The organism is Clostridium tanneri, from assembly GCF_033659955.1.
GTDB lineage: Bacteria > Bacillota > Clostridia > Clostridiales > Clostridiaceae > Clostridium_AM > Clostridium_AM tanneri.
This window is the reverse complement of record NZ_JARUJP010000002.1, coordinates 115,344-173,014: the sequence shown is the minus strand read 5'-3', so window position 1 is coordinate 173,014 and position 57,671 is coordinate 115,344. Positions and strand designations below refer to the sequence as shown.

49 protein-coding genes, 2 pseudogenes and 1 riboswitch (1 of these 52 only partly in view) are annotated in these 57,671 nt (G+C 31.9%); of the genes and pseudogenes, 46 read left to right on the top strand and 5 right to left on the bottom strand.

The annotated features are described in order from the left end of the window. Positions 1 to 39: 39 nt before the first annotated feature. Together citG and P8V03_RS03030 are read left to right on the top strand one after the other, a co-directional pair. A complete protein-coding gene (gene citG / locus P8V03_RS03035; RefSeq protein WP_318796742.1) occupies positions 40 to 921 on the top strand; it encodes a triphosphoribosyl-dephospho-CoA synthase CitG in 882 nt (293 codons plus the stop codon). Between the two features lie 115 nt (positions 922 to 1,036). After that, on the top strand, positions 1,037 to 1,789 hold the full coding sequence (locus P8V03_RS03030; protein WP_318796741.1) for a tetratricopeptide repeat protein: 753 nt from the start codon (positions 1,037 to 1,039) through the stop codon (positions 1,787 to 1,789). Positions 1,790 to 1,894: 105 nt separating this feature from the next. Here P8V03_RS03030 and P8V03_RS03025 read toward each other — a convergent pair whose 3' ends face one another. Next, positions 1,895 to 3,904, bottom strand: a complete 2,010-nt coding sequence (locus tag P8V03_RS03025; RefSeq protein WP_318796740.1) for a sigma 54-interacting transcriptional regulator — start codon at positions 3,902 to 3,904, stop codon at positions 1,895 to 1,897. Between the two features lie 400 nt (positions 3,905 to 4,304). Between P8V03_RS03025 and ptsP the strand changes: the two genes are divergently transcribed. The 5 genes from ptsP (at position 4,305) to P8V03_RS03000 (ending at position 9,640) form a co-directional block, all read left to right on the top strand. After that, positions 4,305 to 5,918 (top strand): phosphoenolpyruvate--protein phosphotransferase, encoded by a 1,614-nt coding sequence (gene ptsP / locus P8V03_RS03020; RefSeq protein WP_318796739.1) that lies wholly within the window; start codon positions 4,305 to 4,307, stop codon positions 5,916 to 5,918. Between the two features lie 170 nt (positions 5,919 to 6,088). After that, entirely contained in the window at positions 6,089 to 6,871 is a 783-nt protein-coding gene (locus P8V03_RS03015) for a DUF4652 domain-containing protein (protein WP_318796738.1), read from the top strand. Positions 6,872 to 6,893: 22 nt separating this feature from the next. After that, positions 6,894 to 8,183 (top strand): tetratricopeptide repeat protein, encoded by a 1,290-nt coding sequence (locus P8V03_RS03010; protein ID WP_318796737.1) that lies wholly within the window; start codon positions 6,894 to 6,896, stop codon positions 8,181 to 8,183. A gap of 160 nt (positions 8,184 to 8,343) precedes the next feature. Beyond that, positions 8,344 to 8,661: a thioredoxin gene (gene trxA / locus P8V03_RS03005; RefSeq protein WP_318796736.1), complete on the top strand. Its 318-nt coding sequence runs from the start codon at positions 8,344 to 8,346 to the stop codon at positions 8,659 to 8,661. Between the two features lie 115 nt (positions 8,662 to 8,776). After that, complete coding sequence (locus P8V03_RS03000; RefSeq protein ID WP_318796735.1) at positions 8,777 to 9,640, top strand: NAD(P)/FAD-dependent oxidoreductase; 864 nt, start codon at positions 8,777 to 8,779, stop codon at positions 9,638 to 9,640. Between the two features lie 82 nt (positions 9,641 to 9,722). Here P8V03_RS03000 and P8V03_RS02995 read toward each other — a convergent pair whose 3' ends face one another. Then, positions 9,723 to 10,241, bottom strand: coding sequence for a cell wall hydrolase (locus P8V03_RS02995; RefSeq protein WP_261671247.1), 519 nt, complete (start codon positions 10,239 to 10,241; stop codon positions 9,723 to 9,725). A gap of 11 nt (positions 10,242 to 10,252) precedes the next feature. Then, positions 10,253 to 10,381: riboswitch (cyclic di-AMP (ydaO/yuaA leader) on the bottom strand. 133 nt (positions 10,382 to 10,514) lie between these two features. Here P8V03_RS02995 and cdaA point away from each other — a divergent pair. The 12 genes from cdaA (at position 10,515) to glmS (ending at position 23,994) form a co-directional block, all read left to right on the top strand. Continuing rightward, positions 10,515 to 11,363, top strand: coding sequence for a diadenylate cyclase CdaA (cdaA, locus tag P8V03_RS02990; RefSeq protein WP_318796734.1), 849 nt, complete (start codon positions 10,515 to 10,517; stop codon positions 11,361 to 11,363). Then, on the top strand, positions 11,333 to 12,571 hold the full coding sequence (locus P8V03_RS02985) for a CdaR family protein (protein ID WP_318796733.1): 1,239 nt from the start codon (positions 11,333 to 11,335) through the stop codon (positions 12,569 to 12,571). The genes cdaA and P8V03_RS02985 overlap by 31 nt, the downstream gene beginning before the upstream one ends. After that, positions 12,552 to 14,147: an NAD(P)/FAD-dependent oxidoreductase gene (locus P8V03_RS02980; RefSeq protein WP_318796732.1), complete on the top strand. Its 1,596-nt coding sequence runs from the start codon at positions 12,552 to 12,554 to the stop codon at positions 14,145 to 14,147. Before P8V03_RS02985 ends, P8V03_RS02980 begins: the two co-directional genes overlap by 20 nt. 117 nt (positions 14,148 to 14,264) lie before the next feature. Then, positions 14,265 to 15,182, top strand: coding sequence for a phosphate butyryltransferase (ptb, locus tag P8V03_RS02975; RefSeq protein ID WP_318796731.1), 918 nt, complete (start codon positions 14,265 to 14,267; stop codon positions 15,180 to 15,182). A gap of 66 nt (positions 15,183 to 15,248) precedes the next feature. After that, positions 15,249 to 16,319 (top strand): butyrate kinase, encoded by a 1,071-nt coding sequence (buk, locus tag P8V03_RS02970; protein WP_318796730.1) that lies wholly within the window; start codon positions 15,249 to 15,251, stop codon positions 16,317 to 16,319. A 432-nt stretch (positions 16,320 to 16,751) separates the two neighbouring features. Further along, complete coding sequence (locus tag P8V03_RS02965) at positions 16,752 to 17,414, top strand: nucleotide-binding protein (RefSeq protein WP_318796729.1); 663 nt, start codon at positions 16,752 to 16,754, stop codon at positions 17,412 to 17,414. Positions 17,415 to 17,573: 159 nt separating this feature from the next. Next, positions 17,574 to 17,783 carry a 4Fe-4S dicluster domain-containing protein gene (locus P8V03_RS02960; protein WP_261671147.1) on the top strand — a complete coding sequence of 70 codons (210 nt, stop codon included), beginning with the start codon at positions 17,574 to 17,576 and terminating at the stop codon, positions 17,781 to 17,783. 15 nt (positions 17,784 to 17,798) lie between these two features. Then, positions 17,799 to 18,869: a 3-methyl-2-oxobutanoate dehydrogenase subunit VorB gene (locus P8V03_RS02955; protein ID WP_318796728.1), complete on the top strand. Its 1,071-nt coding sequence runs from the start codon at positions 17,799 to 17,801 to the stop codon at positions 18,867 to 18,869. Continuing rightward, entirely contained in the window at positions 18,869 to 19,618 is a 750-nt protein-coding gene (locus P8V03_RS02950) for a thiamine pyrophosphate-dependent enzyme (RefSeq protein WP_318796727.1), read from the top strand. Before P8V03_RS02955 ends, P8V03_RS02950 begins: the two co-directional genes overlap by 1 nt. Continuing rightward, the gene (locus P8V03_RS02945) at positions 19,619 to 20,149 is read left to right on the top strand and encodes a 2-oxoacid:ferredoxin oxidoreductase subunit gamma family protein (protein WP_261671144.1); all 531 of its coding nucleotides are present in this window, start codon (positions 19,619 to 19,621) and stop codon (positions 20,147 to 20,149) included. A gap of 249 nt (positions 20,150 to 20,398) precedes the next feature. Next, positions 20,399 to 21,751, top strand: a complete 1,353-nt coding sequence (glmM, locus tag P8V03_RS02940) for a phosphoglucosamine mutase (RefSeq protein WP_318796726.1) — start codon at positions 20,399 to 20,401, stop codon at positions 21,749 to 21,751. Positions 21,752 to 22,164: 413 nt separating this feature from the next. Further along, positions 22,165 to 23,994, top strand: a complete 1,830-nt coding sequence (gene glmS, locus P8V03_RS02935) for a glutamine--fructose-6-phosphate transaminase (isomerizing) (protein ID WP_261671142.1) — start codon at positions 22,165 to 22,167, stop codon at positions 23,992 to 23,994. 550 nt (positions 23,995 to 24,544) lie between these two features. On the opposite strand, the pseudogene P8V03_RS02930 reads toward glmS, so the two are convergent. The 3 genes and pseudogenes from P8V03_RS02930 to P8V03_RS02920 all read right to left on the bottom strand — a co-directional run. Continuing rightward, positions 24,545 to 24,922: pseudogene (locus P8V03_RS02930) on the bottom strand (transposase); the annotation flags it as partial. A 1-nt stretch (position 24,923) separates the two neighbouring features. Then, positions 24,924 to 25,205 (bottom strand): annotated as a pseudogene (gene tnpA, locus P8V03_RS02925) (IS200/IS605 family transposase); the annotation flags it as partial. A gap of 210 nt (positions 25,206 to 25,415) precedes the next feature. Then, on the bottom strand, positions 25,416 to 27,350 hold the full coding sequence (locus tag P8V03_RS02920) for a cell wall-binding repeat-containing protein (protein ID WP_318796725.1): 1,935 nt from the start codon (positions 27,348 to 27,350) through the stop codon (positions 25,416 to 25,418). Positions 27,351 to 27,707: 357 nt separating this feature from the next. Here P8V03_RS02920 and P8V03_RS02915 point away from each other — a divergent pair, with 357 nt between their 5' ends. The 27 genes from P8V03_RS02915 to murB all read left to right on the top strand — a co-directional run. Then, positions 27,708 to 28,949, top strand: coding sequence for a hypothetical protein (locus P8V03_RS02915; protein WP_318796723.1), 1,242 nt, complete (start codon positions 27,708 to 27,710; stop codon positions 28,947 to 28,949). Between the two features lie 327 nt (positions 28,950 to 29,276). Continuing rightward, complete coding sequence (locus P8V03_RS02910) at positions 29,277 to 30,005, top strand: YczE/YyaS/YitT family protein (RefSeq protein ID WP_318796722.1); 729 nt, start codon at positions 29,277 to 29,279, stop codon at positions 30,003 to 30,005. 345 nt (positions 30,006 to 30,350) lie between these two features. Then, entirely contained in the window at positions 30,351 to 30,896 is a 546-nt protein-coding gene (locus P8V03_RS02905; protein WP_261671140.1) for an NADH peroxidase, read from the top strand. A 202-nt stretch (positions 30,897 to 31,098) separates the two neighbouring features. Then, positions 31,099 to 31,947 (top strand): YihY/virulence factor BrkB family protein, encoded by an 849-nt coding sequence (locus P8V03_RS02900; protein ID WP_318796720.1) that lies wholly within the window; start codon positions 31,099 to 31,101, stop codon positions 31,945 to 31,947. Positions 31,948 to 32,073: 126 nt separating this feature from the next. Continuing rightward, positions 32,074 to 32,676, top strand: a complete 603-nt coding sequence (locus P8V03_RS02895; protein ID WP_318796719.1) for a hypothetical protein — start codon at positions 32,074 to 32,076, stop codon at positions 32,674 to 32,676. Positions 32,677 to 32,872: 196 nt separating this feature from the next. Then, on the top strand, positions 32,873 to 33,220 hold the full coding sequence (locus P8V03_RS02890) for a DUF6514 family protein (protein WP_318796718.1): 348 nt from the start codon (positions 32,873 to 32,875) through the stop codon (positions 33,218 to 33,220). Positions 33,221 to 33,341: 121 nt separating this feature from the next. Beyond that, a complete protein-coding gene (gene acpS, locus P8V03_RS02885; RefSeq protein WP_261671136.1) occupies positions 33,342 to 33,758 on the top strand; it encodes a holo-ACP synthase in 417 nt (138 codons plus the stop codon). Continuing rightward, entirely contained in the window at positions 33,718 to 35,217 is a 1,500-nt protein-coding gene (locus tag P8V03_RS02880) for an NAD(P)H-hydrate dehydratase (RefSeq protein ID WP_318796717.1), read from the top strand. Before acpS ends, P8V03_RS02880 begins: the two co-directional genes overlap by 41 nt. Before the next feature lie 105 nt (positions 35,218 to 35,322). Further along, positions 35,323 to 35,937 (top strand): germination lipoprotein GerS-related protein, encoded by a 615-nt coding sequence (locus P8V03_RS02875; RefSeq protein WP_318796716.1) that lies wholly within the window; start codon positions 35,323 to 35,325, stop codon positions 35,935 to 35,937. Positions 35,938 to 36,112: 175 nt separating this feature from the next. Continuing rightward, the gene (gene alr / locus P8V03_RS02870; protein WP_318796715.1) at positions 36,113 to 37,273 is read left to right on the top strand and encodes an alanine racemase; all 1,161 of its coding nucleotides are present in this window, start codon (positions 36,113 to 36,115) and stop codon (positions 37,271 to 37,273) included. Positions 37,274 to 37,735: 462 nt separating this feature from the next. Further along, positions 37,736 to 38,056, top strand: coding sequence for a CopG family ribbon-helix-helix protein (locus P8V03_RS02865; protein WP_261671132.1), 321 nt, complete (start codon positions 37,736 to 37,738; stop codon positions 38,054 to 38,056). Beyond that, positions 38,016 to 38,366, top strand: coding sequence for a type II toxin-antitoxin system PemK/MazF family toxin (locus P8V03_RS02860; protein ID WP_261671131.1), 351 nt, complete (start codon positions 38,016 to 38,018; stop codon positions 38,364 to 38,366). The genes P8V03_RS02865 and P8V03_RS02860 overlap by 41 nt, the downstream gene beginning before the upstream one ends. A 109-nt stretch (positions 38,367 to 38,475) precedes the next feature. Then, positions 38,476 to 39,300: a transketolase gene (locus tag P8V03_RS02855; RefSeq protein ID WP_318796713.1), complete on the top strand. Its 825-nt coding sequence runs from the start codon at positions 38,476 to 38,478 to the stop codon at positions 39,298 to 39,300. Further along, a complete protein-coding gene (locus tag P8V03_RS02850; protein ID WP_318796712.1) occupies positions 39,300 to 40,241 on the top strand; it encodes a transketolase family protein in 942 nt (313 codons plus the stop codon). The genes P8V03_RS02855 and P8V03_RS02850 overlap by 1 nt, the downstream gene beginning before the upstream one ends. 166 nt (positions 40,242 to 40,407) lie before the next feature. After that, positions 40,408 to 41,262, top strand: coding sequence for a YitT family protein (locus tag P8V03_RS02845; protein ID WP_318796711.1), 855 nt, complete (start codon positions 40,408 to 40,410; stop codon positions 41,260 to 41,262). A gap of 202 nt (positions 41,263 to 41,464) precedes the next feature. Beyond that, entirely contained in the window at positions 41,465 to 42,151 is a 687-nt protein-coding gene (gene ftsE, locus P8V03_RS02840) for a cell division ATP-binding protein FtsE (RefSeq protein WP_318796710.1), read from the top strand. Next, on the top strand, positions 42,141 to 43,031 hold the full coding sequence (gene ftsX, locus P8V03_RS02835; RefSeq protein ID WP_318796709.1) for a permease-like cell division protein FtsX: 891 nt from the start codon (positions 42,141 to 42,143) through the stop codon (positions 43,029 to 43,031). Before ftsE ends, ftsX begins: the two co-directional genes overlap by 11 nt. 225 nt (positions 43,032 to 43,256) lie before the next feature. Beyond that, positions 43,257 to 44,432 carry a S41 family peptidase gene (locus P8V03_RS02830; protein ID WP_318796708.1) on the top strand — a complete coding sequence of 392 codons (1,176 nt, stop codon included), beginning with the start codon at positions 43,257 to 43,259 and terminating at the stop codon, positions 44,430 to 44,432. A gap of 143 nt (positions 44,433 to 44,575) precedes the next feature. Further along, on the top strand, positions 44,576 to 45,868 hold the full coding sequence (locus P8V03_RS02825) for a PDZ domain-containing protein (RefSeq protein WP_261671124.1): 1,293 nt from the start codon (positions 44,576 to 44,578) through the stop codon (positions 45,866 to 45,868). A 2-nt stretch (positions 45,869 to 45,870) separates the two neighbouring features. Next, positions 45,871 to 47,853, top strand: a complete 1,983-nt coding sequence (gene uvrB / locus P8V03_RS02820; protein WP_318796707.1) for an excinuclease ABC subunit UvrB — start codon at positions 45,871 to 45,873, stop codon at positions 47,851 to 47,853. A 119-nt stretch (positions 47,854 to 47,972) separates the two neighbouring features. After that, positions 47,973 to 50,795, top strand: coding sequence for an excinuclease ABC subunit UvrA (uvrA, locus tag P8V03_RS02815; RefSeq protein ID WP_318796778.1), 2,823 nt, complete (start codon positions 47,973 to 47,975; stop codon positions 50,793 to 50,795). Positions 50,796 to 50,920: 125 nt separating this feature from the next. After that, complete coding sequence (locus P8V03_RS02810) at positions 50,921 to 51,355, top strand: FHA domain-containing protein (RefSeq protein WP_318796706.1); 435 nt, start codon at positions 50,921 to 50,923, stop codon at positions 51,353 to 51,355. A 106-nt stretch (positions 51,356 to 51,461) separates the two neighbouring features. Next, positions 51,462 to 52,664, top strand: coding sequence for an FtsW/RodA/SpoVE family cell cycle protein (locus tag P8V03_RS02805; RefSeq protein WP_318796705.1), 1,203 nt, complete (start codon positions 51,462 to 51,464; stop codon positions 52,662 to 52,664). 2 nt (positions 52,665 to 52,666) lie between these two features. Next, positions 52,667 to 54,094 (top strand): peptidoglycan D,D-transpeptidase FtsI family protein, encoded by a 1,428-nt coding sequence (locus P8V03_RS02800; protein WP_318796704.1) that lies wholly within the window; start codon positions 52,667 to 52,669, stop codon positions 54,092 to 54,094. A 255-nt stretch (positions 54,095 to 54,349) separates the two neighbouring features. Further along, positions 54,350 to 54,958, top strand: a complete 609-nt coding sequence (locus P8V03_RS02795) for a metal-dependent hydrolase (protein ID WP_318796703.1) — start codon at positions 54,350 to 54,352, stop codon at positions 54,956 to 54,958. 17 nt (positions 54,959 to 54,975) lie between these two features. Then, entirely contained in the window at positions 54,976 to 56,850 is a 1,875-nt protein-coding gene (gene uvrC / locus P8V03_RS02790; protein WP_318796702.1) for an excinuclease ABC subunit UvrC, read from the top strand. A 107-nt stretch (positions 56,851 to 56,957) separates the two neighbouring features. After that, on the top strand, positions 56,958 to 57,671 hold the 5' portion of the coding sequence (gene murB, locus P8V03_RS02785) for a UDP-N-acetylmuramate dehydrogenase (protein ID WP_318796701.1). The gene runs 204 nt beyond the window's last position; the window shows 714 of its 918 coding nt (coding positions 1-714); it begins with the start codon at positions 56,958 to 56,960; the stop codon falls past the right edge of the window.

Genomic DNA, 57,671 nt, shown 5'->3' with positions numbered 1-57,671 from the left:
GATAGATATAAATATTAAAATATAATTTTGGAGAAACATATGGATAATAGATATACTATAAATGATATATCCTTTGATATTGGTAGCTTAGCAGTTAAGGCCATGATGTATGAGGTAGCTTGTTACCCGTCACCAGGGCTTGTTTCATGTATATCTAACGGTGCCCATAAGGATATGGATTATTACACCTTTATTGATAGCACTTCTGCATTGATAAAGTACTTAATTTTATGTGTAGAAGAAGGACTTAAGAAAAATCACCCTAATGATGTATTTTTTCAGCTGAGAAAAATCGGTATAATGGCGGAAAGAGACATGTACAAAAAAACCAAGGGAGTAAATACTCATAAGGGAATGTTATTTCTTATGGGAATATGCTGTGCTGCAGTAGGTATAGCCATTAGAGACAAAAAAAGATTTCTAGATATTAGACAGATTATAAAAGATATGACAGAGGGAATTGTAGAGAGAGAGCTAGAACCTATATTAAGAGAGAAACATTTATTAAAAGACTCTTTATCACATGGAGAAAAGCTGTTTTTAGAACATGGTATTAAAGGAATTAGAGGCGAGATAGAAAAAGGGCTTCCTGTAATATTTGACTTTTCTTTAGAATTTTATAAATTAAATAGTGACTTGAATAAAAATGATAGGTTAGTACATACTCTAATTGGAATAATGCAATATAGTGAAGATACAAACATACTTCATAGACATTCGCTAGATGTGCTTCAAGATATACACAAAAAGGCAAGGGACATCATAAGCTTAGGTGGAATGAAAACTATAGAAGGAAAAAAGGCTATACAACTTTTAGATGCTGAGTTCATAGAGAGAAACATAAGTCCGGGAGGAAGTGCAGACTTATTAGCAATTACTGTATTCCTACATATGGTGGAAGACTATATAAGAACTATTTAACTTTTAGAATTACCATAGAAAAAATAAAGTTATATTTTTTAAGTTTTACTTTCTATAGAATCTCATATAAAATTATCTATATACTAAATAAATAGAATATAGGAGAGAAAAAGATATGAGGTTTAAAGGAGATAAGCCAAATAATAAATTATTTGATGGAATTTCATTAAGAACAAAAATGATAATGTTTCTTGTCTTAAGCTTAATTGTAGCGGGGATAGCATACAAAGCTGCAGTAGATAACAGGAGTAGTAATAAAAGTATAATAGAGAAAATAGATAACGGATCAAGTAATAACAATAATGTAGAATCATTTATAGAAGACCCTAAGAAAGACAGTACTGAGACAGATGAGGCAAAAAAACTTAAAGAAGAAAAAAGTAAGAAATTAGAAGATATGTATCAGCAAAGCTACAAAGCTTTTGGTGAAAAAAAATATCAAGAAACTATAAAATTGGCTGATCAAATGATAGGTGAAGACAGCAGTTTTTACAAAGCTTATAATATTAAAGGTATAGCGCAGTGCTATAACAACAATTTTAATGACGGAATGAAAAACATAGATAAGTCATTAGAGATTAGGCCTGACTTTGGATATGCAAGATTTAATAAGGCATTAGCTTATGAACTTTATGGTTACTATGATGATTCGCTAAAGTGGTATGATAAAGCTTTAGAGGTTGAAGATTATATATGGAGCTACTATGGTAAGGCTAGCATATATGGAAGACGAGGAGATATAGAAAACACTGTAAAGTACTTAAAAACTGCCATTGATATGGCTCCAGAAATAAAGAAACTAGCTAGTGAGGAAACAGACTTTAATCCAGTTAAAAATTCAAAGGAATTTCAAGAATTGATAAAGTAGTATATGGATACTGTTTAAATAGATACATGATTAAATATTTATAAAAATAATCCCCATTAGTTTTTAACTGATGGGGATTATTTTTAATAAGAAATGTGGATAAGTTTAAGATTGATTTATATCAATACCATACTTTTTACACTTTAGTGATACAGTTCTATGAGTAATACCTAGAGCTTTGCCGGCCTTATTATAGCTTTTATATTTTTTCATAGCTAAAGCTATTATTTCTTTTTCATATTGTTCTAAAGGTTGAAGCTCACCATTGTTAAGATTTATAAGGCTTTCACTAGATGAAGCTTCATTTTTAATGTAGAAAGGCAAATCTATTTCAGTAATTTTAACACCTTCACACATATTAATGGCTCTTTCAATAATATTTTCAAGTTCTCGGATATTACCTGGCCAGTGGTAATCTTGAAGGTATAGAAGAGATTTATTATCTATACCTATAATGTTTTTACCTAATTTATTGTTCATTTTTTCTATAAAGTGTTCTACCAGAAGGTTTATATCTTCTTTTCTGTTTCTTAATGGTGGGAGCATGATGTTTATAACATTTAATCTATAATAAAGGTCTTCCCTAAATGTATTTTCCTTTATCATTTCCTCTAAATTTCTATTTGTTGCAGCTATCACTCTGACATCAACAGTCTGAGTAACAAGTCCACCGATACTTTCGAATTCTTTTTCTTGTAGAACCCTTAGGAGTTTTACTTGCATAGAAACAGGCATATCGCCTATTTCGTCAAGAAAGATAGTACCACCATTTGCTATATTGAACTTTCCAGGTTTATTCTTTACAGCACCAGTAAAGGCACCTTTTTCATAGCCGAATAATTCACTTTCAAGCAGGTTTTCAGGGATTGCAGCACAGTTTACCCTAACAAAAGCTTTATCCTTTCTATCACTATTATTATGAATAGCCTTAGCTATAAGTTCTTTCCCAGTACCACTTTCTCCTCTAATTAATACAGTAGATGTTGATTGAGAAGCTTTTTGGGCTGTAATAGTACAATCTTTAAGAGAACTACTGTAACCTATAATGGAAGAAAAGGAATTACTTAATTTTGTATGTCTATTTAATTCTTCTTTATAATAATTTAATTCTTCTTCTGAGGTTTCAAGTTTTTTCACTAGATCCTTTAGCTCGTTTACAGTTTTAGAGATAGAAATAACTCCTTTAAAGGTTTTATCAATGAATATAGGAGCAACTGAAGATATTATGTTTATGTTATCCTTACGATGAACTGAGTTATCTATAGATTTTTTTGTATTAAAAACCTTCATTCTAAGACCTGTTGGAGAAATTTCTAGTAAGTCCTTTCCAACAATATCAGAACTTTTAATATGAAAGTGCTTTTCATAGGATGGATTTACATAACTTATAATTCTTCTTTCGTCAACAAAACATATTAAATCATGGGATATTTCTAGTATTTTTTTAAATTTCTCGTTAAGTTCTTTTATGCCACTAAGCTCCGATATGTCTTGAAACACGCCTAAAGCACCAATAACTTTATTATTAGAAAATATAGGTGATCTATTAGTAATTACAAGACGGTTATTGATATATTGAGTTTCTCCAACTTTTCGTTCCATTGATAATACTATATTAGGAAGATCTGAAGTTGGGATGATTTCTTTTACATGATGACCTATGACTTCCTTTGATTCTCTGTCTATAATCCTTAAGGAATAATCATTCATTGCCGTAATGTAGCCATTGTTATCAATAACTAGTATTCCCACAGGAATATTTTTAACAATTTGTTCGTAGGCTATTGTATTCTCTTCGATTATATCATCAATTTTAGATAAAACTGAATTGTTAGTATTCAATCTATTAGTTATAAAATCACAGAGTTCCAACACAGCTTTTTGTGCATTTGAAGAATCTTCTCTTGAGGAAACTTCAATTATTTCACCTTCTCTTATCTTTAGCGAGATTAAAGCTAACATACTTATAGCTAAAGGCTCCTTTGCAGATAAGTTTCTTATATAGAGACTTATTCCATATTTATTTTTTAATTCAGTAGCTTTATGAACTATTACTGCAGCAATTCTTGTATGTATTCCATTAGGAATAGGGACTGTTACACTACTTTTATACATAATTCACCTCGTTCTGATAAAAAATATCAAATATGCTTAAAATGTTGATAAAAATTATCAATTATTATAATATCTTAAAATCTGCTATAAGTCTAGTATTTAATGCTGGGTGCTAAATCTCATTGGAATTATAAACAAAGGTTCTTTGATAATTTTTATCAAGAATTTAGTCGTATTTTCAAACATTTTGTCGTAATAATCACTTTAAAAACAGGTTATATATTTTTTGATTAGAAAAATACAAGGTTACACAATATAATTATAGACAGAAAATATAAATTAATTAGATTAACAGTTTATTGGCATAAAATTTGCTTTAAATATATCTTTGTCAGAATAAAAATGGACTATAGGTTTGAGATATATTTTATGAACGATTTATATTTGAGGAGGATAAGTAATGATAAAAGGTATAGCAGCTTCAAAAGGATATGCAATCGGTACAGTACTAATAAAGGAAGATACTGAGGTAAAAGTAGAAGAACGAAGAATAGAAGATATACAAGGAGAAAAGGATAGGTTTGAGAGAGCTTTAAAAGCCTCAAAAGAACAGTTGCAACAAATAAAAGAAAAGGCAGAAAAAGAGCTTGGGGCAGATAAAGCTGCGGTTTTTGAAAGTCATATGATGCTTTTAGAAGATCCAGAATTTGCAGGAGCAGTACTAATGGGTATAGAAAGCAGCAAAGTAAATGCAGAAAAGGCTCTTGAGGATGTTTTAAATATGTATGCTGGAATATTTGCAGCTATGGAAGATGAATACATGAGAGAGAGAGGCGCTGATATAAAAGATGTTGGCAGTAGAATACTTGCCAATCTAGCAGGAAAAGCTGTTGGAATATCAGAGTATAAAGATAACACAGTGGTAGTTGCTCATGACTTAACACCTTCAGATACAGCACAATTAGATAGAAGTAAAGTTATAGCTTTCCTAACTAACATTGGTGGAAGGACTTCCCACAGTGCTATTATGGCTAGAACTTTAGAGATACCTGCAGTTGTAGGACTACAAGACATAACTTCAGCAGTTAAAGATGGTGATACTGTTATAGTAGACGGAGTAGAGGGAATTGCTATAGTTAACCCAGATGCTGAAACAGTAAAGGCCTATGAGGCTAAAAAGGAAGCTTATAAAAAAGAAAGAGAAGAACTTAAAAAGCTAATAGATGTTAAAACTGTTACTAAGGCAGGAAAACGTGTAGAAGTTGCAGGGAACATAGGTAAGCCAGAAGACGTTCATCAGGTATTAGCAAATGGTGGAGACGGAATAGGATTATTTAGAACTGAATTTTTATACATGGATAGAGATGATATGCCAGGAGAAGAAGAACAGTTTGAGTCCTATAAATATGCTGTTGAAAAAATGGAAGGAAGACCTGTAGTTATCAGAACGCTTGATATTGGTGGAGATAAGAAGCTTCCATATTTGCCATTGCCAGAGGAAATGAACCCATTTTTAGGTTATAGAGCTATAAGACTTTGTCTTGATAGAACAGATATATTTAAAATTCAGTTAAGAGCATTACTTAGGGCTTCAGCTTTTGGTAATTTAAAAATAATGTTTCCAATGATATCTTCTTTAGAAGAATTCCTTAAATCAAAAGAAATTCTCGAAGAATGTATGGATGAGCTAAGAACAGAAGGAAAAGAATTTAATGAGAATCTAGAAACAGGTATAATGGTAGAGATACCAGCAGCAGCTGTTAATGCTGATGAACTTGCTAAATATGTAGATTTCTTTAGTATAGGAACAAACGACTTAATACAGTACACATTGGCGGCAGATAGAATGAATGAAAAGATATCCTACTTGTATAATCCAATGCATCCAGCAGTGTTGAAACTAATAAAAATGACTATAGAAGCAGCTCACAAGGAAGGAAAATGGTGTGGAATGTGTGGCGAGATGGCTGGTGATGAAAAGGCTATCCCTACATTAGTAGAATATGGTTTAGATGAATTCTCTATGAGTGCATCATCTATACTAAATGCGAAAAAGTTAATTATGGAAAATTAAAATATAAGAAAAAGTGATAAGTATAAAACCTGAACGGAATTAATTTTCAGTTCAGGTTTTATTTATATCAAAATTTAAACCGTAAAAAGAAATTTTAGTATATAATAGTAGATATAAAAACAAAATTTTAACCAAAGTATATTTAAGTTCATTTTTAAGGAGGAATTACAATGTCAATATTAAAAAATAAGAAAAGAATATATACACTTTGTTCAATGTCAATTGTTTTGCTATTAGCTTTAACAGCTTGTTCAAACTCACAAAATAAAAATACTTCAGACAATAATCAAACAACTACACAAAATCAGAGTCCAAAGGATAACGACAATCAGAATAATACATCCGCAAAAGAAGATAAAAAAGAAGATAAAAAAGAGGCGAAATTTGTTAGCACTCAAAGTGTTAATATTCCAAAGTTTAGCAAGGGGTTGTTATCTAAAAGTGAAGAACCAAGGTTTGGTACACCTTGGAAGAAATCTAACAATAAAAGTTATAGTGCATGCATAGAAGGAAAAGGACCTGAAGCTATTGAAGAAGGCGTAGGTAAGTTGTTTGTAAAGGATAAGGAAGGCAACACATATAGTTTTGAAATTTTAAACAATGATAAGATTTCACCTAGATATATAGAATGGGCAGATGATGAGAATCTATTTGTAGTAATTGGAGATGCTCACGGAACCGTATCAAAGGGTGGGAATTTATATCTAATTAATGTAGTTACAGGTAAGACATCTTTAGTATTAGAAACATCTAGTGATAAACAACAGGTAATGGAAATAAAGAAATTAGAATCAAACCTAAGCTTAAAGGTCAATGTATATGATGATGACAGTTATAATAAGTCACATGTTGAAAATTGGTCAATAAGTTCCTTTGACGTAAGTTTAAATAAACAGATGGAGGTAAAAGACTCAACAGGAAAGACAATTTATATAATTAATAAAACAAATTAGTAAGTTCTAAGGGGAATAATGTATGAATAAATCTAGAAAAATATACATTAAGGCGCTAGAAAAATATAATAACGGTTATATAGATAAGGCTATAGAGTTATGTGAAGAAAGTATATCCATAGATATTAAAAATGCAGCAGCTATAAATCTAAAAGGTCTATTGTGCTATCTAAAAGGGGATTTAGAAGAGGCACAAAAGCTTTGGAAAATGAATAAACAGATTAATAAAGATGGAATATCTGAAAAATATTTAGAGGATACAAAAAAGGATAAAGAAAGACTGAAATTTTATGGGGTTGCATTAGAACTTATAAGGGAGTTGAAAATTCAAGAAGCATTAGTTCTTTTAAAGAAATGTTTAGAGAGCGATTATAACCTTATTAATGTTAACAACCACCTAGCATTATGCTATATGAAAAAAGGGCTATATAACAAAGCATTAGAACATGTTGAGAAAGTTTTAACCTTAGATAGGACTAATGTAATAGCTAAAGATACGAGAAAAAAACTAAAGAGTTATGGTGTGTTAAACAAAGAATATGTACCAAAAAAACTGGCATTGATATTGATAGGTGTAATATGTCTAGTTGTGTTACTTTTGGGAACAATAGTATTTATTAATTTTAGTAAAGACGGCTATAAATCTGGGCTTAGAACTTTATTAAATTTTAAAGTAAATAGTTCTAGTGAGTCCCATAAAAAAGAAACTGGCACTACTAATAAAGAAATTGTAAAGGAAAAAAAGTCAGGCGCTGCTAAGCCAGAAATCAAGGAAGATAAGAAAAGTAATGTACAAAATGAGGTTTTCCCTTACGACAAGATTAAAGGTGATATTGAAAGTAAGAACTTTGATGCTGTATATGATGAAAACATAAAATGGAGAGACAAGAATATTAGCGACACAGAAAAAACACTTTTATCTAGTGCTAATGAATTATTAAAAACAGAAGGTGTAGAATACTTTTATGACAAAGCATATAGCTACATGAATAGCGAGGATTATGTCAATGCAAAGGTATATTTTACAAGATGTTATGAACTAGGTGGACAGCACTATTTATACCCTCATATAGTTTATATGCTTGGCACTACTTTTCATTTGTCTGGAGATGCTGAAAATACTATAAAATACTACTCTGAATATGATAAAGCATTTTCTGGTGGAGAATATGAGGAAACTGTATTATATACTTTAGCTCTTATATACAAAGATAAAGATGCAGCTACAGCAAAAGTTTATGCAGAAAAGTTATTACAGAATTATCCACAGTCAATCTATAATAATTCTGTAATAAACAGTTTAATTTATTAATAGAATTGAACACATAAATAAGCGTATCAATAGAAAAAATAAATAGTAACTTTAAAATATTTTATAGACTCAAATATTATAAACTATTGACTGTATAAAAAAAGTATTATAAAATTATCATATAAAAGATACCCCTTGAGGGTATATTGGAGGTATGGAAATGATAGGAGAAATAAAAGATATAAATTTTTCAGAGATAATTGAAAGTTCAAATGTGCCTGTAGTTGTAGATTTTTGGGCACCATGGTGTGGTCCTTGTAAGATGCTCGGACCTGTAATTGATGAAATTGCTGGAGAGTTAGGAGAAAAGGCTAAGTTCTTTAAGTTAAATGTAGATGAAAATCCTGAAACATCCTCAAAGTATAAGATCGCTAGTATACCTACAATTATGGTATTTAAAAATGGATCTATAGCTGATACACTAGTAGGATTTAGACCGAAGGATGCTATAAAAGGAGTAATAGAAAATCATATTTAATTGAATTTGAAATGACAAATTAATCTTGGGTTAATTTGTCATTTTATATATGTATTAAATAAACAAATCGAAAGTAAAATATTAATAAGTATTTATATTATAGGGAGTGAACACAGTGGATAATAGATATGATATAGCAGTAGTTGGTAGTGGACCAGCAGGTTTATCAGCTGCCATAAACGGAAAGATAAGAAATAAGAGAATAATTGTATTTGGAAGCAAAGAGCTAAGCAACAAGGTAATAAAAGCACCAAAGGTAGATAATTATTTGGGATTTTACGGAATAACAGGTGCGGAAATGAAAAAACAGTTTAAGAAACATATTGATGCTATGGGAATAAAAATAACTTATGAAAGAATAAATGCAATATATGCTATGGGAGACTATTACGGGTTAGCAGTTAATGAAAAAATGTATGAAGCAAGAACTGTAATTTTAGCTACAGGAATAGAATATACGAAACCACTAAGGGGAGAAGAGGAGTTTTTAGGTAAGGGAGTTGGCTATTGTGCTACCTGTGATGCCCCTCTTTATAAGGGAAAAATAGTGACTATAATAGGATATAATAAAGAAGCTGAAGAAGAAACTAACTATGTAAGTGAATTAGCTGAAAAGGTCTATTACGTACCTATGTATAGAGGTACATACGATTTAAAAAGGGGAAACATTGAAGTAGTTAGTGACAGACCGATAGAAATACAAGGAAAAGATAGAGTTACAAAGGTTGTCTTAAAAGAAAGAGAAATAATCACAGACGGAGTTTTTGTACTAAAGGATAGCGTAGCGCCAAATCAACTTGTACCAGGATTATTAGTAGAGAATGATCATATTAAAGTAGATTTGAATATGCAAACAAATCTTAGTGGGTGTTTTGCTGCAGGAGATTGTACAGGGAAACCTTATCAGTATATGAGAGCTGCAGGTCAAGGTCAAGTTGCTGCGCTAAATGCTGTTTCCTACTTAGACTCGTTAAAATAAATAAATGAAAAAACCATACAGAGGTCACCATCGTATGGTTTTTTATATGTGCTTAGCTAATATTAGCTAAAGGCTTATATGTCTAATTGACCACAAAGAAAACATGATTTCCAATAGTTTTTACATTTTTTTTGTTAATATTCTTCATCCATTTAGAGGTTGCTATTTTAGGATTATAGAAGAAAACTGCCCTTTCTGTTGGGTCTTCACCTTTTAATGCTTGAAACACTGCCTTATAACTACTTTCATCAGGAGTTACCTCGATTTTTCCGTTTCTTACACAGGAAAAGGCACCCTTCTGTTTAACTACGTCCTCTACGGTTTTTGGAAACTCTGGATATTTTAGTCGGTTTAGAATTACAGAGGCTACTGCCACCTTGCCTTCAAAGGGCTCACAATTGCTTTCAGCGTATACTACTTTAGCCATCAAGTGAATATCATTTTGGGTAATGTATATTTTTTTATCCAAATAGCTGAAAACTTGAACCACTTCATCTTCTTGATTAAATAAAGTTGTGTCAATATTGTTAGAGTCATAGGCACTAGCCTTAGTACAATATAAAGCTAGCAACAAGAACAAGAACGTTATACAATAGGTCATTCTTTTCAAATAAATCCTCTCCTTATTACCAACGGGGTTAGCTGACGGGTTCGGTAAAGGCATAACCTACGTAAAATACGATTCACCCCAAAAATTTGGTTTCCCCGCGTTTTATAAAAAAACTTAGGCTAATGGTATTATACCCATGAATTTTAAAAAAATACATAGTATAATAATTTTTAATATTTTATAAAAATAGAATAGGAATTGATATAAAGATTAGTAAATAGTGTATAATTGATAATAGGATTATTTATTAGGATGGTGAAGTGGGTGGAGATTTTAGATATAGTAGTTAGTTCTATTAAAAATATTAGCATATCATCGATAATGGATATATTAGTGGTTTCATATATTTTTTATAAGGGATATGTTCTCATAAAGGAAACAAGAGCAGAACAACTTTTGAAAGGAATTATACTTATAATTTTCCTTATTCCAGTAAGTAGTTTTTTTAACTTAACTATGCTTAATTGGATCTTAACCAAAACAATAACAATCGGAGTGCTTTCTTTTATTATTATATTTCAGCCAGAAATTCGTAGAGCACTTGAGCATTTAGGAAGAACTGCTTTTAATGATAAACATCTATTAGAAGATGAAGAAACTATGGAAAGAGTAGTAACTGAAATTGTCAATGCTGTAGAAAATTTATCTAATGAGAAAACAGGCTCCCTAATAATTATTGAACAACTTACAGGCTTGGGGGATATAGTAAATACAGGCACAATGCTAGATGCTGAGGTTTCATCTGCATTGCTAGAGAATATTTTTGTGGTTAACACACCATTGCATGATGGGGCTACTATCATAAGAAATGATAGAATTGTATCTGCAGGTTGTTTTTTACCCTTAACTAGCAATCAAGGAATCAGCAAAAAACTTGGTACTAGACACAGAGCGGCTATTGGTATTTCAGAGAACTCAGATGCATTAATTATAGTTGTATCTGAAGAAACTGGAACTATTTCCCTTGCAGTAAATGGTGTTCTTACAAGAAACTATACGAAGGAAAAGCTTAAAGATATTCTTATAAGAATAATTAGAAAAAGGCAGAGTACAAAGTTGACCTTTAGGGAGCAGGTGAGAGCATGGAAGAAAAAAATAAACAGCAGCAAGTAATTATCAAAGTATGTTGTGTTATAGCATCTTTTGTTTTATGGTTATATATATTCAATGTTGAAAATCCTATTAGGGAACGAAAAATTCTAGTTCCTGTGAAAATAACTAATAGGGATGTATTGGCAGAATCAAAGTTAGTAGCTGTGGGAGAAAATGACCTAAATATATCTTTAAGTATAAAAGGAAATGCGTCAGAACTGTATTCCGTTAAGGCCGAAGATTTTAGGTTAGAGTCAGATCTAAGGTCCTATGTATTGAAAAAAGGAGAAAATAAAGTTCCAGTTCAGGTTAAGAAGAGTCCTGAAAATATAAGAATACTTAATGGCGAAAATTTATGGATTAGTATCGATTTGGATGATTTAAAGGAAAAGATAGTTCAAATAAAAGTATTGTTAGAGGGAAAAGTTAAAGATGGATTTTATGCTCTTCAGCCTACTTTAAGTATAAAGGAGGCTGAAATCAGCGGAGCATCCAAAGAGTTAAGTTCTATAACTAGTGTAGTGGCTAGGTGCAATGTAAAAGATGTAGCAAAAGATGTAAATGCACTAGTATCACTAGAAGCAGAAGGAGAATCTGGAGCGATTAAAAATGTACAGATAGAGCCAAGTTCAGTTCAGGTTATAGTTCCTGTAAAAAAGATAAAAAGTGTTCCAGTTAATATTAAGACACAGCCTAACTTACAAAATATTCAAGGAATAAAATCTATAGCAGCGATGCCGGATAAAGTCGATATAGCTGGAGATGAGAAAGTGCTATCAGGTATAACTAGTTTAGACATAGAAGACGTTGATTTAAATAAATTAAATGGTAAAGATACTATAGAAGCTAAAATAAAAATTCCTAAGGATGTGATACTTGTAAATAGTAATGGCTCAATTAAACTTAAGGTTCAGTACAATAAAATTGCACAAAAAGAGTTTAACTTAGATATACAAACGAAGAATGTTGGGAATAACTATAATGTAAGTTTAGGTGCTAATAAGGCAACTATAACAATTTCAGGAGAAGAAAATATTTTAAATACCTTAAAGCCTGAGTCTATAGGCTGTTTTGTAGATTGCAGTAACCTAACTGAAGGAGAGTACAAATTACCTGTTACTGTAACTCTTCCAGAAGGAATAACTAGAGTTTCACAAAACCCCACAGAGGTTAAGGTAATAATAAAATCAAATGTATTGGAGGATAAAAATGTCAGTCAGAGTAAGTAACATAACAATGAGCATAGATGAAGACATAGAAGGATTAAAAAAAAGAGCAGCTAAAAAGGCAAGAATATCGATAAATGAGATAAAGGATTTTAAGATACTTAAGGAATCCATAGATGCCAGAAAAAAAGATAGTATAAAATTTAACTATACTGTTGAAATGTTTTGTGAAAATGAAGATAAGCTTGTAGCTAGAGCCAATGATAAGGATGTAAGTATAGAAGAAGAGTATAATGAAGAACTAAAGCTTGGAACAAAAAAGATGAATCATAGACCTGTTATTATTGGAATGGGGCCTGCAGGAATGTTTGCAGGTCTTTTCATGGCTCAAAAGGGATATAGACCTCTGATAATAGAAAGAGGGGAAAGAGTTGAGGATAGGACAAAATCAATAGAGAAGTTTTGGAGTACAGGAGAATTAAATTTAGAATCTAATGTGCAATTTGGAGAAGGTGGTGCAGGTACTTTTTCAGATGGAAAACTAACTACTAGAATAAAAGATATAAGATGTGATTTTGTATTAAGGGAGCTTGTTAACGCTGGAGCACCAAAGGAAATTTTATATAGTGGAAAACCGCATGTAGGAACGGATATTTTAAAGATAGTTGTAAAAAATATAAGAAATAAGATTATTGAACTTGGTGGAGAGATAAGGTTTAATAGTAAGTTAGAAAGCTTAATAGTTAAGGATAAGGCAATTTCAGCAATTATAGTAAATGGAGAGGAGATTCCTTGTGACAACTTGATATTAGCAATAGGCCACAGTTCCAGAGATACTTATGAAATGCTATATAAAAGCGGAGTTTTTATGGAGGCAAAAGCTTTTTCTATAGGGGTAAGGGTAGAACACTCCCAAGCAATGATAAACGAGAGTCAGTATGGAAAATACGCGGAGCATCCAAGACTTAAAGCTGCAGACTATAGATTGACCTATAACACCAAAGAAAAAAGAGGAGTTTATAGTTTTTGTATGTGTCCAGGCGGAGAGGTAGTAGCTGCAGCTTCAGAGGAGAAAATGTTAGTAACTAACGGCATGAGTCACTATAAAAGAGACAAGGAAAATGCTAACTCTGCTATTGTAGTTACTGTTGGAGATAAGGATTTTGAGGGAACTAGCCCACTTAAAGGTATGGAGTTTCAAAGACATTATGAAAGACTAGCTTACTTAGTAGGAGGAGGAGAGTATAAAGCACCTGTTCAGTTAGTAGGAGATTTTCTACAAGATAGAGTATCCACTAAGTTAGGTAATATAAAGCCTAGCTATAAGCCAGGGTATGAGTTTAAAGAATTAAAAGATTGTCTTCCATCCTATGTAACTGAATCGTTAAAGGAAGGTTTTGTAAATTTTGATAGAAAAATCAGGGGATTTGCAAATAATGATGCAATAGTTACAGGAATTGAAACAAGAACTTCAGCTCCAGTTAGAATACTAAGGAATGAAAAATTAAAGAGCATTTCTATTGAAGGATTGTATCCTGCTGGAGAAGGTGCTGGATTTGCCGGTGGAATAGTATCTGCAGCAGTAGATGGATTAAAAGTTGCAGAGAATATAATGCAAGATTACAAACCATTATATTAAATTTTCTGAAAAGAACTTTTTTGAAATAAATCTGTTAAAATATATATTAGATAAATCGATTTCATGAGAACATTTAGATAGACAAGCATTATTTATATAAAGAAGAGGTGTTAATAAATGATTAAAAATTTTCAAGAGGTTTTAGAAAAAGTAAAAAGTTTAAAAACAAAGAAGATAGCAGTAGCAGTAGCTCAAGATAAACCAGTTCTTGAAGCAGTAATGGATGCAAAAGAACAAGGAATAGCAGATGCTATACTAGTTGGAGACAAGACAAAAATTGAGCAAGTGGCAGCAGAAATAGGAATGGATTTAAGCAAGTTTGAAATAGTTGAAGAAACAGACATGAGAAAAGCAGCAATGAAAGCTGTTGAATTAGTTTCAACAGGCAAGGCAGATATGTTAATGAAAGGACTTATAGATACTGCAAATTTCCTAAGAGCTGTTTTAAATAAAGAAATAGGATTAAGAACAGGTATGCTTATGTCCCACGTAGGTGTTTTTGAAATACCAGGTTACGATAGGTTAATATTAATAACAGATGCTGCTTTTAATATGTATCCTGAACTTAAAGATAAAATAGATATAGTTAAAAACTCAGTAACAGTTGCACATTCACTTGGACTTGAAAAGCCAAGAGTAGCTCCAGTATGCGCTGTAGAAGTTGTAAATCCTAATATGCCAGCTACAATGGACGCTTCAATTCTTTCAAAAATGAATGATAGAGGACAGATAAAAGGATGTATTATTGATGGACCACTAGCATTAGATAATGCTTTATCAGAAGAGGCTGCAGCACATAAAGGAGTTACAGGACCAGTGGCAGGTAAAGCTGATATATTATTAATGCCAAATATTGAATCAGGAAACATAATGTATAAAACACTAACTTATACAACTGCTTGCAAGAGTGGTGCTTTATTAGTTGGAACATCAGCTCCTGTTGTACTTACTTCAAGAAGTGACAGTCATGAAACAAAAATGAATGCCATAGCTTTAGCTGCGTTAGTTGCTAACCAATTAAGCAAGAATAAATAATAGATTATTGAGTTTATTGTATAAAGAGATTTTAATAATATATTAAAACCTAAGGAGGAAGAAGTAATGTCATATAAATTATTAATAATAAATCCAGGATCAACTTCAACAAAAATTGGTGTATACGAAGATGAGAAACAAATTCTAGAGGAGACATTAAGACACTCTTCAGAAGAAATAGGAAAATATGCTACTATTTTTGATCAATTCCAGTTTAGAAAAGATGTTATATTAAAGGTTTTACAAGAGAAAAATTTTGATATAAATACATTAAGTGCAGTAGTAGGAAGAGGCGGATTATTAAAGCCAATAGTAAGTGGTACTTATGCTGTTAATGATGCTATGCTTGAAGATTTAAAAGTTGGAGTTCAAGGACAACACGCATCAAATTTAGGAGGTATAATAGCTAATGAAATAGCAACTTCTTTAAATATTCCTGCTTTCATTGTAGATCCTGTTGTTGTTGATGAATTAGATGATGTTGCAAGAATATCTGGTATACCTGAAATAGAGAGAAAGAGTATATTCCATGCGTTAAACCAAAAGGCTGTAGCTAAGAGATATGCTAAAGAAAGTGGAAAGGCATATGATGGTTTAAACCTAATAGTTACACATATGGGTGGAGGAGTATCTGTTGGAGCTCATAAAAATGGAAAAGTTGTAGATGTAAACAATGCATTAGATGGAGAAGGACCATTCTCACCTGAAAGATCAGGGGGATTACCAGTAGGAGATTTAGTTAAGATTTGCTATAGTGGCAAATATACAATTGATGAAATAAAGAAAAAAATTAATGGTAAAGGTGGTACTGTAGCTTACCTTGATACAAACGACTTTAGAGTAGTTGAAGACAAAGCTTTAAGCGGAGATGAGAAGTACAAATTAATTTTTGATGCTTTTATATTCCAAATAGCTAAAGAAATAGGTAAGTGTGCTGCAGTGTTAAGTGGAAAGGTAGATGCTATAGTTTTAACTGGAGGTATTGCATATAGTAAGGCTGTTACAGAAGCATTAAAAGAAATGACTTCATTTATAGCACCTGTTGTAATTTATCCAGGAGAAGATGAACTTTTAGCTTTAGCTGAAGGAGCACTTAGAGTGTTAAAAGGAGAAGAAAAGGCAGGAGAATACAAATAAGTATAAATAAATAGATTATATACTTAACTTTAGAGGTATATGCTATCTTATATCTCTAAAGTTAAGTGAATTTATTAGGTTTATCTTATTTTTTTAGTTAAATATATAAAAGAAGCAGAAAAATTACAGGTATTCAGCCAATATAGTGAATTTTAAAAAGAAATTTGGCAAAAAATGAATTAGTAAAGTTTATTACTTTATGATATAATGTTTTTGTGATGAAGAACAAGTCATAAAGAAAAGGTTTTAACATAAAAAATTCATATATAGTTTAATAAATGAATTGAGACTTGTTAATTAGCACAATATGAGAAAATAGACTTTGAAGTCAAAGTAACTTTATTTCATGAGGGTTGTCTATAACTGCTGTGAATACGTTTACTGATGCTTTGATCTAAAGTTTGTTGTCCTTTTATATAAAGAGGTGATATTATGAGTAGAATTAGAATTTTCACAGGACATTTTGGAAGTGGTAAGACTGAAATATCTATAAATTATGCATTAAAACTTGCAAAAGAAGGTAAAAAAGTAGCAATCGTTGATATTGATATAGTTAATCCTTACTTCTGCTCAAGAGATGTAAGAAAACATCTTGAAGAGAATGGTGTAAGAGTAATATCATCAGACCCAAATCTGTCTAATGCAGAATTAGCAGTAGTGCCTGCAGAAGTATTAGCAGTATTCAATGATAAGAGTTATGAAGTAGTTATGGATATAGGTGGAGACGACCAGGGAGCCGTAGTACTAGGACAATATAATAGATACCTTAGAGAAGAGCCTTATGATATGTACTTTGTAGTAAATAACAATAGGCCACTAACTTCTAATGAAAAAGATACAGAAGAGTATTTAAGAACTATAGAGTGGGTTTCAAGACTAAAGGTTACACATTTAATATCAAATACTAATATGTCTTATGAAACTACAGTTGAGGATATATTAAGAGGAGACAAAGAAGTAGCTGCGTTAGCAGAAAAACTTAATATACCACATAGCTATACAGCATGTAGAAAAGACTTTGAGGATGAAGTTAGAGGAAAAGTACAAGGTGAATTATTACCGATAGATATCTATATGAAACCACCTTGGAGATAATTGTAACAAGGTATTATAAATTGATTTTAAACATGCTAGCAATAAAATTTATATAAATGGAGTTGAAAAACTCAGGTCATTTTATAGTCTAGAATCAAAAGACTTTAAGATAATTGCAGAAATATCTTTCAAATTATCAAGCATAGGGAGGGAATTTTAATGCAAAAGGTTACTTTCAGAGAAGAAAGATGTAAAGGTTGCGGACACTGTTTAGAAGTCTGTCCAAAGAAGATAATAAGCTTTTCAGAAAAGCTTAATGTTAAAGGATATCATCCAGCAACTGTTACAGAAGATAAGATGGATCAATGTATATCATGTGCATCATGTGCAAAAATATGTCCAGATTGTGTAATTACAGTTCAAAAATAAAAGGAGGGATCTTTAATGGGAGAGAAAGTATTAATGAAGGGTAACGAAGCCATTGGAGAAGCAGCAATTAGAGCTAATTGTAAAGCATTCTTTGGTTATCCTATTACCCCACAAACAGAAGTTGCAGCTTACATGGCAAAGAAGATGCCTAAGATAGGAAGAACATTTATTCAAGCTGAAAGTGAAGTTTCTGCTATAAACATGGTTTATGGAGCAGCTGGAACTGGACTTAGAGTTATGACTTCATCAAGTTCACCTGGAATAAGCTTAAAAGCAGAAGGTATATCATATATAGCAGGAGCAGAGTTACCATGTGTTATTATAAACATAGTTAGAGGAGGCCCTGGTCTTGGAAGTATTCAACCAGCTCAGTCAGATTATTTCCAAGCTACAAAAGGAGGAGCGCACGGAGACTTTAATATGCCTGTATTTGCTCCAGCTTCAATCCAAGAAATGGTTGACTTAATACAAGATGCTTTTGATGTTGCTGATATGTACAGAACTCCTTGTATGGTAATGGGAGATGGAATGCTTGGCCAAATGATGGAGCCAGTTGAATTCAAAGAAAAAGCAGCTAGAGAGCTTCCAGAAAAAGTTTGGGCAGCTAATGGCTTAAATGGAAGAAAAGAACATAATGTTATAAACTCATTATACCTAGAGCCAGAAGCTTTAGAAGAGCATAACATTCACCTTCAAGAGAAGTATGCTGCTATAAAGAAAAATGAAGCTAAATATGAAATATTCAACTGTAATTCAGACTGTGACTTAATATTAGTTGCATACGGAACTACATCAAGAATATGTAAGAACGTAATCAAAATGGCTGAGAAAGAAGGAATAAAATTAGGACTAGTAAGACCTATAACTTTATGGCCTTTCCCAGTTGAAGCATTTGAAAAAACTATGGACAACACTAAGCATGGCTACTTAGCAGTAGAGATGAGCTGTGGACAAATGGTTGAAGATGTAAGATTAGTTGCAAACGGAAGAAAGCCAGTTGACTTCTACGGAAGATCTGGTGGTATGATTCCAGAACCAACAGATATTTTAGATAAAGTTAGAACTATAGTAGGAGGTACAAAATAATGACAATAGTATATGAAAATCCAAAAGCATTATTAGATGTTCCTACGCATTATTGCCCAGGATGTACTCACGGAGTAATTCACAAGCTAGTTGCAGAGGTTATTGATGAGCTTGGTATTTTAGATAAAACTATAGGAGTAGCTCCAGTTGGATGTTCAGTTTTAGCATACAAGTATTTTGCATGCGATATGTTTGAAGCTGCACACGGAAGAGCACCAGCAGTTGGTACAGGAATAAAGAGAACAAACTCTGATAAAGTTGTATTCACATATCAGGGAGATGGAGACCTTGCTGCTATCGGTACTGCTGAAATAGTTCACGCAGCTGCAAGAGGAGAAAACATAACTTCTATATTCGTAAATAACTGTATTTATGGTATGACTGGTGGACAAATGGCTCCAACTACATTACCAGGTCAAAAGACCGAAACATCACCATATGGAAGAGACACAAGCAGAGAAGGTCATCCAATAAGAGTTTCTGAGATGATTTCAACTTTAGATGGCGCTTGCTATGTAGAGAGAGTATCTGTTGATACAGTTCCTAATATAATGAAAGCTAAAAAAGCTATAAAGAAAGCTTTCCAAAATCAGTTAGACGGAAAAGGCTTCTCAATGATAGAAGTATTATCAATATGCCCAACTAACTGGGGATTATCACCTAAAGAATCAATGCAATGGTTAAAAGACAACATGATTCCATACTATCCTCTTGGAATTAAGAAGGATAAAACTGAGGAGGTGAAATAAATGGCATCACAACAAATAGTTTTTGCTGGTTTCGGTGGACAAGGTATATTATCAATGGGTAAGTTCCTTGCTTATGCAGGAATGGATGCTAATTTAAACGTTTCATGGTTACCATCTTATGGTCCTGAAATGAGAGGAGGTACAGCAAACTGTTCAGTAATATTAACTGATGAAGCTATAGGTTCACCTATAGTTACAAAGGCTGACAGTATAGTTGTAATGAACAGACCTTCTTTAGACAAATTTGAGGATATGGTAGCACCTGGTGGAGTTATCGTAATAGATTCAGATTTGGTTGATAGAATGCCAGAAAGAACAGATGTAACTGTTATAGCAATTCCTGCTCAAACTATAGCTCAAGAGATCGGAAGTAAAACAATAGCAAACATGGTTTTACTAGGAGCATTAGTTAAGAAGACAGAAATAGTTACAATAGAAGCATTATTAGATTCATTAAAGGCTCACGGAAAAGAAAAGTTCTTTGAATCAAATAAGAAGGCTATTGAAAAAGGTTTAGAATACGTAAAATAGTATTGAATTTAGAGGATGTCTCAGAGATTAAATGAGGCATCCTTTTTTATTTTCACCTATTTTAGTCATAAAAACTTAAATAGATTATGAAGGTATTTAGATTATATTGTAACTATATGTAAGTTATAATATAATGTTGTAGAGGAGTTGGTACAAGCTAAGAAAATTGTACTAACTAACTATTTTTGATTAATGTACATATAATAACATTAGCCTATTTATTTTAGAAGAAAAAGAGAGGTATTTTTTATGCATAGAATGTTTGGTACTGATGGAGTTAGAGGTATAGCAAATAAAGAGTTAACAGCGGAATTGGCTTATAGATTAGGAAGAGCAGGAGCACATGTTTTAACAGAAGGAACCCACAAGCCTAAAATACTTGTAGGAATGGATACGAGAATATCTGGAGATATGCTTGAAGCTGCATTAGTCTCAGGGATATTATCAGTTGGTGCAGAAGCTATCTGTGTTGGTATTGTGCCAACTCCTGCAGTATCTTATTTAACTAGAAAATATGAAGCTGACGCTGGTGTTGTTATATCAGCATCTCACAACCCAGTAGAGTATAATGGAATAAAGTTTTTTAATAATCAGGGTTATAAGTTATCTGACGAACTGGAAGATACAATACAAAGTGTAATAGAGAGTAATTTCGAAGGAGTTCCTCTTCCAACAGGGGACCAAATAGGTAGAAAGATAGAAGAAGAAGGGGAAGCTGTTGGAGATTATGTAGAGTTTGCTAAAGGGACTATTGATACTAATCTAAAAGGACTAAAGGTTGCACTAGATTGTGCAAACGGAGCAGCCTATATAACTGCAGTAAAGGCATTTAAGGAACTGGGAGCAGAAGTATATGTTATAAATAATGAGCCAGATGGAATAAACATAAATAAAAACTGCGGTTCCACCCATCCAGAAAGATTAATGGAATATGTAGTAGAAAAAGGCTGTGATTTAGGATTAGCCTTTGATGGAGATGCTGACAGATGCTTAGCTGTAGATGAAAAGGGAAACCTAATAAATGGTGACTTTTTAATGGCTATTATCGGAAAGTATCTTAAAGAGCAAGGTAAACTAGATAAGGATGTTGTAGTTGTAACTGTAATGAGTAACTTAGGACTAGATATAGCTTTAAATAAAGAAAATATAGGCACTGTAAAGACAAAGGTTGGAGATAGATATGTCCTTGAAGAAATGGTTAAGGAAGGGTATAAGTTAGGTGGAGAGCAATCAGGTCACGTAATAATGCTTGACTATAATACTACAGGAGATGGCTTAATAACAGGGCTTCAATTATCAGCTATAGTTAAAAAGAGCGGCAAAACTTTATCTGATTTAGCATCTATGATGAAGGAACTTCCACAAATATTAGTTAATGCTAAGGTGCCTAATGATAAGAAGAATATACACAATGAAGATGAAGAAATATCAGCTAAAATAAGAAAAATTGAAGAAAGATTAAATGGCTGTGGAAGAGTGCTTATAAGACCTTCTGGTACAGAGCCGTTAGTTAGAGTTATGCTAGAAGGAGAAGTACAAAGTGAGTTAGATGAAATGGCTCATGGGTTAGCAGAGCTTATAGAAAAAAAGGCAAATATTTAAATAAAGTATACCTCTAGAGAAATATGTTCCTCTAGGGGTATATTTTATATTAAGTTATTAGGGGATGGTATTTGGTTAAATTTTTGAAAACATTAATATTTATGTTGACCAAATTTTTATATATACTATATAATATAATGAGGCTTTTAAAATTGGAAGTATAAGCGCCAGAACTTAAGTGAAGGATAGACTTGAAGCGTCACTTGCACAGTGTGTAGGTTCCACTAGCTAAGTCATAGATTTAGAGTCTCACTTGAGTTGACGAGGACAGGGAGTATCGAGTGTTCGGCGGATGCCCTGCGGTATGACACTACCGAGAAACATTAATAAAAGCAAAAAGTAATTTTTGTTACAAAATTAATGAGGTGTCTAAAAGCCTAAAACTTAAAAGTTGAAAGGCAGGTAATTTAATAATGTGTGGAATAGTTGGTTATGTTGGAAAAAGACAAGCAGCACCAATCTTAGTAGAGGGGTTAAGCAAGCTTGAATACAGAGGATATGATTCAGCGGGAGTAGCTATAATAGACGAAGCTGGAAATATGAATGTAAGTAAGTGTAAGGGTAGACTTGCTAACTTAGAGGGCAAGCTAGAGCAGGAACCTGTACAAGGCTTAATAGGAATAGGCCATACAAGATGGGCTACTCATGGAGAACCATCAGATAGAAATTCCCATCCTCATACAAATGAAAAAGAGACAATAAGTGTTGTTCACAACGGAATCATAGAAAACTATATGCATTTAAGAGAATGGCTTATATCAAAGGGATATAAATTTTACTCAGAAACAGATACAGAGGTTATACCAAATCTTGTAGACTATTTTTATGATGGCAATCTTTTAGATGCTGTTATGAAAGCTGTTTCAAAAATGGAAGGAAGCTATGCATTAGGGGTTGTATCAACTTATGAACCAGATAAGATTGTAGCTGTTAGAAAAGACAGCCCTCTTATCGTAGGAGTTGGGGCAGAGGAGAATTTTATTGCTTCTGATGTTCCTGCTATTTTAAACCAAACAAGAGACGTTTATTATTTAAATGATAAAGAATTTGTAGTGTTAACAGAGACAGGTGTAGAAATTTACTCAGCAGAGGGTGAAAAAATAAATAAAGAACTTCACCATGTAACATGGAATGCTGATGCAGCTGAAAAAGGTGGATTCGAGCACTTTATGATAAAGGAAATCCACGAGCAGCCAAAGGTAATAAAGGACACTATGACTTCAAGAATTATGCCTGGCAAACCAGTAACTTTAGATGATATTAAAATCACAAAAGAACAGATAGAAAATATTGATAAAGTATATATTGTTGCATGCGGAACAGCATATCATGCAGGTATTGTTGGAAAATATGTAATTGAGAGATTAGCTAGAATACCAGTAGAGGTTGATATAGCATCAGAGTTTAGATATAGAAATCCAATAATAAATGATAGAACTTTAATGATTGTAGTAAGTCAATCAGGTGAAACTGCTGATACTTTAGCTGCTTTAAGAGAAGCAAGAGCACAAGGAGCAAGAGTTATAGCTGTTACTAACGTAGTTGGAAGCTCAGTTTCAAGGGAAGCTGATGATGTTTTATACACTTGGGCAGGACCAGAAATAGCAGTTGCATCTACTAAAGCGTATACTACTCAGCTTATTACTATGTATATGATAGGTTTATTCTTTGCTCAAAATAGAAATACACTTACAACAGAGGAAATAGAAAGCATTAAAAATGATATGCTTACTTTACCAGAAAAAGTAGAGGAAACATTAAATCATAAGGAAGTTCTTCAGAAGTTTGCTGCAAACACTTATATGCATAAGGATATGTTCTTCCTAGGTAGAGGACTTGATTATGCCGTAGCAATGGAAGGTTCATTAAAGCTTAAGGAAATATCCTATATTCACTCTGAAGCATACGCTGGAGGAGAACTAAAGCACGGTACTATAGCATTAATTGAGCCAGGAACTATAGTGGTTGCATTAGCTACGCAGAAGAGCCTATATGAAAAAATGGTAAGCAACATTAAGGAAGTAACAACAAGAGGAGCTAAGGTATTAGGTCTAGCTGTAGAGGGCAATACTGATGTAGAAAAGGCTGTGGAATCAGCAATATATATACCAGAAGTTCAAGAGGTACTTTTACCAGTACTTTCAGTAGTACCGTTACAATTATTAGCTTATTATATGGCTATACAAAAGGGTTGTGACGTAGATAAGCCAAGAAATCTTGCGAAGTCAGTTACTGTTGAATAATTTATTTTAGTAGACGACAGTTATTGTCAGTTACAATTAATATTGTCACTAATTATAAGTAACAAGTGTCATAGAATTTTACAACTGTCTAAGTATAATAAAGTTTGATTAAGAATAAAAAAGTATAGTTAAAAATAATAAAGTTTGGTTGAGCCTCGTGAGAGTAATGAAGGAAAAATCCTTGAATACTTGCACGAGGCCTTTTGCTGCCATGAGATGTACCCAGCACCTACAAAAGCGAAGTGTGTAGCAGCGTATAAAGAATAAAATAAATAAAAAATACAAACCGAAGGTCATGACAAATCCTAGAAGTCTGTCAATAAATTCATGTAAACTCTATTAAAGATTTTTGAATATGGATATGTTTTTTATGTTAGAGAGGATAAATCTTTTAAGTTTTTCCTCTTTTATTTTTACTAAACTTTAAGTGTATAAGCTTTATTTTGAAAAAGTGAGATACCTCCCCACTAGCCAGTAGATATTGTACAAGCTATATCATACTTTCATCAAATCTATTTTCAAAGTGAATAGATAGCTGCGCTAGTATTTGTCACGATCCTCTTAAATTTTGAGTCCATTTCTTAGCTATATCTTGTTTAGCTAAATACAACATCTTTAAAAGTAAATCATCAGAAGGAAAGATGCTTTTAGATTTTGTTAATTTTCTTAGTTGTCGGTTAAAACTTTCCATAGCATTTGTTGTATAAATCATCTCTCGTATTTCCCCAAGGTACTTAAAGAGAGTAGAGAGCTCCGCCTAATTATTTTGCCATGAATTTATTGATATCGAATATAAATCTCCCCATTTATCCCTCATGTTATCTAGGGCTGTTAAAGCAAATTGTTCTGTTGATGCAGTATAGACTTCTTTAAGATCTCTACAAAACTCTTTTCTATGCTTATAGGGGATATATTTTGTACTATTCCTACTTATATTTTAAACTTGCATTCCTATCAAATATCATAAGCGAACTTTTACCTTTTAAATATCCCATAAATTGTGCAACACCTATTTTGGGTGGAATGCTAACCAACATGTGTATATGATTAGGACATGCGGTTACTTCTATTATTTCTACTCCCTTATGCTCACATAGTTTTCTAAGTATTTTTCTTATATCTGTTTTCATCTTTCCATATATAATCTGTCTCCTGCACTTGGGGGCGAAAACTATATGGTATTTATAATTCCGTTTGCTATGTGATAAACTTTATGTATCTATTTGAATGACCTTCTTTGTTTTCATTCTGGTTGGCGAACCTAATTTGAGATTAACAAAGGAGGTTTCTTTTTGCTACTCATAGCTATAAGTTCTTTTCAACCCCTAGTATAACCAGGGATATTCGTTACACAATTAAAGTGGCAGTTATCATGATAACTACCACTTTTTTGTGGAGTTCTTATTTAAAACTGTATTAACTTATTTACATATACGACAGTTTGGTAATGCTTTTTCTAATTGCTTAATGTCAGAATCACTCGTTTTATTATTTTCTATAAACAATAGATGTAAATTTATTAATTGTTTCAATGGAGATATATTTTTTATTTTATTTTTATTTAAATGGAGCTCATTCAAATTTGTTAAATTTTCGAGAGTTCTTATATCAGTTATTTGATTAAAACTTAAATCAAGTTTACTTAAATTAATTAAGTTTTTGAGATCATCTATATTTGTTATTTTATTCTCGCCTAAATAAAGTTTGGTTAAGTTTGTTAAATCTTTAAGATCACTTATATTTGTTATTTGATTGTCTGCTAAATTAATACAATTCAAATTTGTTAAACTTTTAAGAGCACTAATACTAGTTATTTGATTATTATATAACTGAAGTGTTTTTAGTTTATTAAGTTCTGATAATGCATTTATATTATTTATTTCATTATCCATTAATGAAAGGAAAATTAAATTTTTGCAATCTTTTAATTCACTTATATCTGTTAAATTACTATCACAGATAGATAAAGATTTTAAATTACTTAGGATTTTTAACACACTTATATCCTTTAAATTAGGTATAAGAAGGGTAAGATTGCTCAACTTACCTAGATGTCCTAGTGCACTTATATCTGCTAGTTCAGCTTCATTTGATAGGTAAAGACTCTCTAGATTATTTAAGTTTTTTAATGGTTCTATATTTGTAATATTATTACCCACTATCCCTAATACTCTTAAGTTAGTTAACTTTTCAATTCCGCTTAGATCGTTTATTGAATACCCATCAGTGGATAGACTCGTAATGTTTTTAACATCATTAATATAGAGATCCCCATTTGCTTTATTTATACTTTTTCTTATTGCAGCTTCTAGATTTTCATCAGAAAAAGTGACTACAGTGTTACTAGCTAATCCACTTAATTTATTTTCTACGTCCTCAGTTATTGAATTTTTTCCTCCAACTAGAAATATTTTTTTATAGCTGGTAGTATCTAAGTATCTTTTTTGAGTAGAAATATCTTTTCCATCTGTGAGTATAATAGGAGCATTAAGCTTTGCGGCTAATGCACTTCCATTTAGAGCATCCGAAAAGTCTTCACCACTTACAATCACTGCTGTAGCACTATTTATGTTAAAGTATTTACATATATTTAATGATGTTTCATATCTATCTGCTCCACTTATTCTTGTTATGTTGCTGTCGTCTAAATTCTTTACACAGTTTTTTATATCATTAACTACAACATCACTTATTGAACCATGTCCTCCTATTATAAATACCTGAGATGGTTCAATATTTCTTATTACTTCTGCTGCAGCATCATTAAGTTTATCTCCAGTGCTCATAATCATTGGATAACCTTTTATACCTGATATACTTGAAACACTTAAATTATCAAAAAATTGGTAACCGTTAACTATAATAACAGGAGTACCCTTTTCTACACTAACAGAATTTACAATCGCACTGTTTGTACTAAATCTATCTGTTCCGCTTAATCTTATAGTCTTTAGGTTACTTGCACTTATTCTTTCGTAATCGTTACTTATTGAACCGGTTCCTCCTAATATATATACATTAGGAGAAATTGCTTCTCCTCCACTTACCCCTGAATAAACTGCTGTATAATTTAAAAAATTTTTATCTTCTAAAAAATTTTTATTAACTAGTAAAATAGGAGCATCTAATTTTTTTGAAAGTATAGTTCCTGCTAAAGCATCAGCAAAGTTTTCTCCATTTGCTATAATTATATTTTTGGAACCAATGTCAAAAAAATTATTAGCTACATTCAATGAGGTTTCATACCTATCGGCTCCACTTATTCTAATCACATTATAACTATTCTCAGCATGTACAAAACAAAAATTACCAATTTCTAATATTGTAATAACAATAAATAATACTAATTTTTTCAATCCAATCACCTCTGCTAAACAATATTTACGTTTGGTATAAAGTTATACCAACATAAATATTATAACATATTTTATACCATTAATAGATAATATATGAATATTAGCCTTTTATTTACATGGATTAAAGTTTAGTTTTATACATTTATTTCAAGGCGTTTAAATAAATGTAATATAGTGATATAATCTGTAAATATAAATTGTAAAAAATCAGAAAATTTCAATTTAATTTTGTGAGTTTGGGTCAATTTTTATTAAATTCTAAGTGAATATGTGCATGTTTTAAGGCAATCTTTATTGAAACATTATGCTTTTTTACAATACTAAAAATAAATTTAAAAAAGAAAGGTGATAAAAGTGATGAAAAAATTAAAATTACTTACTATTCTCAGTTTAACTATGCTATTTACTCAAGTACCTACTAGTAGTATACTAGCTGCCCAAACCTCTGAGACAACATCTCAAACTCAATCATCAGTAAATAAGGACTATTCTAACGTTAAAAAATATGCGCAAAAGTTTTTTAACAATCAAGTTAGTAAAGGCACCTTAAGTAATCCTATTGAATTATATAATTTAAGCGATACTGTACAAGCATTATATTTTTCTTCTGATGCAGGTGGGTATTTAATAGTTGACTTATCTGATTACAGTATTACTGAATTTTCAAAGGAAGGTACAAATGATTATATAAATGATAGAAACAAAAAACATTTATATAATGGTCCTTTATCTTATTTAGAGGAAAGTATTAATGGACAAGTTATTGACTCTAAAACTAAAAAAAGTTTAGGTAATTTGAATGATTTAAAAAAATATGATATTTTCAAGAAAAAAGGTAAAGTTAGAAAGTCTAATAGTGTGGTGAACGATATCCCAGAAACTTCGGATTTAGCGCTAGGTTATTCAGGAGCAACAACTACTACATATTACAATATAAAAAAAGCAGATGGCAGTCGTCCACTATATAATCATAAAATTACCTTTGCAAACGCTTGCACTCCAACTGCTGCAGTAATACTACTTAGGTATTATGATGAACATTATAATTCTTCTTTTGTTAACGATATGGATCTTTTTACAGATTACAACGTGCTTGTAAAAAAATTTATGGCTTCAGAGTATATGTGTACTAATTTGCCTAGTACACAATATCCAACAGAGAAAAAACCACTGACTGATGGAACATATTTTGGAACATTTTATAAAGATGCAACGTATGGCTTACAAAAATATATAGTAAAAGATCAAAAGGTTAATTGTACTATAGAATATAATGGAGATGGTCAATATCCTCAAGCTGTTAACGGAGCAACTGAATACTATTCTTTTGACCCTAGCATAGCTAAAAGTCTTATTAGCAGCAATAACCCTTATCTTGCGGATCTTCAAGATGGTTGGACTGAAGGAAGCAGTACCGAAACATATGGACCTCACACCGTGACAGTATACGGATATTCTACTGTAAAATATAATAATTATCCTGCATATTACGGATATGCCCAGGCTGTTGATGGATATGGACTAGCAAGTGCTTGGATAAACGCATTATATATAGATGATATGATTTATATTGATCATAGTTATACTTATCACGATTAAATTGAACAAATATATTATTCATATAAATAATATAGAGTATATTAGCTGTTAACTATATTTTAAAACAATCTTAATTATGCCAAACTGTATATATCCTTGTACACTGACCAATTTAAATAGAGAAATAGAGAGAAAATCAGGTGAAAAAACTGACTTTCTCTCTTTTGTTTATATGAAAAAGCATAGTGGCGATAATAAATAAAGGTAGGTAAGAGATTGAAGCTACAAATGGAGTGTAAAGAAACCATATTGGAAATTAGTTAATATAGTGATAAAATTTAGGGAGATGGTTGTATATAATAAACTAACTAGGGGTGTGAGGGGTTTATGAATGATAAAAAGAAAAAGTTAATTATTGATTTAATAAAGAAGATGCCTTCTCTAATGTTTGGGTTACTACTATATTCTATAGGAATATTGTTAACCTTATACTCGAAACTAGGAATGAGTCCATGGGATGTATTTCATATGGGGATAGTACAACATAGCTCACTTACGCTGGGTCAGGTATCTGAATTAACTGGTTTTGTAATTCTTCTAATTTCATATTTTCTTGGTGTTATACCAGGGCTAGCTAGTGTGCTAAATATGATATTTATAGGGTTATTTATTGACCTGATAGAGAAGTTTAAGGTTTTTAGTACACCAGATAACATAATAGGACAGATGTTTATGTTGTTTATGGGCATTTTTGTAATAGGATGGGCAACCTATTTTTATCTAAGAGTTGGTCTGGGAGCGGGCCCAAGGGATGGATTAATGGAAGGGCTTGTAAAGAAGATCAACAAACCTGTTTGGATGATAAGGGGGGCTATAGAGGGAACGGTTTTAATCATTGGATACATTTTAGGAGGGCCTGTTGGAATAGGAACTTTGATAACTGCGGGCAGTATTGGATTTTCGGTGCAGTTTGCTTTTAAAATTGGTAAGTACAGTTCCAAGGATACAGATCATATGAATTTGATTCTTTTATACAAGAATTTAAGGCAAGACAAGATTGATATAAATGACACAGATGATAAGTTGATTGATGAAAGAAATAAAATAGAGGTATAAAGAATAATGCAGAGGTTTATGGGTTTTCCCAAGACGTTAAAAGAATACTCATTAATATTTAGTAAATTAAAAAATGTATAGGATATTCTAGAATGTATTTGAATAATATAAAAAGCACTAGTAAAAACTAGTACTTTTTATATTGCAAAATATTGCAGTGGTTAATAATGCAAGGAAATTAATTATAGATTACTGAATATTATCTCAGTGGCATTTTTATTGGATAAAAAAATTTACCAAAATATATGAAAAAGTACTTGCAAAACAATAATTAGTATTATATAATATTAATTGTCAAGAAGATAAAATTATGAAGAGTTAAAATTTGATGGGAGGATTATTATTATGAAAAAATTTGTTTGTACAGTATGTGGATATATTCATGAAGGAGAGGCAGCACCAGAGAAATGCCCACAATGTGGAGTTTCAAGTGATAAATTTGCTGAAAAAGTTGAAGGTCAATTCACTTGGGCTGATGAGCATAGAATAGGAATAGCAAAGGATGTTGATCCTGAAGTAATAGAAGGCTTAAGAGCAAACTTCACTGGAGAATGTACAGAAGTTGGAATGTATTTAGCTATGAGCAGACAGGCTGATAGAGAAGGTTATCCAGAAGTAGCAGAAGCTTATAAAAGAATAGCTTTTGAAGAAGCAGAGCATGCAGCAAAGTTTGCTGAATTATTAGGAGAAGTAGTTGTAGCAGATACAAAGAAAAATCTTGAAATGAGAGTAGAAGCAGAGCATGGAGCAACTCAAGGAAAGAAAGATTTAGCTACTTTAGCTAAGAAATTAAACTTAGATGCTATTCATGACACAGTACATGAAATGTGTAAAGATGAAGCAAGACACGGTTCCGCATTTTTAGGATTATTAAATAGATACTTCAAATAAAAAATAGTTTAATATAATTTTAGCTAAAATAGAAGATGCCATATCTTAAACCTTAAGATATGGCATCTTCTATTTTTATAAGTTAAATAATCAGATATATATCTGTGTGATTTAGAACATATATTACATTAAAAAGCTTTATTTTTAAAATAATAAAGATAGCTAGATTTAATGTGGAAAAAACTTAGAGAGGAAGAAAATTATGATTGAACGTATCGTTAAGGATATTAAAAATTTAACTTTTAGGTTTAATGATGATGATGTTTTAGCTTTAGCATCTCAACTTGCATATAGTTTAATTTTCTCATTCTTTCCATTCCTGACATTTCTTATGACGTTAGTAGGATATAGTCCTATTAGTAGTGGTGAGGTGTTAGTGGGATTAAATAAAATTTTACCTACTAACGTATTAGAATTGGTGCATAATACTGTGGTAGAAGTAGTTGATGGTAGAAACAGCCATTTGCTGTCTTTGAGTTTGCTAGCAACAATTTGGAGTGCATCCAGTGGATTTAATGCGGTTATTAAAGGCCTTAATAAGGCATATGATGAATCTGAGGATAGATCGGTGTTTAAAGTTCAGTTTATAGCAATTATGTGCACTTTTGGGGTAACTTTCATAGTAATACTAACAATGATATTACTTGTATTTGGACAAATTTTAGGAGTATATTTAGCAAAACAGTTCGGGTATTCTTTTATGTTTCAGAGATTCTGGAATATAGTAAGATATACTGTCATGTTTCTAACCACAATATTTATATTTGCAGCATTATACCATTATACTCCCAGCAGAAGATTGACATGGAAAGAAGTTATGCCAGGAGCGGTTTTTTCTGCCATAGGATTGGTTGGGGTATCTGTAGGGTTTGCCTATTATGTAAATAATTTTGGAAACTATTCTAAAGTTTACGGAAGCATAGGTGCTGTAATTATACTTTTAACCTGGTTATTTTTTTTATCAGTAATGATAATCATGGGGGGAGAATTAAATGCTACATTGGCTTTTGATAGAGAAGGAAAAGTGAAGCCCAAGGGAAAAAAGTTTTAGTATATTTTTATATAACATGAGTAAAAATATTGAATATATGTTTATCAGTTTACAACAATAAAAAGTTATGGTTTCTTAGTAGTAATTCATTACAAAATTTAAAAAGATATTCTAGAAGGTGATATTTTGAGAAGCAAAGATTATATGAAAAAAATCTATAAAAATTTTTCCGACTTTATATACGAGTGTTCTAGTCGTGAACTAGAGTATTTTATACTGGACTCAAAGTTTACAAGTTCCTTCAATCAAAGAGTAAAGAAGCTAACTGATGAAATAGGAAGAGAGGGGAAAAAAAGCGTAGAATTAGCAATAATATTTAATACGGAAGGAGAGATTGCTCTAATAGATAGTTACATTATAGGAAGTTATATTGGTAACAGTTACACAAAACATATGGAGGAATACTACAAAGAAAACTTTTTAAACAAAATAGTAAAATATGTAGTAAATGGTAATCAAAAGTCTAAAAAAGACTTTTTAATACTTTCTTATGATATACTATATAATACATTAAATAGTATATATTGTGACATAAAGTGCAAAAAAGAGACGTTAAATAACTATGTAAAATTGTATAATTTAAAACATTGCAAGAATGATGATTGCTCTATAGTTGTAGCAAGTATCCTAATATTAGAAGATATCTGCAGATATCTTGCAATTGAAGAACATATCCTAGCAGAATCTATTAGGTATACTAATTCAAAAAGAAATAGTCAGGAAGCATAGAATTTCGACAAACAAGCATTGTTTAAAAGGAAGATAATTGAAGTAAAGTAATATACATGGTTATAGATGTGGGACTACAGGCTTTTTGATGTCATATAAAAGAGATAAGTTGTAATTAATCTTCACATGAAATGACATATTTCTTTTATTTAATATGTTAAGATATTTCTGAAGTTAATTATGGGGGGAAAAAAATATGGTGGTAGAAAATTTAGTTAGAACTGAAAGTGTAGAAAAAATAAAGTATAACTATTTCTACAGACTGCTAAAAGGAAGTATTCTTATTTCATGTGAAATAGATGCCGTAGAGGTACAGTCATATGGAATAGAAGTTGAAAGACAAGATATGGTAGACGGAAAATTAATTAATATAGAAAGAGATGTTGTACAAAATATAAGTCCTGATAGACATAAAGTACATAATTTATTAAAATTATTGTATGACAATACAGTATCACCAATACACTTAATTGATGTATTAGGAGAATATATTGATGAATATATCATTGATTTTGATAAGGAAATAAGATGTATAGCATATTAAGCTATTGTAGGAGTAGATAGTTTTAAAAAGAGGGAAAGTCCTCTTTTTTTCTTTTAAATATTAAATTTAACTTTAAAAATTGAAAATTTTGCCTTATTATATTAAGTGTGGGGGTGATATTTTGATTTCAGGTGTTGGGGTTGATATAGTTGAAATCAGGAGAATTAAAGATGCCATGGATAAACATTCCAACTTTATGGATAAAATGTTTAGCAAGAATGAAGTTGAATATCTAAAGAGTAGAAATCTAAGACCAGAATTTGTAGCAGGAAGATTTGCAGCAAAGGAAGCTGTTTCTAAAGCATTAGGAACAGGATTTAGTGGATTTGAATTTAAGGACATAGAAATAGATAGAACTGCTGCAGGTAAGCCTATTGTAGTGCTAAAGGGTAAAGCTAAGATGATAGCACAAAAGTATGGGAACTATAAAATTCATTTAAGTATATCTCATGGAGTGGATAATGCTATAGCGTACGCAGTGATGGAGGTTGATAAACTTGAAGATTGCAACTGCAGAAATAATGAGGAATATAGATAACTATTGTATAAATGAATTGAAGATACCAGGTATTGTCTTAATGGAAAATGCAGCATTAAAGGTTATTAACAATCTAGATTTAAATAAGTTTAGTTCCTTTTCTATTGTTTGTGCTAAAGGAAACAATGGAGGTGACGGTTTTGCAGTAGCAAGGCATCTTCATATTTTAAATAAAAAAGTAGAAGTGTTTTTAGTGGGCGGAAAGAGTGGAATGACTTCAGATTGTAAAACTAACTATGATATATTAAAAAAAATAGGAGTTAACATAGTTAAAGTTGACAATATCGAGGATATTAATGAACTAAGGGATTCAGTGCAGAGAAGTGAAGTGACTGTAGATGCAATATTTGGCACAGGACTTTCTAGAAATGTTGAAGGTATATTTGACTCTGTTATCTCTATAATTAATGAGAACAGTAACCATGTTGTAGCCATTGACGTGCCATCAGGCTTTGATACCAACACAGGCAAGCTTCTTGGAAACTGTATTAGAGCAAATATAACCGTGTCTTTCCAACTATATAAACAAGGATTTTTAAGCTACGGAACAGATGAACTAACTGGAAACATAGTAATAGAGGATATTGGCATTCCTGATATAGCTGTTAATAAATTTCATAACAATGAATTTATTATGGATGAACATATGATAAGAAGCAATATAAAGATAAGAGATAGATACTCCTATAAGGGTGATTATGGAAGAATACTAGTTGTTGCTGGATCAAAGGGCTACACAGGAGCCGCTTATATATGCACACAGGGAGCTGTTCGAAGTGGAGCTGGGTTAGTAACATTATGCTGTAGAGAAGAAATTCAATCTACGCTAAGTTCTAAACTCACAGAGGCTATGACAATTTCTATTAGCGAAAAAATGAAAGTACAAGAATTAATAGGAAAAAGCGATGTTATTGCTATAGGACCAGGTATGGGAAAGGATGAAACTACCTTAAGTTTAGTAAAACAAGTTATAAGTAGTTCTGAAAAATCCATCGTTATAGATGCTGATGGTTTAAATGTTCTGGAGGATAGAGTAGATATTTTAAAAGATAAAAAATGTAATATTTTAATAACTCCTCATTTAGGGGAAATGGCAAGACTAACAGGACTTTCTATAGATTACATAAAGGAAAATAGGCTAGAGATTGCCAAGAAGTTTGCACAAGAAAATGATGTTATTGTACTCTTAAAAGGATACAATAGTATAATTACTGATGGTAAAATAACAGTAATTAATCCTACTGGAAATAGTGCTATGGCATCAGGGGGCATGGGAGATTGTCTTACAGGAATGATAGCATCCTTAATAGGTCAAGGTTATAAACCTATGAAGGCTGCTTATATATCTGCTTTCATACATGGTTATTGTGGAGAAGAACTTTCAAAAAAAATGTTCTGTGTAAGTGCTAGTGATATTTTAGAAAATATGCCGGTGGTATTTAAAAAGTTTGCCAATTAGGTTCAAAGGCTAAAATTTTACAACCATGAGAATATAAAGAGACATAAGAGAATAGTATTTATAGTGAGATGATACTTGAGAAAATCCATTTCCAGGAGGAATTCTATGAAAAAAGGTACACTAATAATATTATCCCTTATGTCCTTTGCTTTCTTAATACTTTCTTTAGGTTGTAATAGAAATAATAGAGATACAGAGAAAGCAATTGATTATTTGAAAAACTTGGACAGCTATACTTGCGACATAACCATGAAAATACAGAATGATAAACAAGTTATAAATTATGGTGGGAAACAATTTTACGATAAAAAGTATGGATATAGGTTTGAGCTAGAAAAAAGCAGAATCCTAATATATAAAGATAACAAAATATTTATAAAGGATTTACAAAATGGATTAAACTATAATACAGATAGAGATTTTGATAGTTTATTCAAGCTAAGTTTTATTGGTGAATATATAGGCATGATATACACAAATGAAACACTGAAAAATTCCTTTAAAAAGATAAATAATGAAGAATATCAAGTCATACATTTGGATATTCCAGGTAACAATAAAAACATTAGTAAATCAGAGTTATATATAGATCTTAAAGACAACTCACCTAAGTATTTAAGAATACTAGACTCTAAGGATAGAGAGAAGGTTAACATTGAGTATAGTAATTTTAAAGCAAATACAGAATTACAACAAGAATTATTTGATGTAAATAGTTGAGATACAGGTTGGCAGGGGCTTACTAATGGGTTCGTGCCACTTTATTTTGCGTGTTAAATCAAAAATCTTAATATTTGCAATTATAATATTATTAAAAATGTTGTATAATTAATGTTAGGGGCTAATTAGTAGATAATGAAATTAGTGCTTAATATAATTTTGGGGGGGATGTTTTATGTTTAATAATTTTAGACCGGTATGGGCTGAAATTAGCTTAGACAACATAGCCTATAATATACAGCAAATTAGAAAGTTAGCCAAAAGTAAAGAATTAATTGCGGTAGTTAAGGCTGATGCTTATGGACATGGAGCTATTGATATAGCACCTGTAGTTCTAGAAAATGGTGCTACAAGACTTGCCGTAGCGGTAATAAGTGAGGCGGTAGAATTAAGAAAATCAGGTATTAATTGTCCTATAATGATTTTAGGACTTACTCCTGGCACCTTAACTGAAGAATTGTTGGAATACAATTTGGAACCAACGGTATCTTCATATGATTATGCTCTTAGTTTATCCGAGGCTGGAAAGAGCAAAAATAAAATAGTAAAAATTCATATTGCTGTAGATACCGGTATGGGTAGAATAGGATTTTTACCTTGTGAAGAAAGTATTGAGGAAATACATAAAATTAGCAATTTGCCGAATATAGAGGTAGAAGGATTGTTTTCCCATTTCTGTACAGCAGATGAGACTGATAAAGAATATTCGAAAATGCAGTTTAGCAAATATAATTGGTTCTGTGAGAAGATAAAGGAAAGAAATATTAAGATAAATATGAGAGATATAGCCAATAGTGCTGCAATAATGGAATTGCCAGATACTCATTATGATGGAACAAGACCAGGAATAATACTATATGGGTACTATCCTTCTAGTGAGGTTAATAAGGATATATTAAGTATAAAACCGGCTTTAACATGGAAAGCAAATATAATGCATATAAAAACTCTAGATAAGGATGAGTATATAGGCTATGGAAGAAAGTTTAGGACTACAAGAAAAAGTGTAATAGCAACACTTCCTGTAGGATATGCAGATGGTTATACAAGAATGATGTCTGGTAAGGCAAAGGTTATAATTAATGGAAAGTTTGCGCCAGTAGTTGGTAATATATGCATGGACCAGTGTATGATTGATATAACAGATATAGAAGGAGTAAACGTAGGAGATGAAGTTATATTGTTAGGCACTGATGGAAATATAAAGTTTGATGCAGATGATATAGCACCGATGCTTGGGACTATCAACTATGAGGTAATTTGTATGGTAAGCAAAAGAGTTCCGAGAGTATACATTAAGGAAGGCCAAGTAGTTAAGGTTAGAAACTACGTGTAGTAGTATTTTAGAGTTAAGAATTAGGATTTAAAGATAAAGGACAAACTCCATTGTGAATAGTTAACATCAATTATATTCAATCTTAATTCTTAACTTAAAGTGTTAGATTTAGTGTATATAAAATGAATACTTTGTATAATATACTAGTATATTGCCATATTCATCAAAACATATAGATAATACAAAAGGCATTAGCAAATAGGCCTACATATGATAAAAAATACATAATATTATTAAGGTATATTATACCTATTAATGGGTTAGCGAGGTACATATTTAATGAGATTAATGTAAGTATACATATACAATAACATATGTGTAAAAATTAGGGATTATATGCTGACATTACAAGTAGAAAAGTGATGAAATTGCGTATAATTTCTTTGACATAGTTACGATTTTATGACTATAATGATGTGTACATAACTTTCGCTTAAGTTAATAGGAGGTATTAATTTTCATATGTCAAATTCAAAGAGATTAGTAGTAAACCTCTCAGAAACACTATACAATGAATTTAACAAGGCACTTCAAGAAGATTGCAAAAAAAGAAGTGAATTTATTAGGGAAGCTATCATATTATATATTAAAGAGAAAAAAAGGTTAAATATTATAGAGCAAATGGAAAAAGGATATAAAGAAATGGCGCAGCTTAATCTTGAGTTTGCAGAAATGGGCTTTGCAAATGACATGAAAGAATTTAAAGAATATGAAGCGAAGCTTTCGGAGAGTGATTTGCCAGATGACAACAGTAGTGAAAAGAGGAGATATATTCTATGCTGATTTAAGCCCCGTAGTGGGTTCGGAACAGGGCGGAATTAGGCCAGTTATCATTATTCAAAATGATATTGGTAATAAATACAGTCCTACCGTAATTGTAGCAGCTATTACCTCTCAGATAAATAAGGCGAAACTACCAACTCACGTAGAGATTTCATCTGAGGATTATGGGCTTAATAAGGATTCAGTAGTTTTGCTTGAACAGATAAGAACTTTAGATAAAAGAAGACTAAAAGAGAAGATAGGTCATATGACAGATACAGATATGACAAAGGTAGATGAAGCACTTTTAATAAGTGTAGGATTGCAGTAGTTTAAATAAGGGTTTTTTAAACCCTTATTTTTTTATATATAAAAATAGATTTTTATGATAAAATAGAAAAAGAAATTATTAAGTGCAAGCTTACTAGGAGGTTGAGATTGTGAAGAAAAATATAGAAGAACTTAAGCAAACAGCTAAGGTTATCAGAAAAGACATCATAAAGATGTTGACAGAATCAGGTTCCGGTCATCCCGGTGGTTCTTTATCAGCGGTAGAAATTTTAACTACCCTTTATTTTAACCAGATGAATGTAAATCCAGAGAAGGCTAGAGATTTAAATAGAGATAGATTTGTTCTTTCCAAAGGACACGCAGCACCTGTATTATATAGTACTTTAGCTAGAAGAGGATACTTTGATGTTGAAGAATTAAAAACACTTAGAAAAATTGGTTCTATATTGCAAGGGCATCCTAATATGAATGAGGTTCCAGGTGTAGATATGTCAACAGGTTCATTAGGACAGGGAATATCCGCAGCTGTTGGTATGGCCTTAGCTGGAAAGTTAGATAAAAAGGACTATAGAGTATATACATTATTAGGTGATGGAGAGCTAGAAGAAGGTCAGGTTTGGGAAGCAGCTATGTCAGCAGCTCACTATAAGCTAGATAACTTAACAGCTTTTGTTGATTATAATGGACTACAAATAGATGGACCTTGTGCAGAAGTTATGTCAGCAGAACCTATAACTGATAAGTTTAGAGCTTTCAGATGGAATGTAATAGAAGTTGATGGACATAGCTTTGAACAATTAATCAATGCTATTGAAGAAGCAAAATCAGTTAAAGATAAGCCAACAATGATAGTTTGTAAAACTGTAAAGGGTAAGGGTGTATCCTTTATGGAAAACGAAGCAGGTTGGCATGGAAATGCACCAAGCAAAGAGCAGTGCGAAAAAGCTTTAGATGAAATCGGAGGTGAGGAATAATGTCTAATAAGATAGCAACAAGAGAAGCTTACGGAAAGGCATTAGCAAAGTTGGGACAGGAAAATGAAAAGGTAGTTGTATTTGATGCAGACTTATCTAAATCAACTAAAACTGCTGATTTTAAAAAAGTTTGTCCTGAGAGATTTATAAATATGGGAATAGCTGAAGCTAATATGATGGCGGTAGCTGCTGGTATATCAACTTGTGATAAAATACCTTTTGTAAGTACATTTGCTATGTTTGCAGCAGGAAGAGCTTTTGAACAAATAAGAAATTCTATATGTTACCCTAACCTAAACGTAAAAATATGTGCTACTCATGCAGGTATTACAGTAGGTGAAGATGGTGCTTCACACCAATCTGTTGAAGACATAGCCCTAATGAGAAGCATACCAAATATGACAGTAATAAGCCCAAGTGATGCTGTTGAAACAGAAGAGGTAATTAAAGCTATAACAGAGCATAAAGGACCTTGCTATGTAAGACTAGGTAGATCAGGAGTGCCTGTAATAAATAACAATCCAGAGTATAAATTTGAATTGGGCAAAGGAATAACTTTGAGAGAAGGAAAAGAAGCTACTATAGTTGCAACGGGAATAATGGTAGATGCAGCACTTGAAGCTTATAATACTCTTTCTGAAGAGGGAATAAAGGTCAAAGTTATAAATATACATACTATAAAACCGATAGACAAAGAATTAATAATAAATGCAGCAAGAGAAACTGGAGTTGTAATAACTGCAGAGGAACATAGTACTATTGGAGGACTTGGATCTGCAGTATGTGAAGTGTTAAGTGAGAACCTACCTACACCTGTAATAAGAGTAGGCATAAAAGATACCTTTGGTGAAAGTGGAAAGCCAGCAGAGTTATTAAAGGCTTATGGATTAACAGCAGATGATATAGTTAAGGCAGTTAAAAAAGGGTTAACTCTTAAATAGAAAACTTAAGCAAAAGAGGATATAGGAATCTATATCCTCTTACTTTTTTTAATATAAAATTTAAAATAGGGAATAACTATTCTTAGTAAAATGTGATTTTATTAAATATTTTTCGTATTTAGCAATTATTACAGAACATACTACTAAAATAGGAGTTAAGAGATTTATGAAAAATGTAAAAGAATATAGTTTAATAACCCTGGGAGTGTTGCTTGTTGCCTTAAGTATAGAATTGTTTTTAGCACCTAATAAAATTGCAGCAGGGGGAGTTACTGGAATAGCGATAATAATTAATAATTTTTTACCGAGGTTTAACATAGGGTTGCTTACTTTGATTATGGACATAATATTACAAACAATCGGATTCATAGTTATTGGAAGTCAATTTGCTTCCAAAACCATATATTCAAGCTTAAGTCTATCAGCTTTCCTTTGGGTTATCGATAAGTTAATATCCCCGAGCCTTGTAGTAACTACGGATTTATTCCTTGCAGCTATATTTGGTACCTTAATGGGGGGGATAGGACTAGGCATAGTATTTAATCAAAATGCATCTACAGGTGGTACTGATATTATAGCTAAGATATTAAATAGATTTTGGCATATAGATATGGGAAAGTCACTTCTTTTAGTGGATTTTATAGTAACGCTATTGGCAGCATTGGCATTTGGTATTGAGGCAGGTTTATATTCACTTTTATGTGTGATTATGAACGGAGTTGTAGTAGATAGAGTTATAGAAGGACTAAATGTGTCGAAACAAGTAATGATTATCAGTTCTCAAAATGAACTAATTAGTAAATTTATTATTAAAGAACTAGATAGGGGATGCACAATACTTCATGGTCAAGGGGGCTATTCAAAAAAGGATACGTATATTTTATATGCAGTTCTTGGGAGAAAGGAACTTATAAGGTTGAAACAATATATAAAGGAAATAGATACTAAGGCGTTTATTTCAGTAAGTGATTCTCATGAGGTCTTGGGAGAAGGGTTTAAAGATATCATTAGTGAGGCATAAAATAATTTATACCCCCTAAAAAACAAATAATATTTCGTAAATAAAGTATGCGGATTAATTTTATATTATCTTTGCATACTTTAGTTTGTTAATAATAAATTAATTAGTAGAATTGTTTTTTAATTTCATGTCTTATTATGTTATAATAAATATAGTAATGTAAAAAACTTGGAAACTTATGTATATACAAGGAGAGATTTAGATGATAGAGTTTAAAAATGTAAGTAAAGTATACAATAATAATATATTTGCGCTATCGAATATTAATGTAAATATTGAAAATGGAGAGTTTGTATTTTTAGTTGGACCAAGTGGAGCTGGTAAATCTACATTTATAAAAATGCTACTTAAAGAGGTACAAGCTACTAGCGGAAATATAATAGTAAATAATATGGATATAACAGATATTAAGAGAAAAGAAATACCATATTACAGAAGAAAGTTAGGCGTAGTTTTTCAAGATTTTAGATTAATTCCAACTTTAAATGTATATGAGAATGTTGCTTTTGCTATGAGGGTAGTAGAGGCACCATTAAGAGAGATAAGAAAAAAAGTTCCTGTAGTGCTCTCTTTAGTAGGGTTGGCTAATAAATATAAGGCTTTTCCACATGAGTTATCTGGAGGAGAGCAGCAAAGGGTGTCACTAGCAAGAGCTATTGTAAATAATCCATCTATATTAATAGCGGATGAACCTACTGGAAATCTAGATCCAGATACTGCAATGGACATTATGGAAACACTAAATGATATAAATCATGCAGGCACAACAATTTTAATGGCAACTCACGCTAAGGATATAGTAGACGTAATGAAAAAAAGAGTTATTGCTATTGAAAAAGGAATTGTGGTAAGAGATGAGCAAAGGGGGACTTACGGATATGAGGATTAGTACAATTAAATTTTTTATAGTTGATTCTTTAAAAAGTTTAAAGAGAAACAAAACAGTTAGTAGTGCATCTGCTGCTACAGTTGCAGCAACACTTTTTATATTTGGTATATTCTTGCTTAGCATACTAAACGTTAAACAGGGAATATTAGAAGTTGAATCTAGAGTAGAGGCAAAGATATTCTTAAAAGATAATATAACTATGACTCAACAAAGAGATCTAGAGAAAAAAATAAAGGAAGTAAATGGAGTAGTTGATGTACAGTACGAGAGTAAAGCTCAAGCGATGGAGAAATTTAAAGACCAACTTGGGGAGCAAAATAAGAGTTTAGTAGAAGGGCTTGACAAAGATAATCCAATGCCAAATTCATATATAATTAAAGTTCAGAGTCCTGAGATAGTTTCGCAGGTTGTAACTAATGTTAAGGGTATGGAAGGAATAGAAAGTATAAAGGATGGCAGAGAAATTATAGATAAGCTTATAGCTATCACTAAAACAATTAAATGGGTAGGAACTGTTATATTCATAATTTTAATTGGAGTTTCATTGTTCTTAATAGGAAACACTATTAAAATTACTGTGTATTCTAGAAGAAGAGAAATAGGTATAATGAAATATATAGGTGCTACAGACTGGTTTATAAGATGGCCTTTTATAATTGAAGGAATAATTATAGGGGTAGTTGGTGGTATAGTAGCAGATCTATTATTGTACTATGCTTATAGAATTGCCTATGTTAAAGCCTCAACAGGTTTAATGGTAATCCAACTAATTGATCCCCAATATATTTTAACTAGCGTATTAGGCCTGTTTATACTTGCAGGTATTGTTATAGGTTCCTTAGGAAGTATTCTGTCAATAAGAAAATTCCTAGCGGTTTAGAAGATAATTCTCAAGGTATAAGAAATTTATTTTCATATAAGATAACACAGTGTTATCTACATACTATAGAGTATATTGTATTTTAAAGCATGCAGTTATAAACTGCATGCTCATTTTATAAAATTTTTAAATAGTTTTACAAATTTATTTTTTTTAATGTTATAATTATTTAAGATTTATATAAATACTATAACAGTAGAAGGTTAAAGCGAAGAGGTGGATAAATTGGGCAATAAAAAGAAATGGTTATCGTGGACACTAGCAATTGTGCTGATCACTAATACTATTACTTTACTGGGGACGCGAATCTATATATCCAGGAATGAAAGTGCAGCTATATCTAAGTTTCAAAAGCTGTTTGAAGTAAGAAATGAGCTTTATAAGTACTATGATGGTAAAATAGATGATGCAGTTTTAGCAGAAGGTGCTGTTAAGGGAATGACTTCAGCATTAAATGATCCCTATACTGTATTCATGAACAAAAAAGAATTTGAAGATTTTAATACTCAAACTGAAGGAAACTATAGTGGAGTTGGCCTTCAAGTTCAAGCAAAGGAAGATAACATTGTAATAGTAGATGTTTTCGAAGATTCACCATCAAAAGCAGCAGGTATATTACCTAAAGATATAATAGAAAAGGTTAATGGCACTGATGTAACTGGTAAGGAGCTTGAAAAGGCAGTATCTCTAATGAAAGGTAAAGAAGGAACGGAAGTTACTTTAACTCTGTATAGAGAAAGTAAGGGAAACTTTGATGTAAAATTGAAAAGAAAGAAAATAAACCTTGTTACCGTTAAGGGTGAAATGTTAAATGATAATATAGGAATGATACAGGTTTCAATGTTTGATGAGAATACAGCTAAGAACTTTACAAGTAAACTTAAAGAGCTTCAAGGAAAAGGAATGAAATCATTAATAGTTGATCTAAGAGGAAATCCTGGTGGGTTACTTGACGAGTGTGTAGATATGGTTTCTAATTTTGTGCCAAAAGATAAGGTTATAGTTTCAACAATAGATAAATATAAAAACAAGAAAGAGTATAAATCTAAGGGTGGAGATGCTATTGGGGTACCTCTTACAGTTCTTACAAATGAAGGGACTGCCAGTGCGTCAGAGATATTCTCTGGAGCTGTTAGAGATTATAAGATTGGTACCTTAGTTGGTAAAAAGACTTTTGGAAAGGGTGTTGTTCAAACGATACTGGATACAGGAGATGGCACAGCTCTAAAGGTTACGGTCTCAAAATATTACACTCCAAATGGAGAAAATATTCATCATACTGGAATTAAGCCTGATGTAGAAGTAGAATATCCTGATGATTTAAGACAAAAAGCTTACGATAGGAATACAGATCCACAGTTTAGCAAGGCTCTAGAAATAGCTAAAGATAAAGTGAAATAATAACTTTAAAGCAAGTAATGCTAAAAACATATTTCAACTTTTAATTATTGAAATAAATATAGTTATAATTATTTTAGGTTTTAAGTTAGATAGGTTTTTCTGTCTAACTTAATTTCACTTCACGGAGAGGGGAAGTTATTTTAATGAATATTTTAATATATACTTTAAAGTCTGTAGCCTATGCGTTAACAGAACCTTATTTGGTTACATTGTTAATTATTCTGGCATTTATACTTTATAGAAGAAATAAAAAAACAACTGTAATGCAGAAAATGATACTTGGAGAAAGAATAAATTCTCCCTTTGAACTTACAATATCACAGATTGTAATAGGTATATTTGCAGGTACATTGGCAAGTATTATAATGTCATATATGGGAGTTGTATTTGATGAGAGTTCAGCAGTGGATTTGATATTTTTAGTTTCCATTGTATTTATGTTTTTTAATCCCAGATTCATATGTTTCGCATATTCAGGAGCGGCATTAGGGCTTGCCAGTGTTATATTAATTTTAATTGGAACAACATTCAACATACCTAATTTGGATTTTTTAAGGATAGATGTGACATCACTGATGACAATGGTAGCTATACTACATTTTGTAGAAGGAATCCTCATAATGATTGATGGAGAAACAGGCTATATTCCTGTGTTTACTAGCAGAGAGGATAAAATAATAGGAGGGTTTGCTCTGCAGAGATATTGGGCCCTTCCAGTTGCAGTATTTTTTATGCTTCATAATACTTCAGCTATATCAGCATCTTGGCAAGTACCTTTGCCAAACTGGTGGCCTATAGTTAATAGTTCAATCCCTATGAATATTTTAAAGACTGCAGTAGTTGCTCTTATTCCTTTCTATGGCATGATTGGCTATAATAGTATAACCTTTACTAAAAATAGAAGACAAAAGACTCTAATATCTGGACTTATAATAATAATATATAGCTTAGTGTTATTTGGATTAGCACAGCTTGCTGTCTACAATCTATTCTTTAAATTTTTAGTTCTTATATTTGCACCAGCAGCTCATGAAGGTATTATTATTATTCAGCGATATTTAGAGCTAAAAGGTATTCCTAAATACATTAGTAGCGATGAAGGGATAATGGTGCTAGATGTGGCACCAAATTCACCAGCTAAGGAAATGGGAATAAAAAGCGGAGACTTATTAGTAGAAATTAATAATGAAAAAATTGACAGTGAAGATAAAATAGCAGAGACTATAAGAGACTGTTCAAATTTTATATGGTTTAAGGTAAAAAAGGTTACAGGTAAATTTGAACAAGTAAGCTACAATAGGATGAACAGCAATAAGAGACTGGGAATAGTCTTTGTTCCCAAAGGGGTTCCAAGAGACAGCATGGTAGTAAGGCTTGATGAAACGAAATTTGGAGAAGTACTAGATAAAATAAAAAATAAGGATAAGGATGAGTGAAAATGGAAGTTTTCAAAATACATTCTAAGTTTAAGCCAAAAGGAGATCAACCTCAAGCTATAGAGAGTATAGCAAATAATATATTAAAGGGAGAAAAGTTTCAAACTCTCCTTGGAGTAACAGGTTCTGGTAAAACTTTTACAATGGCTAATATTATTGAAAAGGTTCAAAAACCAACACTAATATTAGCTCATAATAAAACTTTAGCAGCACAGCTTTGCTCTGAGTTCAGGGAATTTTTCCCTGAAAACTGTGTTGAGTATTTCGTATCTTATTACGATTACTACCAGCCAGAAGCTTATGTTGCTCAGACAGATACCTATATAGAAAAAGATGCATCCATAAACGATGAAATAGATAAATTAAGACACTCTGCTACATCAGCATTACTTGAGAGAAAAGACGTTATTGTTGTAGCATCTGTTTCATGTATATATGGTCTCGGTAATCCTGAAGAATATAAAAATCTTACTTTGTCTTTAAGGCAAGGGATGATTAAGGATAGAGATGAGGTTTTAAAAAAACTTATAGAAATACAGTATGAAAGAAATGAAATTAATTTTGTAAGAGGTACCTTTAGGGTAAAGGGAGATGTGTTAGATATATTTCCTGCATCTTCAACTAATAAGGGAATTAGAGTTGAATTTTTTGGAGATGAAATAGATAGAATAAGAGAATTTGACGTATTGACTGGAGATTTACTAGGAACGAGAACTCATGTATCTGTATTCCCGGCTTCCCACTTTGCAACTTCAAGGGAAAGACTTGAAAAAGCTATAGAAAAAATAGAAGTGGAATTAGAAGAAAGACTTAAGGAGTTAACGTCACAGGATAAGCTCTTGGAAGCTCAAAGGCTAAAGCAGAGAACGAACTTTGATATAGAAATGATGAGAGAAGTTGGATATTGCAGTGGAATTGAAAATTACTCAAGAATTCTTGATGGTAGAGCAAAAGGTACCCCACCACAAACTCTTATTGACTATTTTCCAGATGATTACTTGCTTTTTATAGACGAAAGTCACGTTACTTTGCCTCAAGTAAAGGCTATGTATTCAGGGGATAGGTCTAGAAAGGAATCTCTGGTGGAGTATGGATTTAGACTTCCTTCTGCTTTTGATAACAGGCCTCTAAAGTTTGTAGAGTTTGAAGGTAAGCTAAGTCAAACTGTTTTTGTTAGTGCTACACCTGCAGATTATGAATTAAATCATTCAACCAATGTAGCTGAGCAGATAATTAGACCAACAGGTTTATTAGATCCAGAAATTATAGTTAAACCTATTAAGGGTCAAATAGATGATTTGTATTCTAGCATTAAGCAAACTATAGATAAAGGGTTTAGAACTTTAGTTACTACCCTTACTAAAAAGATGGCAGAAGACCTAACAGACTACCTAAAAGATATGGGAATAAAAACTACCTATCTACACTCTGACATAAATACTATAGAGAGAATGAAGATAATTAGAGATTTAAGAAAAGGAGTTTTTGATGTTTTAGTTGGTATAAATCTCTTGAGAGAAGGACTAGATATTCCAGAAGTAGCTTTAGTTACTATACTTGATGCAGACAAAGAGGGATTTTTAAGGTCAGAGAGATCTCTTATACAGACTATAGGTAGAGCAGCAAGAAACTCTGAAAGTAAAGTCATTATGTATGCGGATAGAATAACGGACTCTATGAATAAGGCTATAACAGAAACAAACAGAAGAAGAAAGATACAGATGAAATATAATGAAGACTATGACATTACCCCAACTACGGTTAAGAAGGAAATCAGGGAAGTAATAGAGGCTACAAAGGTTTCAGAAGAAAAGGAGAAATATGATAGTCTAGAGGAAGCGATAGAGGCAAACAAAGAAAATATAGATGCCCTTATAGCAAAATATGAAAAGGAAATGAAACAAGCGTCTAAGGATTTACAGTTTGAACAAGCTGCACATCTTCGTGATATTATATTTAAACTCAAAAAACAAAAAAAGAGCTAGGTAATTGCTGTAGAATGCTTATTGTAAATTTGCAATATTTATTATAAAATAATTTTTTGATAGAAATTATCTACTGATTTTAATTATTAATGGAAAACTAAGGAGTGAAGATAAAACTAATGAGAGATAGCATATTAATAAAAGGTGCTAAGGTTCATAACTTAAAGAATGTAGACCTAAAAATACCTAGAGAGAAACTAGTGGTATTTACTGGGTTGTCTGGTTCAGGAAAATCTTCTCTAGCTTTTGATACTCTATATGCAGAAGGACAGAGACGATATGTGGAGTCATTATCTGCATATGCTAGACAGTTTCTTGGTCAAATGAATAAACCAGATGTAGAGTATATAGAAGGTTTATCACCTGCAATTGCAATAGACCAAAAAACCACAAGTAAAAATCCTAGATCAACAGTTGGAACTATTACAGAAATATATGATTATTTGAGACTATTGTATGCAAGAATAGGGACTCCTCACTGTCCAAAGTGTGGAAAGAAGATAACTCAACAGACTGTAGATCAAATGGTAGACAAGATTCTTTCGATGCCAGAAAGAACCAAGATACAAATTTTAGCACCAATAATAAGAGGCAGAAAAGGTGAACATGTAAAGGTTCTTGAAAATATAAGAAAAAACGGCTTTGTAAGAGCCAGAATTGATGGAGAGACTATTGATTTACAAGAAGAAGAAGTAAAACTTGAAAAGAATAAAAGGCATAACATTGAGGCAGTAATAGATAGATTAGTAGTAAAGGAAGAAATTAAAAGTAGGTTAGCAGATTCTCTGGAAACTGCTCTTAAGCTATCAGAAGGCATAGTTATCGTAAATATAATTGGAGAAGATGACATGTTGTTTAGTGAGAACTTTGCCTGTGTTGATTGTGGTATAAGCATTGGAGAACTTGCTCCAAGGATGTTTTCTTTTAACTCTCCTTTCGGAAAATGTGATAGATGCGATGGACTTGGCACGTTAATGGAAATAGATGAAAGTTTGGTTATACCAGATAAAAGCAAGAGTATTTTAGATGGTGCTATTGTACCTTGGGGAAGTGGAAGTTTAAAGGAAGATTCCTGGACTTTTAGTATATTAAAAGCACTTTCAAAGGAATATAAATTTAAGCTTGATACACCAATAGAAAAGTTAAAACCTGAAGTGGTGGAAATATTATTATATGGACTTAAAGGTGAAAAGATAAAGGTTAACTATACTAAAGAAGATCGTGCTATGGAATTTAACCATGCCTTTGAAGGAGTAATCAATAATTTAAAAAGAAGGTATCTAGAAACGAATTCTGATTATATAAAAGGTGAAGTTGAAAACTATATGAGCGATAACCCATGCCCTAAGTGTAAAGGAGCGAGACTTAGGCCGGAAGCTTTATCCGTAGCTGTCGGTGATAAAAACATTTTTGAATTCTGTAGAATGTCTATAAAAGATGAATTGGAGTTTTTAGAGCAAGTAGACTTATCTGAAAAAGACAAAATAATTAGTGATCAAATATTAAAAGAAATTAGAAGTAGACTAAAGTTTCTAATTGATGTAGGGCTTGATTATTTAAATTTAGGTAGAAATTCAGGAACTCTTTCAGGAGGAGAAGCTCAAAGAATTAGGCTTGCTACTCAAATAGGATCAAGTCTAGTAGGAGTACTGTATATACTTGATGAACCTAGTATAGGGCTTCATCAAAGGGATAACGACAAACTTATTGCTGCATTAAAACACTTAAGAGATTTGGGAAATACACTTGTTGTAGTAGAACATGATGAAGACACTATGAATGAAGCAGATTTCATTGTTGATATAGGGCCAGGAGCTGGAGAGCATGGCGGTGAAATAGTTGCTGCAGGAACTATGGAAGAAATAATTAAATGCGAAAGATCAATAACTGGTCAGTATCTAAGCGGTAAGAAAAAGATAGATATTCCATCTTCTAGAAGAGAAGGCAATGGAAACAACATAGAAGTAAAAGGAGCAAAGGAAAATAACCTTAAGGATATAAATGTAACATTTCCACTAGGAACTCTTACTTGCGTTACTGGAGTCTCAGGTTCAGGAAAAAGTACCCTTATTAATGAGATATTATTTAAAGGGTTGAATAAAATAATTAATAGATCAAAGAATAATCCAGGAATGCATAAAGATATTCTGGGAGTAGAAAATATAGATAAAATTATAAATATAGATCAAAGTCCTATAGGTAGAACTCCACGTTCAAATCCAGCAACCTACACTGGGGTATTCGATATTATAAGAGAAGTATTCTCAAATACTTCTGAAGCAAAAATGAGAGGATATAAACCCGGTAGATTTAGCTTCAATGTTAAAGGTGGAAGATGTGAAGCTTGTAGTGGTGATGGAATAATAAAAATAGAAATGCAATTTTTATCTGACGTGTATGTGCCTTGTGAGGTTTGTAAGGGAAAAAGATATAATAGAGAAACTCTTGAGGTAAAGTATAAGGGTAAGAATATAGACGATATTTTAAATATGACTGTAGAAGAGGCATTAACGTTCTTTGAAAATATTCCTAGAATCAAGAATAAGATTCAAACGCTTTTTGATGTAGGATTAGGCTATGTTAGACTAGGTCAGCCATCAACTCAGTTATCTGGAGGAGAGGCCCAAAGGATAAAGCTAGCCTATGAGTTGTCTAAAAGAAGTACTGGGAAGACGTTGTATATATTAGATGAACCTACAACAGGTCTTCATATAGATGATGTAAGTAGACTTGTTGATATCCTTCAGAGGATTGTGGATACAGGAAATACTGTAGTGGTCATAGAACATAACTTAGATGTTATTAAGTGTTCAGACTACATCATTGATTTGGGTCCTGAAGGAGGAGAAAAAGGAGGAACTATTTTATGTACAGGAACACCAGAGGAAATAGTTCAAAATAAATCCTCTTATACGGGACAATATTTAAAAAAGATGCTATAATTTATATGAGACTTAAGACTAGCATTGACAAAGCTAAGATGCTAGTCTTTTGATATATTTATTGCATAATTAAAATGAAAATTTACTAAGAAAATATACTAATAAGTTTACGAGAAGGTGATTATATGGATCTGAGTAAGCTAAGCTTAATATTTAAAATTATAATTATTGGAATAATTTACATTATAATTTTCATAGCCCTACGTATAATGTATAAGGATGTAAAAAACGGAGGAAGAAAAGTTAGAAGTAGCAGAAAATCCTTTGGATTAGAGGTTATTAGTGCAGGTAATAATTCCAATTTGAGAAGGGGTGGGGTTATCCCTGTTCGAGGAGATATAACAATAGGAAGAAAAAATGATAACCTACTTATATTGGACGACCCCTATGCTTCCAGTCATCATGCTAGAGTATATGTTAAAAATAATGATTGCATTTTGGAGGATTTGGGAAGTACAAATGGAACATTATTAAATGGAGAAAGAATAGAGGGCAGAGAATATTTGAATTCAGGAGATGAAATTAGAATCGGAAGTACATCTTTTAGGGTCATAGGCTAAGCTATTATTTTATTATTTATTAAGCAGAATTTACAAAGTTGGCAGTTGATAGTTGACAAGTATCCATTGTCAACTATTTATATTTATGAATTGGTGGTGAATGCAGTTGGACGCTAGCAGAGATGAAAAAAGACTATTAAGATACACATATCTTCTATGCTTAATATGTTTTTTTAATTTAGCTATAATCAAACAACCTTTTGACAAAGGGGCAATGGTTATGGCTGTGGTTACCTGTTTACTTGTAGGATACTCCTACTTTATTATAAGAAAATTCTTTTCTGATGGAGATAAATATATATTTATATTTTCAAGCATACTAGCAGTTATTGGAATGGTTATGATTTATAGAATTGACATGGCATCCTCCATAAAACAAATAATATGGTTTGCGTTAGGAGTAACAGGTTTTATTTTAATAGTAGTACTGTTGCCGGACTTAAGAAGCTTTGGTAAGTACAAATATATTTATTTGGTAGTTACCATAATCTTTATGGGGATGGCTACTTTGTTTGGAAAAGAAATAAATGGTTCTAAAAACTGGATTGTAATAGGTGGGTATAGCTTCCAGCCTTCAGAGTTTGGTAAGCTATTCTTAGTGGCCTATCTTGCATCTTCCTTAAAGAACTATAAAAATTTTAAGGATTTAATAAAACCAGGACTTGTAGTAATGATATGTCTAGGGTTTATGGTTATTCAGAAGGACCTTGGTTCTGCATTAATATTTTTTGGAATATCCATAACTATGCTATATATTGCCACATCGAAGTTTACCTATGTTGCTACCTGCTTTGGGCTATTTGGTGCTGGTGCTTTCATAAGTTATCAGCTATTTGATCATGTAAAGACTAGAGTATTAATATGGATGAATCCGTGGCCATATGCCACTGGAAAGAGTTATCAGGTAGTTCAGTCTATGTTTTCTATAGCATCGGGAGGACTTACTGGTTCAGGACTGGGACTTGGATATCCTGAGTATGTGCCTATTAATACAACAGACTTTATATTTGCGGCTTTATGTGAAGAACTTGGAATACTTATAGGCTTTGGAATAATAATATTATACTTTTTATTATTCTATAGATGTATGAGAGCAGCGGTATATGGTGAAGATGAATTTTCAAGGCTTCTTGCTGTAGGATACAGTGCTATGATAGCATCTCAAGTATTAGTTATAGTGGGAGGAGTTATGAATGCCATTCCTCTTACAGGTATAACGCTACCTTTAGTAAGTTATGGAGGAAGTTCAATGCTTATAACTTTCTTTTCATTAGGTATAATTCAAAAGATATCAGAAGAGGGTAGATAAATATGAATGATATATCAAATAATATAAAAAAGGTTCTTATAGTCTTTTTAATATGCTTTATAGGATTAATTTCCTATATAACATACTTTGAAATGATTGTAGGCCCTAAAATAGTGAGCAGTCCCTACAATAGGCGACTATGGGTTAAAAGAAACGAGGTACTAAGAGGGACAATTTATGATAGAAATGGTAAACCATTAACTAAAAGCGAGAGAATAGACAAGGAAACTCAAAAAAGAGAGTATACCGGAGGGGAAATCTTTGCACATATACTTGGTTATGTAGATATAAAATACGGTATCACAGGGTTGGAAAGAAAATATGATGAACAGCTTATGTCTACAAATATTCAAGATAACGTAAGAAGTTTAATAAAAAACAAAGGTAGAAATGAAGAAAAAGTAGGTAACAATCTTAAAACAACTCTAGACTATGATGTTCAAAGTAGAGCTTACGAGTTATTAGGAGATAACAAAGGTGCAGTAGTTGCATTAAACCCTAAAACTGGGGAAGTACTAGCAATGGTTTCCAAGCCTTCTTTCAATCCTAATAATCTACAAGAGATATGGAGTTCCATTAATAAAGATGAAAGAAGACCTTTGATAAATAGAGCTACAGCAGGATTGTATCCACCAGGATCAACTTTTAAGGCTGTAACTGCAATAAGTGCATTAGAGAATATTCCAGGTATATCTAATAGAAGATTTGATGATAATGGTAGTTTGTTTATAAGTAACGATTATTCTCTTCATAACTTCTCAGGAGAAGTCCTAGGTAATATAGGTTTCAAAGAAGCTTTTGTCCACTCAAGTAATGTAGTATTTGGAGGATTAGGACTTGAACTTGGAAATGATAAGTTAAAGGCAACTTCAGAAAAGTTTTTCTTTAACAAGGAAATACCAACAGATGGAATTCCTGTTGAGCCAAGCAAGTTTCCTACTTTAAAGAAATATGAGAAGGGAAGTATAGCACAGAGTGCAATAGGGCAGAGTAGTGACCTTGCCAGTCCTCTTCAGATGGCAGTGGTAAGCAGCACTATAGCTAATGGTGGAATTATGATGAAGCCTCATTTAGTTAAGGAAGTTGTTACCAGCAAGGGGGAATTAATAAAAAGTATACAGCCAGAGTCTGTGGGACAGATTACTTCAGCAAATACTGCAAGTATAATGAAGGAACTCATGAGAGGAGTTGTTTCTGAAGGTACTGGAGGAAATGCAGCAATTGAAGGTATAGAAGTCTGCGGTAAAACAGGTACAGCTGACCACCAAGAAGAAGGAAAGGGAGCGGCTCCTCACTCTTGGTTTATAGGATTTGCACCTTATAATAATCCAGAGGTTGCAGTAGCGGTAATTGTAGAAGAAGGTGGACAGGGAGGAAAGGCTGCGGCTAGAATAGCATCAGAAGTGATGAGAACTGCTTTAAGAAGATAGTAGAATTATTTAAAACAGGGTAATTCAGTATAGTATATTAAGCTTATGATTAAATTAAATGTCAGCAGAAATTAAAAAATTTCCTGCTGACATTTAATTTTTATATTTTTACAGTTTTCCCGGGAAATTTTGTCCGAAAAAGTAAAATTATTAATTCTTTAATGATATAATATATACAATAATTATATCGGTTATTAATAAATAAAATCATATTATGTTTGAAAATAAAATTATATGAGAAAAAGAGGAGAAAATATGAAGGGTAAAACCCATGCGGGAGTTGGAATAGTTACTTTTTTATCTCTTTGTAATATTTTACCGGGAAAATTTAATTTCATTGGTATTGCAGTGGTTGTTTTTGCCTCAGTATTGCCAGATATAGATCACCCTAAGAGCATTATAAATAAATATATACTCCCTTTTAAAAATAAGGCTACTAAAGTCACTTTATATATTTGCCTAGGTATAGTGGTGCTATGGTATGATTATTTGTATACTAAAGAACCTGCTATAAAGGCACTAGGAGTATCGTTTATAACAATAGCTATATCATCTCATAGAAATGGGCTTACTCATAGTCTTTCAGGAATGATCATATTTTCCTTTATTACTGGATATATAGGTAATATGTATGGTATACATCATTTGATATACTACTTTATGATAGGATATGGAATGCATTTGTTATGCGATATGGCCACTAATAGAGGAATACCACTGTTATATCCATTTAGAAATAAAAAGGTTAAATTGCCGATTACATATAAAACAAATTCAAGAATTGGTACTACTATAGAAGAGTTACTTATGATAGGTGGACTTTTATTTACTATATATAAGCTACCTATAATTTTTTACAAATAATTTTTAGGAGTGATTTTGTGTTCGATTTCCAGTATCAGTTGAAGATTTTGCCTGATAAACCAGGGGTATATTTAATGAAGAATTCTTTAGGTGAAGTAATATATGTTGGTAAGGCTAAGGTATTAAAAAATAGAGTTAGACAGTATTTTCAAAACTCAAAAAATCATTCTGAAAAAGTAAAAGCTATGGTTAAACATATTAGTGAGTTCGAGTATATAGTTACAGATTCTGAAATGGAAGCTCTTATACTAGAGTGTAATCTAATAAAGAAGTATAGACCTAGATATAATATATTACTTAAGGATGATAAACACTATCCATTTATAAAGGTAACTACTAATGAAGACTTTCCTAGAATATTTATAACTAGAACATTGGCGAAGGATGGTGCAAAATACTTTGGTCCTTATACAGATGTTTCTGCTGTGTATGAAACCATGGAGCTTATAAAAAATATTTTTCCTATAAGGAACTGTAAAAGGCTCATAAAAGAAGATGGTGAAAAAACAAGACCTTGTCTCAATTACCATATAGGACTGTGTAAAGCACCTTGTGGAGGGCATATAAGCAAAAGTGACTATGATAAGATAGTTGCTGATGTAGTTGACTTGTTATCAGGAAGAGATAAAAATGTAATTGAAAAATTGAAAGGACAAATGGATGCTGCCGCAGAAAACTTAGAATTTGAAAAGGCAGCTGGTTTGAGGGATAAATTATTAGCGGTACAGAAAATTAGAGAAAAACAAAAAATAATAACAGGGAATTTTGAGGACGAGGATTTCATAAATATATATAGTGATGAAAAAGATAGCTGTATTCAAGTATTTTTCTTAAGGGCTGGGAAGATAACTGGTAGAGAACACTTTATTGTGGAAAATACCGGGGATTCTGAAAAGGGAGAAATAACAGCAAATTTTATAAAAGAATTTTATGGAGGTACTGCATATATACCTAAAACTATATATGTGCCGGAAACAGATGATAGAGAATTACTTGAGCAATGGCTAGGTATGAAACGTGGCTCAAAGGTTATAATTAAGATACCGCAAAAAGGAGAAAAAAAAGAAACCTTAAATTTAGTTGAAAAGAATGCCAAGATGACTTTGGAGCATTTTAAGTTGAAATTTATTCAAGATAAAGAGATTTATAAGTCATCTTTACAAGAACTTTCCAATATACTTAATTTAGAAGATATTCCACATAGGATAGAAGCTTATGATATATCTAACATTCAGGGAGTAGACTCTGTAGGAACCATGGTTGTATTCGAGGAAGGAAGAGCTAAAAATAGTGATTATAGAAGATTTAAAATAAACACCGTGAAAGGTGCAAATGATTATGATAGTATGAGGGAGATTTTAACACGAAGGTTTCAGCATGGGTTAGATGAAATAAGGGAAATTCAAGAGAATAAAATAAACTTAAGCTCAGGAAAGTTTTCGGTATTTCCCGATTTAATACTAATGGATGGGGGAAAAGGCCAGGTTAACGTTGCACTTGAAGTACTAAAAGGCCTTAACATTACTATTCCAGTCTGTGGAATGGTTAAAGATGATAAGCACAATACAAGAGGATTAATATATAATAATAATGAGCTTATGATAAGTCGTAACACCAATGTAATGAGACTTGTTACAAGGATACAAGATGAGGTTCATAGGTTTGCAATAACCTATCACAGAAGCTTAAGAAATAAGAGAGTGCTTCACTCAGTACTTGAGGATATACCTAATGTAGGTGAAAAAAGAAGAAAAGAGCTTCTAAAGAAATTTGGGTCTATAGAAAATATAAAAAAGGCCAACGTTGAAGAACTCTTACAGACACCTTCTATAGACAGGAAAGCGGCTTTAAGTATTATCGAGTTTTTTGGTAGGAATAAGGAAGAGAAATAAAATGTATAATAGGAAATCAAGGATAAGGGATATAAATCTTGATTAAGAATTGTACATACATTATACTAGTTATGATACATAATTTTAATTTTCAAGGAGAATAGACCATGAATAGATTTAAAAATTTTAGTACAAAGTTAATGGAAATATTGGATCCAAAAGATATAGAAATAGATTCACTTATGAAAAATCATACATCTTTCAAGATAGGGGGCCCAGTAGATATACTAGTTAATCCAGAAAGCTTCGAAGAAGTAGTAGAAGTTGTGAAATTGTGTAAAAAAGATAGTGTACCATGTTATATAATTGGTAATGGTACTAATCTGCTTGTCAAGGATGGCGGAATAAGAGGGGTAGTAGTTAAGCTATCCAAGTTAGATAAAATAAAGTTACAAGGAACTAAAATAATTGCTGAAAGTGGGGCTCTTTTAAAGGACGTATCGGATTTTGCTTTAGAGAATAGTTTAACTGGCTTTGAATTCGCTTGTGGTATTCCTGGAAGCATTGGCGGCGCAGTTACAATGAATGCAGGAGCTTACAATGGTGAGATATCTTATGTTATAGAAAGCGCTAAAATTATAGACGGTGATGGAAACATAAAAGTTCTTAGTAAAGAAGATCTGGAGCTTGGATATAGGATAAGTTCAATACTTAAATATGGATATACCGTATTAGAAGTAACCTTTAATTTAGAAAAAGGGGAATATAGTAAAATAAAAGAGAGAATAGATGATTTAAGTGCTAGAAGAACAGAGAAACAACCTCTTGAATATGCTTCAGCAGGAAGTACATTTAAAAGACCTGAAGGCTATTTTGCAGCT

Coding starts and splice junctions, on each gene's coding strand:
- citG (WP_318796742.1), top strand. CDS start 40: ATGGATAATAGATATACTATAAATGATATATCCTTTGATATTGGTAGC.
- P8V03_RS03030 (WP_318796741.1), top strand. CDS start 1,037: ATGAGGTTTAAAGGAGATAAGCCAAATAATAAATTATTTGATGGAATT.
- P8V03_RS03025 (WP_318796740.1), bottom strand. CDS start 3,904: ATGTATAAAAGTAGTGTAACAGTCCCTATTCCTAATGGAATACATACA.
- ptsP (WP_318796739.1), top strand. CDS start 4,305: ATGATAAAAGGTATAGCAGCTTCAAAAGGATATGCAATCGGTACAGTA.
- P8V03_RS03015 (WP_318796738.1), top strand. CDS start 6,089: ATGTCAATATTAAAAAATAAGAAAAGAATATATACACTTTGTTCAATG.
- P8V03_RS03010 (WP_318796737.1), top strand. CDS start 6,894: ATGAATAAATCTAGAAAAATATACATTAAGGCGCTAGAAAAATATAAT.
- trxA (WP_318796736.1), top strand. CDS start 8,344: ATGATAGGAGAAATAAAAGATATAAATTTTTCAGAGATAATTGAAAGT.
- P8V03_RS02995 (WP_261671247.1), bottom strand. CDS start 10,241: ATGACCTATTGTATAACGTTCTTGTTCTTGTTGCTAGCTTTATATTGT.
- P8V03_RS02985 (WP_318796733.1), top strand. CDS start 11,333: ATGGAAGAAAAAAATAAACAGCAGCAAGTAATTATCAAAGTATGTTGT.
- P8V03_RS02980 (WP_318796732.1), top strand. CDS start 12,552: ATGTCAGTCAGAGTAAGTAACATAACAATGAGCATAGATGAAGACATA.
- ptb (WP_318796731.1), top strand. CDS start 14,265: ATGATTAAAAATTTTCAAGAGGTTTTAGAAAAAGTAAAAAGTTTAAAA.
- buk (WP_318796730.1), top strand. CDS start 15,249: ATGTCATATAAATTATTAATAATAAATCCAGGATCAACTTCAACAAAA.
- P8V03_RS02965 (WP_318796729.1), top strand. CDS start 16,752: ATGAGTAGAATTAGAATTTTCACAGGACATTTTGGAAGTGGTAAGACT.
- P8V03_RS02960 (WP_261671147.1), top strand. CDS start 17,574: ATGCAAAAGGTTACTTTCAGAGAAGAAAGATGTAAAGGTTGCGGACAC.
- P8V03_RS02955 (WP_318796728.1), top strand. CDS start 17,799: ATGGGAGAGAAAGTATTAATGAAGGGTAACGAAGCCATTGGAGAAGCA.
- P8V03_RS02950 (WP_318796727.1), top strand. CDS start 18,869: ATGACAATAGTATATGAAAATCCAAAAGCATTATTAGATGTTCCTACG.
- P8V03_RS02945 (WP_261671144.1), top strand. CDS start 19,619: ATGGCATCACAACAAATAGTTTTTGCTGGTTTCGGTGGACAAGGTATA.
- glmM (WP_318796726.1), top strand. CDS start 20,399: ATGCATAGAATGTTTGGTACTGATGGAGTTAGAGGTATAGCAAATAAA.
- glmS (WP_261671142.1), top strand. CDS start 22,165: ATGTGTGGAATAGTTGGTTATGTTGGAAAAAGACAAGCAGCACCAATC.
- P8V03_RS02915 (WP_318796723.1), top strand. CDS start 27,708: ATGAAAAAATTAAAATTACTTACTATTCTCAGTTTAACTATGCTATTT.
- P8V03_RS02910 (WP_318796722.1), top strand. CDS start 29,277: ATGAATGATAAAAAGAAAAAGTTAATTATTGATTTAATAAAGAAGATG.
- P8V03_RS02905 (WP_261671140.1), top strand. CDS start 30,351: ATGAAAAAATTTGTTTGTACAGTATGTGGATATATTCATGAAGGAGAG.
- P8V03_RS02900 (WP_318796720.1), top strand. CDS start 31,099: ATGATTGAACGTATCGTTAAGGATATTAAAAATTTAACTTTTAGGTTT.
- P8V03_RS02890 (WP_318796718.1), top strand. CDS start 32,873: ATGGTGGTAGAAAATTTAGTTAGAACTGAAAGTGTAGAAAAAATAAAG.
- P8V03_RS02875 (WP_318796716.1), top strand. CDS start 35,323: ATGAAAAAAGGTACACTAATAATATTATCCCTTATGTCCTTTGCTTTC.
- alr (WP_318796715.1), top strand. CDS start 36,113: ATGTTTAATAATTTTAGACCGGTATGGGCTGAAATTAGCTTAGACAAC.
- P8V03_RS02865 (WP_261671132.1), top strand. CDS start 37,736: ATGTCAAATTCAAAGAGATTAGTAGTAAACCTCTCAGAAACACTATAC.
- P8V03_RS02860 (WP_261671131.1), top strand. CDS start 38,016: ATGACAACAGTAGTGAAAAGAGGAGATATATTCTATGCTGATTTAAGC.
- P8V03_RS02850 (WP_318796712.1), top strand. CDS start 39,300: ATGTCTAATAAGATAGCAACAAGAGAAGCTTACGGAAAGGCATTAGCA.
- P8V03_RS02845 (WP_318796711.1), top strand. CDS start 40,408: ATGAAAAATGTAAAAGAATATAGTTTAATAACCCTGGGAGTGTTGCTT.
- ftsE (WP_318796710.1), top strand. CDS start 41,465: ATGATAGAGTTTAAAAATGTAAGTAAAGTATACAATAATAATATATTT.
- ftsX (WP_318796709.1), top strand. CDS start 42,141: ATGAGGATTAGTACAATTAAATTTTTTATAGTTGATTCTTTAAAAAGT.
- P8V03_RS02825 (WP_261671124.1), top strand. CDS start 44,576: ATGAATATTTTAATATATACTTTAAAGTCTGTAGCCTATGCGTTAACA.
- uvrB (WP_318796707.1), top strand. CDS start 45,871: ATGGAAGTTTTCAAAATACATTCTAAGTTTAAGCCAAAAGGAGATCAA.
- uvrA (WP_318796778.1), top strand. CDS start 47,973: ATGAGAGATAGCATATTAATAAAAGGTGCTAAGGTTCATAACTTAAAG.
- P8V03_RS02810 (WP_318796706.1), top strand. CDS start 50,921: ATGGATCTGAGTAAGCTAAGCTTAATATTTAAAATTATAATTATTGGA.
- P8V03_RS02800 (WP_318796704.1), top strand. CDS start 52,667: ATGAATGATATATCAAATAATATAAAAAAGGTTCTTATAGTCTTTTTA.
- P8V03_RS02795 (WP_318796703.1), top strand. CDS start 54,350: ATGAAGGGTAAAACCCATGCGGGAGTTGGAATAGTTACTTTTTTATCT.